This window comes from Stutzerimonas azotifigens (genome assembly GCF_013522725.1).
Lineage (GTDB): Bacteria > Pseudomonadota > Gammaproteobacteria > Pseudomonadales > Pseudomonadaceae > Stutzerimonas > Stutzerimonas azotifigens_A.
In genome coordinates this window covers 342119-399789 of record NZ_JAAMRF010000004.1, presented here as the reverse complement: position 1 = coordinate 399789, position 57671 = coordinate 342119, and the positions used below count along the sequence as shown (strand labels likewise).

Annotated in this window: 50 protein-coding genes (2 of these 50 running past the window's edge); 15 read left to right on the top strand and 35 right to left on the bottom strand. The window is 63.5% G+C overall.

Features of this window, described 5'->3' with window-relative positions; genetic code table 11:
- A protein-coding gene (locus tag G7026_RS10405) for a malic enzyme-like NAD(P)-binding protein (protein ID WP_181070698.1) crosses the window boundary here: on the top strand, positions 1–1112 show its 3' portion. 157 nt of this gene lie to the left of the window's left edge; 1112 of the gene's 1269 nt are visible here — the last part of the coding sequence; its start codon lies beyond the left edge, outside the window; the stop codon is at positions 1110–1112.
- Between the two features lie 65 nt (positions 1113–1177).
- Here G7026_RS10405 and G7026_RS10400 read toward each other — a convergent pair whose 3' ends face one another.
- On the bottom strand, positions 1178–3586 hold the full coding sequence (locus G7026_RS10400) for a penicillin-binding protein 1A (RefSeq protein WP_181070697.1): 2409 nt from the start codon (positions 3584–3586) through the stop codon (positions 1178–1180).
- A 185-nt stretch (positions 3587–3771) separates the two neighbouring features.
- On the opposite strand from G7026_RS10400, the gene G7026_RS10395 reads away from it, so the two are divergent.
- From G7026_RS10395 to hemE, 11 genes are all read left to right on the top strand, one after another.
- Entirely contained in the window at positions 3772–4833 is a 1062-nt protein-coding gene (locus G7026_RS10395) for a pilus assembly protein PilM (RefSeq protein ID WP_181070696.1), read from the top strand.
- Positions 4833–5405, top strand: coding sequence for a type 4a pilus biogenesis protein PilN (gene pilN / locus G7026_RS10390; protein ID WP_181070695.1), 573 nt, complete (start codon positions 4833–4835; stop codon positions 5403–5405). The genes G7026_RS10395 and pilN overlap by 1 nt, the downstream gene beginning before the upstream one ends.
- Positions 5402–6025: a type 4a pilus biogenesis protein PilO gene (gene pilO / locus G7026_RS10385; protein WP_181070694.1), complete on the top strand. Its 624-nt coding sequence runs from the start codon at positions 5402–5404 to the stop codon at positions 6023–6025. The genes pilN and pilO overlap by 4 nt, the downstream gene beginning before the upstream one ends.
- A complete protein-coding gene (gene pilP, locus G7026_RS10380; protein ID WP_181070693.1) occupies positions 6022–6549 on the top strand; it encodes a type 4a pilus biogenesis lipoprotein PilP in 528 nt (175 codons plus the stop codon). The genes pilO and pilP overlap by 4 nt, the downstream gene beginning before the upstream one ends.
- A 53-nt stretch (positions 6550–6602) precedes the next feature.
- Positions 6603–8720 carry a type IV pilus secretin PilQ gene (pilQ, locus tag G7026_RS10375; protein WP_181070692.1) on the top strand — a complete coding sequence of 706 codons (2118 nt, stop codon included), beginning with the start codon at positions 6603–6605 and terminating at the stop codon, positions 8718–8720.
- Positions 8721–8725: 5 nt separating this feature from the next.
- Positions 8726–9271 (top strand): shikimate kinase AroK, encoded by a 546-nt coding sequence (aroK, locus tag G7026_RS22610; RefSeq protein ID WP_181070691.1) that lies wholly within the window; start codon positions 8726–8728, stop codon positions 9269–9271.
- Positions 9272–9292: 21 nt separating this feature from the next.
- A complete protein-coding gene (aroB, locus tag G7026_RS10365) occupies positions 9293–10396 on the top strand; it encodes a 3-dehydroquinate synthase (protein WP_181070690.1) in 1104 nt (367 codons plus the stop codon).
- 9 nt (positions 10397–10405) lie between these two features.
- Positions 10406–11932 carry an AAA family ATPase gene (locus G7026_RS10360; RefSeq protein WP_181070689.1) on the top strand — a complete coding sequence of 509 codons (1527 nt, stop codon included), beginning with the start codon at positions 10406–10408 and terminating at the stop codon, positions 11930–11932.
- A gap of 178 nt (positions 11933–12110) precedes the next feature.
- Complete coding sequence (gene gltB / locus G7026_RS10355; protein WP_181070688.1) at positions 12111–16559, top strand: glutamate synthase large subunit; 4449 nt, start codon at positions 12111–12113, stop codon at positions 16557–16559.
- Positions 16560–16666: 107 nt separating this feature from the next.
- Complete coding sequence (locus tag G7026_RS10350; RefSeq protein WP_181070687.1) at positions 16667–18085, top strand: FAD-dependent oxidoreductase; 1419 nt, start codon at positions 16667–16669, stop codon at positions 18083–18085.
- Positions 18086–18222: 137 nt separating this feature from the next.
- A complete protein-coding gene (gene hemE, locus G7026_RS10345; protein ID WP_181070686.1) occupies positions 18223–19290 on the top strand; it encodes a uroporphyrinogen decarboxylase in 1068 nt (355 codons plus the stop codon).
- Between the two features lie 31 nt (positions 19291–19321).
- Here hemE and G7026_RS10340 read toward each other — a convergent pair whose 3' ends face one another.
- From G7026_RS10340 to trxC, 20 genes are all read right to left on the bottom strand, one after another.
- Entirely contained in the window at positions 19322–19618 is a 297-nt protein-coding gene (locus G7026_RS10340) for a hypothetical protein (protein ID WP_181070685.1), read from the bottom strand.
- Between the two features lie 101 nt (positions 19619–19719).
- A complete protein-coding gene (locus G7026_RS10335) occupies positions 19720–20526 on the bottom strand; it encodes a hypothetical protein (protein WP_181070684.1) in 807 nt (268 codons plus the stop codon).
- Positions 20527–20549: 23 nt separating this feature from the next.
- Positions 20550–21782, bottom strand: a complete 1233-nt coding sequence (locus tag G7026_RS10330; RefSeq protein ID WP_181070683.1) for a beta-ketoacyl-ACP synthase — start codon at positions 21780–21782, stop codon at positions 20550–20552.
- The gene (fabG, locus tag G7026_RS10325) at positions 21782–22510 is read right to left on the bottom strand and encodes a 3-oxoacyl-ACP reductase FabG (protein ID WP_181070682.1); all 729 of its coding nucleotides are present in this window, start codon (positions 22508–22510) and stop codon (positions 21782–21784) included. The genes G7026_RS10330 and fabG overlap by 1 nt, the downstream gene beginning before the upstream one ends.
- The gene (locus tag G7026_RS10320; RefSeq protein ID WP_181070681.1) at positions 22503–22958 is read right to left on the bottom strand and encodes an ApeP family dehydratase; all 456 of its coding nucleotides are present in this window, start codon (positions 22956–22958) and stop codon (positions 22503–22505) included. Before G7026_RS10320 ends, fabG begins: the two co-directional genes overlap by 8 nt.
- Entirely contained in the window at positions 22955–24154 is a 1200-nt protein-coding gene (locus G7026_RS10315) for a beta-ketoacyl-[acyl-carrier-protein] synthase family protein (protein WP_181070680.1), read from the bottom strand. Before G7026_RS10315 ends, G7026_RS10320 begins: the two co-directional genes overlap by 4 nt.
- On the bottom strand, positions 24151–24705 hold the full coding sequence (locus G7026_RS10310) for a DUF3261 domain-containing protein (protein ID WP_308811779.1): 555 nt from the start codon (positions 24703–24705) through the stop codon (positions 24151–24153). Before G7026_RS10310 ends, G7026_RS10315 begins: the two co-directional genes overlap by 4 nt.
- A 124-nt stretch (positions 24706–24829) precedes the next feature.
- Positions 24830–27169: an MMPL family transporter gene (locus tag G7026_RS10305; RefSeq protein WP_181070679.1), complete on the bottom strand. Its 2340-nt coding sequence runs from the start codon at positions 27167–27169 to the stop codon at positions 24830–24832.
- Positions 27153–27776: an outer membrane lipoprotein carrier protein LolA gene (locus tag G7026_RS10300; protein WP_258190230.1), complete on the bottom strand. Its 624-nt coding sequence runs from the start codon at positions 27774–27776 to the stop codon at positions 27153–27155. Before G7026_RS10300 ends, G7026_RS10305 begins: the two co-directional genes overlap by 17 nt.
- Positions 27770–28198 carry an acyl-CoA thioesterase gene (locus G7026_RS10295; RefSeq protein WP_181070678.1) on the bottom strand — a complete coding sequence of 143 codons (429 nt, stop codon included), beginning with the start codon at positions 28196–28198 and terminating at the stop codon, positions 27770–27772. Before G7026_RS10295 ends, G7026_RS10300 begins: the two co-directional genes overlap by 7 nt.
- The gene (locus G7026_RS10290) at positions 28191–29726 is read right to left on the bottom strand and encodes an HAL/PAL/TAL family ammonia-lyase (protein WP_181070677.1); all 1536 of its coding nucleotides are present in this window, start codon (positions 29724–29726) and stop codon (positions 28191–28193) included. Before G7026_RS10290 ends, G7026_RS10295 begins: the two co-directional genes overlap by 8 nt.
- Positions 29713–30648 (bottom strand): LpxL/LpxP family acyltransferase, encoded by a 936-nt coding sequence (locus G7026_RS10285; RefSeq protein ID WP_181070676.1) that lies wholly within the window; start codon positions 30646–30648, stop codon positions 29713–29715. Before G7026_RS10285 ends, G7026_RS10290 begins: the two co-directional genes overlap by 14 nt.
- Positions 30648–31448, bottom strand: a complete 801-nt coding sequence (locus tag G7026_RS10280) for a glycosyltransferase family 2 protein (RefSeq protein WP_375138199.1) — start codon at positions 31446–31448, stop codon at positions 30648–30650. The genes G7026_RS10285 and G7026_RS10280 overlap by 1 nt, the downstream gene beginning before the upstream one ends.
- A gap of 32 nt (positions 31449–31480) precedes the next feature.
- Positions 31481–33157, bottom strand: coding sequence for an AMP-binding protein (locus G7026_RS10275; RefSeq protein ID WP_181070675.1), 1677 nt, complete (start codon positions 33155–33157; stop codon positions 31481–31483).
- The gene (locus G7026_RS10270; RefSeq protein WP_181070783.1) at positions 33154–33699 is read right to left on the bottom strand and encodes a COG4648 family protein; all 546 of its coding nucleotides are present in this window, start codon (positions 33697–33699) and stop codon (positions 33154–33156) included. Before G7026_RS10270 ends, G7026_RS10275 begins: the two co-directional genes overlap by 4 nt.
- Positions 33700–33785: 86 nt before the next feature.
- Positions 33786–34043 (bottom strand): acyl carrier protein, encoded by a 258-nt coding sequence (locus G7026_RS10265; RefSeq protein WP_181070674.1) that lies wholly within the window; start codon positions 34041–34043, stop codon positions 33786–33788.
- 13 nt (positions 34044–34056) lie between these two features.
- Positions 34057–34320 (bottom strand): phosphopantetheine-binding protein, encoded by a 264-nt coding sequence (locus G7026_RS10260; protein WP_181070673.1) that lies wholly within the window; start codon positions 34318–34320, stop codon positions 34057–34059.
- Positions 34301–35110, bottom strand: a complete 810-nt coding sequence (locus G7026_RS10255; protein ID WP_181070672.1) for a lysophospholipid acyltransferase family protein — start codon at positions 35108–35110, stop codon at positions 34301–34303. The genes G7026_RS10260 and G7026_RS10255 overlap by 20 nt, the downstream gene beginning before the upstream one ends.
- Positions 35086–35805: a beta-ketoacyl synthase chain length factor gene (locus G7026_RS10250; RefSeq protein ID WP_308811778.1), complete on the bottom strand. Its 720-nt coding sequence runs from the start codon at positions 35803–35805 to the stop codon at positions 35086–35088. Before G7026_RS10250 ends, G7026_RS10255 begins: the two co-directional genes overlap by 25 nt.
- Positions 35806–36057: 252 nt before the next feature.
- Positions 36058–36492: a thioredoxin TrxC gene (gene trxC, locus G7026_RS10245; RefSeq protein WP_181070670.1), complete on the bottom strand. Its 435-nt coding sequence runs from the start codon at positions 36490–36492 to the stop codon at positions 36058–36060.
- A 183-nt stretch (positions 36493–36675) separates the two neighbouring features.
- Here trxC and G7026_RS10240 point away from each other — a divergent pair, with 183 nt between their 5' ends.
- Entirely contained in the window at positions 36676–36843 is a 168-nt protein-coding gene (locus tag G7026_RS10240; protein WP_181070669.1) for a hypothetical protein, read from the top strand.
- A complete protein-coding gene (ptrC, locus tag G7026_RS10235) occupies positions 36840–37037 on the top strand; it encodes a type III secretion system co-regulatory protein PtrC (RefSeq protein WP_181070668.1) in 198 nt (65 codons plus the stop codon). The genes G7026_RS10240 and ptrC overlap by 4 nt, the downstream gene beginning before the upstream one ends.
- 33 nt (positions 37038–37070) lie before the next feature.
- Here ptrC and G7026_RS10230 read toward each other — a convergent pair whose 3' ends face one another.
- From G7026_RS10230 to G7026_RS10200, 7 genes are all read right to left on the bottom strand, one after another.
- On the bottom strand, positions 37071–38861 hold the full coding sequence (locus tag G7026_RS10230) for an SLC13 family permease (protein WP_181070667.1): 1791 nt from the start codon (positions 38859–38861) through the stop codon (positions 37071–37073).
- A gap of 140 nt (positions 38862–39001) precedes the next feature.
- Entirely contained in the window at positions 39002–39655 is a 654-nt protein-coding gene (locus G7026_RS10225; RefSeq protein ID WP_181070666.1) for an HAD family hydrolase, read from the bottom strand.
- Positions 39655–40644 carry an ABC transporter ATP-binding protein gene (locus G7026_RS10220; RefSeq protein ID WP_181070665.1) on the bottom strand — a complete coding sequence of 330 codons (990 nt, stop codon included), beginning with the start codon at positions 40642–40644 and terminating at the stop codon, positions 39655–39657. The genes G7026_RS10225 and G7026_RS10220 overlap by 1 nt, the downstream gene beginning before the upstream one ends.
- Before the next feature lie 20 nt (positions 40645–40664).
- Positions 40665–41453 carry an ABC transporter permease gene (locus G7026_RS10215; protein WP_181070664.1) on the bottom strand — a complete coding sequence of 263 codons (789 nt, stop codon included), beginning with the start codon at positions 41451–41453 and terminating at the stop codon, positions 40665–40667.
- The gene (locus G7026_RS10210) at positions 41440–42348 is read right to left on the bottom strand and encodes an ABC transporter permease (RefSeq protein WP_181070663.1); all 909 of its coding nucleotides are present in this window, start codon (positions 42346–42348) and stop codon (positions 41440–41442) included. Before G7026_RS10210 ends, G7026_RS10215 begins: the two co-directional genes overlap by 14 nt.
- Entirely contained in the window at positions 42345–43148 is an 804-nt protein-coding gene (locus G7026_RS10205) for an alkaline phosphatase family protein (protein WP_181070662.1), read from the bottom strand. The genes G7026_RS10210 and G7026_RS10205 overlap by 4 nt, the downstream gene beginning before the upstream one ends.
- Before the next feature lie 61 nt (positions 43149–43209).
- On the bottom strand, positions 43210–44268 hold the full coding sequence (locus G7026_RS10200) for an ABC transporter substrate-binding protein (protein WP_181070661.1): 1059 nt from the start codon (positions 44266–44268) through the stop codon (positions 43210–43212).
- A 347-nt stretch (positions 44269–44615) separates the two neighbouring features.
- Between G7026_RS10200 and G7026_RS10195 the strand changes: the two genes are divergently transcribed.
- Entirely contained in the window at positions 44616–45329 is a 714-nt protein-coding gene (locus G7026_RS10195) for a UTRA domain-containing protein (protein WP_181070660.1), read from the top strand.
- A 205-nt stretch (positions 45330–45534) separates the two neighbouring features.
- On the opposite strand, the gene G7026_RS10190 is transcribed toward G7026_RS10195, so the two are convergent.
- The 7 genes from G7026_RS10190 to mscK form a co-directional block, all read right to left on the bottom strand.
- Entirely contained in the window at positions 45535–46698 is a 1164-nt protein-coding gene (locus G7026_RS10190) for a hypothetical protein (RefSeq protein WP_258190228.1), read from the bottom strand.
- The gene (locus G7026_RS10185) at positions 46682–50104 is read right to left on the bottom strand and encodes a toxin VasX (RefSeq protein ID WP_181070659.1); all 3423 of its coding nucleotides are present in this window, start codon (positions 50102–50104) and stop codon (positions 46682–46684) included. Before G7026_RS10185 ends, G7026_RS10190 begins: the two co-directional genes overlap by 17 nt.
- Positions 50105–50196: 92 nt before the next feature.
- Positions 50197–51072, bottom strand: a complete 876-nt coding sequence (locus G7026_RS10180) for a DUF4123 domain-containing protein (RefSeq protein WP_181070658.1) — start codon at positions 51070–51072, stop codon at positions 50197–50199.
- Positions 51065–53107, bottom strand: coding sequence for a type VI secretion system Vgr family protein (locus tag G7026_RS10175; RefSeq protein WP_181070657.1), 2043 nt, complete (start codon positions 53105–53107; stop codon positions 51065–51067). Before G7026_RS10175 ends, G7026_RS10180 begins: the two co-directional genes overlap by 8 nt.
- A gap of 258 nt (positions 53108–53365) precedes the next feature.
- Positions 53366–53884, bottom strand: coding sequence for an Hcp family type VI secretion system effector (locus G7026_RS10170; protein WP_181070656.1), 519 nt, complete (start codon positions 53882–53884; stop codon positions 53366–53368).
- A 276-nt stretch (positions 53885–54160) separates the two neighbouring features.
- Positions 54161–55615 carry a protein adenylyltransferase SelO gene (gene selO, locus G7026_RS10165; RefSeq protein WP_181070655.1) on the bottom strand — a complete coding sequence of 485 codons (1455 nt, stop codon included), beginning with the start codon at positions 55613–55615 and terminating at the stop codon, positions 54161–54163.
- Between the two features lie 93 nt (positions 55616–55708).
- Positions 55709–57671, bottom strand: the 3' portion of a protein-coding gene (gene mscK, locus G7026_RS10160) for a mechanosensitive channel MscK (RefSeq protein WP_181070654.1). Its footprint extends 1334 nt past the window's final position; the window shows 1963 of its 3297 coding nt (coding positions 1335–3297); its start codon lies off the right edge, out of view; its stop codon occupies positions 55709–55711.

Sequence of the window (57671 nt, the reverse complement as noted above, 5' to 3'; positions counted from 1 at the left end):
CGGAGCTGGCCTACAAGTACACTGGTAAAGGCAACCTGGTCGCAGTCATTTCCGATGGTACGGCGATTCTTGGCCTTGGCGATCTCGGCCCGCTGGCTTCCAAGCCGGTAATGGAAGGCAAGGGCGTCCTGTTCAAGCGCTTCGCTGGCGTCGACGTCTTCGACATCGAAGTCGATGCAGAAAGCCCGCAGGCCTTCATCGACACCGTCAAGCGCATCTCCATCACCTTCGGCGGCATCAACCTCGAAGACATCAAGGCGCCCGAGTGCTTCGAGATCGAGCGCGCCCTGATCGAACAGTGCGACATCCCTGTCTTTCACGACGACCAGCACGGCACCGCCATCGTGACCGCGGCTGGCATGCTCAATGCGCTGGAGATCGCTGGCAAGTCACTGGAGTCGGCCAAGATTGTCTGCCTGGGCGCCGGTGCCGCTGCCACGTCCTGCATGAAGTTGCTGGTGAGCATGGGCGCGAAGATCGAGAACATCTTCATGATCGACCGCAAGGGCGTGATCCATGCCGGGCGCGACGATCTGAACCAGTACAAGGCGGTGTTCGCCCACGAAACCGACAGGCGCACCCTGTCCGATGCGCTGGACGGTGCCGACGTGTTCGTCGGCCTTTCCGGGGCCAATCTCTTGAGCCCGGAAAACCTCAACCGCATGGCGCCCAACCCGGTCGTGTTCGCCTGCTCCAACCCGGATCCGGAGATCAGCCCTGAGCTGGCCCACGCGACCCGCTCCGACGTGATCATGGCGACCGGTCGTTCCGACTACCCGAACCAGGTCAACAACGTGCTGGGCTTCCCCTTCATCTTCCGTGGCGCACTGGACGTACGTGCCAAGCGCATCAACGAAGAGATGAAGATTGCCGCGGCGCTGGCCCTGCGTGATCTGGCCAAGCTGCCCGTACCGGCCGAAGTCGCCGCAGCCTATGGTGTCGAAAGCCTCGAATTTGGTCGCGAGTACATCATTCCGAAGCCGATGGATCCTCGTCTGATTACCCTGGTGTCCGATGCGGTCGCCAAGGCAGCGATCGAGACGGGTGTGGCCACGCTGCCCTATCCGAAGCACTATCCGCTTCAGTCGGTAAACGATGTGTTCAACGGCTGATCGTCGATAGACATGAAAAACCCCGCTGATGCGGGGTTTTTTTGTGCCTGCTATCTGGCTGGCGGCTAGAACAGGTCCAGCGGTGCGGCTTCGGATTCAGGCAGTGGAGTGCCGGGGATCTGGAAACCGCCATCGAACTCGCCCATGGAAGGCGGCGAATCCTCGTACTTGAACAGCTCGAAATACGCGTCCGGCGTGCCAGGCGACGCAGCGCGACCGCTGACCGGATCGATGCGCAAGGTCGTAATGCCTTCGGGTTCGGGTGGCAGGTGCTCAGGCCGCCCTTCGAGTACTGCCGACATGTAGTTCATCCAGATCGGCAGGGCGACCGTACCGCCGTACTCGTTGCGCCCCAGGCTTTGGGGTTGATCGAAGCCGGCCCATACGGTGGTGACGAAGTCGGCGTTGTAGCCGGAGAACCAGCTGTCGATCGAATCGTTGGTGGTTCCGGTCTTGCCGGCGATATCGCCACGGTTCATCGCCAGTGCACGGCGCCCTGTACCCTTCTTGATCACGTCCTGCAGCATGCTGGTCATGATGTAGGCGGTGCGTTCGTCGATCACCTGCTCGGAGGCGATCGGCGCCTGTGCGTCCGGGTCGTCTGCCGCGGCGTGCTGGGCGGTTTCGATGTTGGGGGAGGGTTGCTCCGTGACGCCGACCCGTGGCGGGTTGGCCTGGAAAATCACCTTGCCTTCGCGGTCTTCGATTCGCTCGATCAGGTAAGGCTGGATCTTGTGACCGCCGTTGGCGAAGGCCGTCCAGCCGGTGGCGATTTCCATCGGCGTCAGGGTGGCGGTGCCCAGCGCCAGCGAAAGATTGCGCGGCAAATCCTGGCGGTTGAAGCCGAAGCGGGTGATGTAGTCGATGGCGTAATCGATGCCGATGGTCTGCAGCATCCGGATCGAGACCAGGTTGCGCGACTTGTACAGGGCCTCGCGCATGCGAATAGGTCCGAGGAACGTGTTGTTGTCGTTCTTGGGGCGCCAGACGCGATCCATTCCTTGCTCGGTAAAGACAATGGGGGCGTCGTTGACCATGCTTGCGGCGGTGAAGCCGGCGTCCAATGCAGCGCTATAAATGAAGGGCTTGAAGCTCGAGCCGGGCTGTCGCTTGGCCTGGATGGCTCGGTTGTAGCTGCTCTGGTCGAACGAGAAGCCGCCGACCAGGGCCTCGATCGAGCCATCCTCCGGGTCCAGCGATACCAATGCCGCCTGGGCGGCCGGTATCTGGCTGAACAGCAGGTTATCGTCCTGCATGCGCACGCGAATCACGTCGCCTGGCTTGACCACATCGGCCGGGCGCTGTGGGCGGGGACCCAGGCTGTTGGTCGCCAGGTGCGGGCGGGCCCATTTCATGCTGTCCCAGGTTATCGGGTGTTCCGTGCCGTCGCGCAGCAATACCATGATGCCGCTGTTCTCGACCTGGCTGACCACGGCGGGCAGCATGCCGGAGACGGCGCGGCGCTTGCCCAGTTCGGCAAGCCACTCTTCGCGGGATCTGCCTTCCAGCTTGGCCTCTGGCCCGCGGTAACCGTGGCGCTGGTCATATTCGATCAGTCCGGAGTCGAGTGCGGTGTTGGCGGCCAGTTGGCGCTCGCTGGTAATGGTGGTGTAGACCCGATAGCCCTCGGTGTAGGCGTCGCTGCCGAAGCGGCCGACCATTTCGGCGCGGGCCATCTCGGCAATATAGGCAGCGTTGAGTTCCGGTGTGGCGAAGTGATACTTGGCATCGACCGGCTCGGCGAGTGCCGCTTCATAGCGCGCCTGATCGATGGTGCCCAGGCGATGCATACGCCCCAGAATCCAGTCGCGGCGCTCTTTGGAGCGCGTCGGGTTCACCAGGGGGTTGAATGCCGATGGCGCTTTTGGCAGACCGGCTATCATCGCCATCTGTGCGAGGCTCAAGTCTTTGATGGATTTGCCGTAATAGACATGAGCGGCCGCTTCGATCCCGTAGGCGCGGTTGCCCAGGTAAATCTTGTTTACGTACAGCTCGAGGATTTCATCTTTGCTCAGCGCGCGTTCGATCTGTAGCGCGAGCAGAATTTCGTTGATTTTCCGGGAGAAGCTCCGCTCGCTGGTGAGGAAGTAGTTCTTGGCGACCTGCATTGTGATGGTGCTTCCGCCCGTCTGGATCTGCCCACTCTTCAATATTTGCGTGGCAGCGCGCATCAGGCTGGTCAGCTCGACGCCATAATGGTTCGCAAAGTTGTCATCCTCTGCCGCCAGCAGCGCATGGATGAAGTCCTTCGGGATCTCATCGAAGCGAATCGGTGACCGGCGCATTTCCCCGAACTCTGCGATCAGCTTTTCATCATTGCTGTAGACCCTCAGCGGGATCTGGAGCTGAATGCTGCGCAGTGCGTCGACGGAAGGAAGGTTGGGGCTTAGATAAAGGAAGGCACCGCTCAAACTGAGCAGCAGTCCGCAGAAAACAGCTAAGCCAGACCAAAGGAAAAACTTCAGGAAACGCATCAAGGTTCTTGGGGTTCCAGGTGGATAAAGTGAGTGCTGCCGGAGGCGATGCTGAAAGGGAAAAACCGTTCACATTATAAGCGGTTTTTTTGCTGGGGAGCCATTTGCGCTTCTGTCAAGACTGTTATCTAATGTGGAAAAACATAATTAATCCGTAAGTACCGGATTCAGATAGGAAATCGGTCGTGCTAGGGCTCTTCACTAAGAAAGCGAATACGCTGCTTGGGATCGATATCAGTTCGACCTCAGTCAAGCTCCTCGAATTAAGCCGCTCCGGCAGCCGCTACAGGGTAGAGGCCTACGCCGTGGAGCCGCTTCCCCCAAATGCGGTCGTCGAAAAGAACATCGCCGAACTCGAAGGTGTCGGTGAGGCGCTTGCGCGCGTCCTGAGCAAGGCCAAGACTGGCGCCCGCTCGGTGGCCGTGGCGGTGGCCGGTTCAGCGGTGATCACCAAGACCATCGAGATGGAGGCGGGTCTGTCCGACGATGAGCTGGAAAACCAGCTGAAGATCGAGGCGGACCAGTACATTCCCTATCCGCTTGAAGAAGTGGCGATCGACTTCGAAGTCCAAGGCTTGGCGCGTACGCCTGAGCGGGTCGAAGTGCTGCTCGCTGCATGCCGCAAGGAGAACGTCGAGGTGCGCGAAGCTGCCCTGGCGCTTGCGGGGCTGACGGCAAAAGTAGTTGACGTCGAGGCCTACGCACTGGAGAGAGCGTACAGCCTGCTCGATGCCCAGCTCGGTGGCAGTCACGACGAACTCACCGTTGCGATCGTCGATATCGGCGCAACCATGACGACCCTGAGCGTGTTGCACAACGGGCGCACCATTTATACGCGCGAACAACTGTTCGGCGGCCGTCAATTGACCGAAGAGATTCAGCGCCGCTATGGCTTGTCTACTGAAGAAGCCGGTCTTGCGAAAAAGCAGGGAGGCCTTCCAGACGACTACGACAGCGAAGTGTTGCAACCGTTCAAAGAGGCGGTCGTTCAGCAGGTGTCCCGCTCGCTGCAGTTCTTCTTTGCGGCCGGCCAGTTCAACGATGTCGATTACATCCTGCTTGCCGGCGGTACGGCCTCGATTCCGGACCTCGATCGGCTCATTCAGCAGAAAATCGGGACCCAGACTCTAGTCGCCAATCCTTTTGCCGATATGGCTTTGAGCAGCAGGGTCAACGCCGGCGCGCTGGCCAGTGACGCGCCCGCTTTGATGATTGCCTGTGGCCTGGCGATGAGGAGTTTCGACTGATGGCGCAGATCAACTTACTTCCCTGGCGCGAACAGCTGCGTGAAGAGCGAAAGCAGCGCTTTCTGGTCACGCTGGTGGGCGTGTTCGTCGTATCGGCCGGGCTTGTCTTCCTGGGCGATCAGTACCTCGAAGGTGCCATCAGCCAGCAGCAGGCCCGCAACGACTTCGTGCGCAAGGAAATTGCCGTCCTTGATGCGCGAATCAAGGAGATCAGTGAACTCAAGCAGCGTCGTCAGCAGTTGCTCGAGCGGATGAAAATCATCCAGGACCTGCAGGGCAATCGCCCGATCATCGGGCGCGTATTCGACCAGTTGGTACGGACGCTTCCCGACGGCGTGTATTTCACCGGACTGAAGATGACTGGCAAGAACATTGCCATCGTAGGTGCGGCCGAATCGAACAACCGCGTCTCGAATCTGATGCGTAACCTCGATGGCTCCGAGTGGCTGCAGGCGCCGAACCTCAATGAGGTTAAGGCTGTGACTGCGGGCGCAGTAGAGCAAGCCAATGTCTTTCAACTCACCGTGCAGCAAACGCAGCCAGTGGTCGCTACGGAAGGAGCCAAACAATGAGCTTGGCTGAATCTCTGGAAAGTCTGCGCAAGGTCGACCTTGCCGACTTGGATCTGAATAATCTGGGCTCCTGGCCTGCGCCAGTAAAATTCATTACGTGCATTCTTCTGCTTATTGCAGTGCTGGCGCTGGGATACAACTTTCATCTGAAAGATATGCAGACTCGGCTCGAACAAGAGCAAGCCCAGGAAGAAACGCTGAAACAACAGTTTTCCACCAAGGCGTTTCAGGCTGCGAATCTCGAAGCGTATATCGAGCAGATGAAGGAGATGGAAACCTCCTTTGGCGCAATGCTGAGGCAATTGCCCAGCGATACCGAAGTGCCTGGATTGCTCGAAGATATAACCCGTACCGGTCTTGGTAGCGGCTTGGAGTTCGAAGAGATCAAGTTGCAGCCCGAGGTAGCTCAGCAGTTCTATATCGAGTTGCCCATCGAGATTAAAGCGGTTGGTAATTACCACGACCTGGCAACCTTCGTCAGTGGTGTTGCTAGCCTGCCGCGAATCGTCACGTTGCATGATTTCGAGCTGAAGCCGGAAAGCGCCGAAACCACCTCACGGCTGCGGATGAGCATCCTGGCCAAGACCTATCGTTACAACGACAAGGGGGCGCAGCAATGAACAGCGTCCGTTTGATTGCACTCAGTCTTTCTTTCGCCGTGCTCGCCGGCTGTGGTGGCAGCTCAAGCTTCTCTGATCTGCAGGCGTACATGGATGAGGTAAGGGCCAAGCCCAAAGGTTCGATCGAGCCGTTGCCGGCCTTTCAGCCCTACGAAGCCTTCACCTATAGCGCTTCCGCACTGCGCAGTCCGTTTCAGCCGCCGGTCAAGATCGACCTCGCCCGACAGCAGAAAGGCTCCAAGGATATCCATCCCGACGAGACGCGCATCAAGCAGTTCCTTGAAGGCTTCAATATCGAGAACTTCACCATGGTGGGCTCGCTATCCAACGAGGGTGGCATGTTCGCTCTGGTCCAGGGCGCTGGCGGCGTACATCGGGTGCGAGTCGGTGATTATCTTGGGCGTAACCATGGGCGTGTCGTTTCCATCAACGAAGCCACTGTAGATGTGCTTGAGATCGTGCCTGACGGGGACGGTGGATGGCTTGAGCGTCCCCGTAGTTTGACCCTGAAAGAGCGCTCCTGAGCGCGGGATAAATAATGGAAAACCTATACCGGTCTGCACAACGGAAGCCTCTTATGAACAGCACCCTATCTCGCCTCGGTTTGTCCATGCTGGCGGTCTTCATATCGCCCGCGCTGCTCGCAGCCAACCTGACAGCTCTCGACGTGGCGTCGCTACCCGGGGATCGTGTCGAGCTCAAGTTGGGCTTCGACGAGCCTGTCGCAAATCCTCGTGGCTACACCATCGACCAGCCGGCGCGTATTGCGCTCGACCTGCCTGGCGTTTCGAACAAGCTCGGCGCGAAGAATCGTGAACTTGGCGTAGGCAATGCCCGCAGTGTCACGGTTGTCGAAGCCAAGGATCGTACGCGCGTCATCGTCAACCTGACCTCGCTGGTCCCGTACTCGACCCGAGTCGATGGCAAGAACATGTACGTGGTGCTGGGTGAAAGTGCCGCTGCACCGGCTGCGGTTTCCGCTACGCCCGTCGCGGCTCCGGTTGCGGCGCCGACGCCTGTGGTGCGCGCTCCGGTAGGTAAGGCCATCAGCAATATCGATTTCCAGCGCGGGGAAGATGGCGCGGGTAACGTCGTTATTTCATTGTCCGATCCGTCGGTCAGTCCGAGCATCGAAGAGCAGGGTGGCAAGATCCGCGTTTCCTTCGCCAAGACTCAGCTGCCTGAAGCCTTGCGTGTGCGTTTGGACGTCCAGGATTTCGCGACGCCGGTGCGCTTCGTCAATGCTTCCAGTAAATCCGACGGTGCCGATATCGTCATCGAGCCGACTGGCTTCTACGATTACCTGGCCTACCAGACGGACGACAAGCTGACCATCAGCATCAAGCCGTTGACCCAGGATGACATGGAAAAGCGCAAGGCCGAGCGGTTCGCCTATTCCGGCGAGAAGCTGTCCTTGAACTTCCAGGACATCGATGTACGTTCGGTGCTGCAGCTGATTGCCGACTTCACGGATCTCAACCTGGTTGCCAGTGATACTGTCCAGGGCAACATCACCCTGCGTCTGCAGAACGTGCCTTGGGACCAGGCGCTGGACCTGGTTTTGAAGACCAAGGGCCTGGACAAGCGTCAGGTGGGTAACGTCCTTCTGGTTGCGCCAGCCGACGAAATCGCTGCGCGTGAGCGTCAGGAACTCGAATCCAAGCGTCAGATTGCCGAGCTGGCTCCGTTGCGCCGCGAAGTGGTTCAGGTGAACTACGCCAAGGCTTCCGATATCGCCAAGCTGTTCCAAACCGTGACCAGCAGTGCAGGACAGGCTGATGATCGTGGTTCGATCGCCGTAGATGATCGCACCAACAACATCATCGCCTACCAGACCCAGGAGCGCCTAGACGAGCTGCGCCGTATCGTGACTCAGCTGGATATCCCGGTTCGTCAAGTAATGATCGAGGCGCGGATCGTCGAGGCGAACGTCGATTACGACAAGGCCTTGGGCGTGCGTTGGGGTGGCAGCCTGACTGCGGGTAACGCCGCCATCTACGGTAAAGACGGTGCCACTACTTTCGACTCGGACAGCGGCCGTGCTTATTTGCCTGGTACGGACACGGTAGGCAATTTCACTGCTAGCGATGGCGTCGCTCCGGTTCCGTTTGTTGACATGGGCGTTGCCAACAGCACCGCGGGCCTTGGTATTGGATTCATCACCAACAATCTGATACTTGACCTGCAACTGTCTGCGATGGAGAGGACCGGTAACGGTGAAATCGTGTCGCAGCCGAAAGTCATGACGGCTGACAAGGAGACCGCCAAGATCCTGCGTGGCTCGGAAATTCCCTACCAGGAAGCCAGCTCCAGCGGCGCGACCTCGACGTCGTTTAAGGAAGCGGCCCTTTCGCTGGAAGTGACACCCCAGATCACCCCTGACAACCGTGTGATTCTTGAGGTCAAGGTGACCAAGGATGAGCCGGACTTCCAGCGCGCCGTGAACGGTGTGCCTCCGATCACCAAGAATGAGGTCAATGCCAAGGTGTTGGTGGCTGACGGCGAGACCGTGGTGATCGGGGGGGTGTTCTCCAACACCCAGACCCAGGGCGTCGACAAGGTTCCGTTCCTGGGTGACCTGCCTTACCTGGGTCGACTGTTCCGTCGCGACATCGTGTCCGATGCCAAAACGGAGCTGCTGATTTTCCTCACTCCGCGTATCCTGAATCACCAAGCTATCGCAGTGAGCCGCTGATTTAGGTGCAGAACACCATTCTCGTGGGCCCGATGGGTGCTGGAAAAAGCACCATCGGGCGTCTTCTTGCCAAAGAGCTTCGCCTCCCGTTCAAGGATTCCGACAAGGAAATCGAACAGCGTACCGGGGCGAGCATCCCTCTTATCTTCGATGTGGAAGGTGAGCAGGGATTCCGCGAGCGCGAGCATGCGGTCATTGCCGATCTCTGCCGTCTGGAAGGATTGGTGCTGGCGACCGGTGGCGGGGCTGTTCTGCGTGACGACAACCGTCGAGCATTGCGCGCCGGCGGTCGGGTCGTCTATCTCTGTACCTCGGTCGAGCAGCAGCTCGATCGAACTGCCCGGGATCGCAATCGCCCGCTTCTGCGTGCAGCCGATCCGGAGGCCACACTGCGTCAGCTGATGGCTGTGCGCGACCCCCTTTATCGATGCATCGCCGATATCATCGTCGAGACGGATGAGCGTCCGCCGCGTCTGGTGGTGATGGAGATCCTCGATCGCCTCGTGGGGCTCATGCCCCGTGAAAGCCGCGACCAATCTGCGCTATCCTAAGGCCCTTTCAGCGGGGGTGTCATGCAGACTCTTGAAGTCGATCTTGGCGAGCGTAGCTATCCCATTCATATCGGCGATCAGCTGCTTTCTCGTGGCGAGTTCTTTCGTGAGCATATTGGCGGCAAGCAGGTCGCGATCGTTACCAACGAGACGATTGCGCCCCTGTATCTGGATCGGCTGGTCGATGCGCTCGTGGGCGTGACAGTGACGCCGATCGTGCTTCCCGATGGCGAGGCGTACAAGAACTGGCAGACGCTCAATCTCATCTTCGACGCGCTGCTCACGGCCCGGCTGGACCGCAAGGTAACCATCATTGCGCTCGGCGGCGGTGTCGTTGGTGACATGGCCGGCTTTGCAGCAGCCTGCTATCAGCGCGGCGTCGAATTCATCCAGATGCCGACGACGCTGCTGTCGCAGGTCGACTCCTCGGTTGGCGGCAAAACCGGCATCAATCACCCGCTGGGCAAGAACATGATCGGTGCGTTCTACCAGCCGCAGGCGGTGATCATCGATACCTCGACCCTGTCCACGCTGCCTCCCCGCGAGCTGTCGGCAGGCCTCGCCGAAGTAATCAAGTACGGACTGATCTGCGACGAGCCCTTCCTCGGCTGGCTCGAAGAGCATGTCCAGGCGTTGCGCTCGCTCGATGCGGCTGTCTTGACCGAGGCCATTCGGCGCTCCTGCGCCGCCAAGGCCAAGGTGGTCGGCGCGGACGAGCGGGAGTCGGGCATTCGCGCCATTCTCAATCTGGGTCATACCTTCGGGCATGCCATCGAGACCCATCAGGGCTATGGTGTGTGGCTACATGGCGAGGCGGTCTCCGCCGGCATGGTGATGGCGCTGGAAATGTCTTGTCGACTCGGCTGGCTGCCGGCCTCGGATCGCGATCGTGCGGTGAGTCTGCTGGCGCGTGCTGGCCTGCCCGTTACCCCCCCGGCCGACATGACGTCAGAAGACTTCCTCCGCCATATGGCCGTCGACAAGAAAGTTATCAATGGGCAGCTGCGTCTGGTGCTGCTCAAGCGTTTGGGAGAGGCTGTCGTTACCGCCGATTTTCCTCGTGAAGTGCTGGAAGCCACCTTGCGCGTCGATTACGACGCACTGCTGGCTCAGCTAGGAGCCTAAGAGATTTCCATGACCAGTTTGTCCGCTGACGAGTCTTATCTGAGCCATTACGGATTCAGCCACGATCCATTCGCCGCTCGCGTGCCGGGATTCAAGTTTTTCCCGGCCCAGCGCAAACCGGTGTTGGGCCAGTTGCACCACCTTGCCCGCTACAGCCAGCTTTTGCTGGTGGTGACCGGGCCGGCTGGCAGTGGCAAGACGTTGTTGCGGCAGGCGCTGGTCGCCAGCACCAACAAGCAGACGGTGCAAAGCGTGGTGGTGGCCCTGCAGGACGCCACCGGTCCTGCCGAGGTGCTGCAGCAGGTCGCCCAGTCGCTAGGCGTCAAGCGCGCGGACTTCGACGGCATCATGGCGCAGATCATCCAGCTGGCCTTGACTGGCCAAGAGGTCTATCTGCTGTTCGATGACGCCGAGCTGCTCAGCGACGATGCTGTGGAGCTCCTGCTGCGGCTGGCGGCGGGCAATCCCGAAGGGCGGCCGCATGTGTTTCTTTTCGGCAAGGCGACCCTGGTGGCTCGGCTCGAAGTGTTGGCCGATGGCGAAGAGCGCTATCACGCCATTGAGCTGCAGCCGTACGACGAAGACGAGACGCGCGATTACCTCGCGGCTCGTCTGGAGGGCGCTGACAGCAGCCTTGAGGTGCTGAGCGAGCAGCAGGTCGAGGGTATTCATGCCGAATCCGGCGGTTGGCCGGGGAAGATCAATCAAGTGGCGCGTGAGGCGTTGATCGAGGCGATGCGGGTATCGCGCAAGGGGGGCGCCAAGGGTGCTGGGTTCGCCTTGCCGAAGAAGCATCTTCTCGCCGCGGCGGCTGTGTTGATGGTGGTCGCGCTTGCGCTGGTGTTCCGAGGAGGCAGCGACGAGAGCGAGCTGGCGGGAGACGAAGCTGGACAACCGCGTGGGACCGCCATCGAGTTCGCAGGAAACAATCAGCCCGTGCCGTTGCCGCTCGCCAGTGACCCTCAACCGGTGATGCGTGAGCCGCTGGCCGCCGCTTCGGGTGGTGAAGAAGAGGACTATGCAGGCAGCATCGACGAGCCTCAGTCTCAGCCCGAGCCGCCTGTGCCTGCCCCTTCGCGGCCAGTCGAGGCTCCACGCCAAGCCGTCAATGAGGCGCCTCCGGCACCTGCGCCAGCACCGCAGACCCCGGCGCAAGCGCAGGCACCGCAGCGGCCAGTGGCTGCGACGTCATCCGCGCCTGCTGCAGCCCCGGCGCCAGCACAGGCCTCGACCCCTGCGGCGGCTGGCGGATCGGCCGACTGGTATGCCGGTCAGCCGGGCTCGAACTACTTGCTTCAGGTGTTGGGGACCCGTTCGGAAAAGAGTGCTCAGGCCGTCGTGCAGGAACACGGCAGTGGTTATCGCTACTTCACCAAGCAGCATGAAGGGCGGCCGCTTTATGTCGTGACCTACGGCAGCTTCGCCAATCGTGCTGCTGCCCAGAGCGCCATTGCCTCTCTTCCCTCGGCGTTGCAGGCAGGCAAGCCCTGGCCGCGCGCCTTCAGCAGCGTGCAGCAGGAAATCCAGGCACGCTGATCCTTTCAGGCTGCGCTGGCCGTCTTGCAAGCGGCTGGGCCGCCTGCCCCGAAAAGATTTGTTTTATCTCCAGTGCGCTATGTAAACTGCTCACCCTTTTGCCCGCGTAAAAGGCAGGGCTTTGCCTCGCCTCGCCGGTAAGGGGTTGATTGCAAAAGAATTAGCTGGTGGAGTGCCTATGAGAGCAGGTCTGTTTCGTCCTGATGAATTCAGGGATAACTGCGGCTTCGGTCTGATTGCCCACATGCAGGGTGATGCCAGCCATCACCTGTTGCAGACCGCTATTCAATCGCTAACCTGCATGACCCACCGAGGCGGGATCAACGCAGACGGCAAGACCGGAGACGGTTGCGGTCTGCTGATGCAGAAGCCCGACGCCTTCCTGCGCGCCGTGGCGCGGGAGCAGTTCGGCGCCGAACTGTCCGACAACTATGCCGTCGGCATGATCTTCCTGAGCCAGGACGCCGCCAAGGCGCAGGCGGCGCGTGAGCGTCTCAATCAGGAAATCGCCGGGCAAGGCCTGAACCTGGTGGGATGGCGTGAAGTCCCGGTCGACACCAGTGTGCTTGGCCAGCTGGCGCTCGATCGTCTGCCGCGCATCGAACAAGTCTATGTCAGCGGTGACGGGCTGTCGGAGAAAGACTTCGCAATCAAGCTGTTCTTTGTTCGCCGCCGTGCCGAAGTGGCGCTCAAGGCCGATGAGGAATTCTATGTCTGCAGCCTTTCGGACAAGGACATCGTCTACAAGGGCCTGATGATGCCCGCGGACCTCGCGCAGTTTTACCCCGACCTCGGCGACGAGCGCCTGGCGACTGCCATCTGCGTTTTCCATCAGCGTTTCTCCACCAACACCCTGCCGAAGTGGCCGCTTGCGCAGCCATTCCGCTTCCTCGCCCACAACGGTGAGATCAACACCATTACCGGTAACCGCAACTGGGCCCAGGCGCGCCGTACAAAGTTCGCCAACGAGCTGCTGCCGGAACTGGAAGCCCTGGATCCGTTGGTTAACCGTACCGGTTCGGACTCCTCCAGCATGGATAACATGCTCGAGCTGTTGGTCACCGGTGGAATGGATCTGTTCCGCGGCCTGCGCATGATAATTCCACCGGCCTGGCAGAACGTCGAGACGATGGATCCGGATCTGCGCGCCTTCTATGAATACAACTCCATGCACATGGAGCCCTGGGACGGCCCGGCTGGCGTGGTACTGACCGACGGCCGCCATGCGGTTTGCCTGCTCGACCGCAATGGCCTGCGTCCAGCGCGTTGGGTTACCACGACCAATGGTTACATCACCCTGGCTTCGGAAGTCGGTGTCTGGGATTACCAGCCCGAGGAAGTCATCGCCAAGGGGCGGGTCGGCCCGGGCCAGATTCTGGCGGTCGACACCCATACGGGTCAGGTCCTGCATACCAGCGACATCGATAATCGCCTCAAGAGCCAGCATCCCTACAAGAAGTGGCTGCGGCAGAACGCCCTGCGCATCCAGGCCACGCTGGAGGACAAGGATCACGGCTCGCCGTTCTACGAGGCCGATCAGCTCAAGCAGTACATGAAGATGTTCCAGGTGACGTTCGAAGAGCGTGACCAGGTGCTGCGCCCGCTGGCCGAGCAGGGGCAGGAAGCGGTCGGCTCGATGGGCGACGACACCCCGATGGCGGTGCTCTCGCGTCGCATCCGCTCGCCGTACGATTATTTCCGCCAGCAGTTCGCCCAGGTGACCAATCCGCCGATCGACCCGCTGCGCGAGTCGATCGTGATGTCGCTGGAAACCTGCCTCGGCGCCGAGCGCAACGTCTTCGAAGAGACCGCTGATCACGCCAACCGGGCGATCCTCACCAGCCCGGTGATCTCGCCGGCCAAGTGGCGCACCATCATGACCCTGGAGCGTCCCGGGTTCGATCGCCAGCTCATCGACCTGAACTACGACGAGACGATGGGCCTCGAAGCGGCGGTGCGCAACATCGCCGATCAGGCCGAGGAAGCCGTGCGCGCCGGCAAGGTGCTGCTGGTGCTGAGCGACCGGGCGATCACCCCTGGGCGCCTGCCGGTTCACGCCTCGCTGGCCGTCGGTGCGGTACACCACCGTCTGACCGAGAAGGGCCTGCGGTGCGACTGCAACATCCTGGTCGAGACCGCCACCGCGCGCGATCCGCATCACTTCGCGGTGCTGATCGGCTTCGGCGCGACGGCCGTCTACCCGTTCCTCGCCTATGAGGTGCTGGGCGATCTGATCCGCACCGGCGAAGTCCTGGGCGACCTTTACGAAGTGTTCAAGCACTACCGCAAGGGGATTTCCAAGGGCCTGCTGAAGATTCTCTCGAAGATGGGCATCTCCACCGTGGCGTCCTATCGCGGCGCCCAGCTGTTCGAAGCCGTGGGACTGTCCGACGAAATCGTCGAGATGTCGTTCCGCGGTGTCGCCAGCCGGATCAAGGGAGCTCGCTTCGTCGATCTCGAAGCCGAGCAGAAGCTGCTGGCTGCCGAGGCCTGGAACAACCGTCGGCCAATCCAGCAGGGCGGCCTGCTCAAGTTCGTCTATGGCAGCGAATACCACGCCTACAACCCGGACGTGGTCAGCGCGCTGCAGGTGGCCGTTCAGCAGGGTGACTACAGCCGCTTCAAGGAATACACCGCGCTGGTCGATCAGCGTCCGGTGTCGATGATCCGCGACCTGCTCAAGGTCAAGGTCGCCGACCAGCCGCTGGCGCTCGAAGAGATCGAGCCGCTGGAGTCGATTCTCAAGCGCTTCGACTCGGCCGGCATCTCCCTGGGCGCGTTGTCGCCTGAAGCCCACGAGGCCATCGCCGCGGCGATGAACCGTATCGGCGCGCGCTCCAACTCCGGTGAGGGCGGCGAGGATCCGGCACGTTACGGCACCGAGCGCAGCTCCAAGATCAAACAGGTGGCGACCGGCCGTTTCGGCGTCACGCCCGAATACCTGGTCAACGCCGAAGTACTGCAGATCAAGGTGGCCCAGGGCGCGAAGCCCGGTGAGGGCGGTCAGCTGCCGGGCGGCAAGGTCAACGGCCTGATCGCACGGCTGCGCTACGCGGTACCGGGCGTAACCCTGATTTCACCGCCGCCGCACCACGACATCTATTCGATCGAAGATCTGGCGCAGCTGATCTTCGACCTCAAGCAGGTCAACCCGCAGGCGCTGGTCTCGGTCAAGTTGGTGGCAGAACCGGGCGTCGGTACCATCGCCGCCGGCGTGGCCAAGGCCTATGCCGACCTGATCACCATCTCCGGCTACGACGGGGGCACCGGCGCCTCGCCGCTCACCTCGATCCGCTATGCCGGCTCGCCCTGGGAGCTCGGCCTGGCCGAGACGCACCAGACGCTGCGCGGCAACGACCTGCGCGGCAAGGTTCGGGTGCAAACCGACGGCGGCCTGAAAACCGGCCTGGACGTGATCAAGGCGGCGATCCTGGGGGCGGAAAGCTTCGGTTTCGGTACGGCTCCGATGATCGCGCTGGGTTGCAAATACCTGCGCATCTGCCACCTGAACAACTGCGCCACGGGTGTCGCGACGCAGAACGACAAGCTGCGCAAGGACCACTTCATCGGCACGGTCGACATGGTGGTGAATTTCTTCACCTTCGTCGCCGAGGAAACCCGTGAATGGCTGGCGCGCCTGGGCGTGCGCAGCCTCGCCGAGCTGATCGGGCGTACCGATCTGCTGGAAGTGCTGCCGGGTGAAACCGACAAGCAGGCGCATCTGGACCTGACGCCCCTGCTGGGCAGCGACCATATTCCGGCCGACAAGCCGCAGTTCTGCGAGGTGGAGAAGAATCCGCCGTTCGACCAGGGGCTGCTTGCCGAGGAAATGGTCAAGCTGGCCAAGCCGGCGATCGACGGCAAGACCGGTGGCGAGTTCGAGCTGGACGTGTGCAACTGCGACCGCTCGATCGGTGCGCGGGTGTCCGGCGAGATCGCCCGGGTGCATGGCAACCAGGGCATGGCCGACGCGCCGGTGACCTTCCGCTTCAAGGGCACGGCGGGACAGAGCTTCGGCGTGTGGAACGCCGGTGGCCTGAACCTCTATCTCGAAGGCGACGCCAACGACTACGTCGGCAAGGGCATGACCGGTGGCAAGCTGGTGGTCACTCCACCGAAAGGTTCGGCCTACGCTTCGCAGGACTCGGCGATCATCGGTAATACCTGCCTCTATGGCGCCACGGGCGGCAAGCTGTTCGCCGCCGGCACCGCGGGCGAGCGCTTCGGCGTGCGTAACTCCGGCGCCCATGCGGTTGTCGAAGGCACTGGCGATCACTGCTGCGAATACATGACGGGCGGCTTCGTCTGCGTGCTGGGCAAGACCGGGCACAACTTCGGCTCCGGCATGACAGGCGGCTTCGCCTATGTGTTGGACATGGACAACAGTTTCGTCGACCGACTGAACACCGAGCTCGTAGCCATCCAGCGAATCACCGGTGAGGCGATGGAGGCTTATCGCAGCCATCTGCAGGACGTCTTGCGCGAGTACGTTGCCGAGACCGCCAGCGAGTGGGGTGCCGAACTGCTGGAAAACCTCGACGACTACCTGCGGCGCTTCTGGCTGGTCAAGCCGAAGGCGGCCAGTCTGGCGAGCCTGCTGTCGACGACCCGGGCCAACCCGCAATAACAAGCAGCTTCAAGCGGCTTGCCCGAGCCTGTCTCGGGCGACCGCTTACCGTGATTGTCTTGCAGCGTGCAGGCCTGGTGCCGCCGCTGCTGTGAAGAGGTTTTGAAATGACTGAACGTCTGAATAACGACTTCCAGTTCATCGAGGTCGGACGCAAGGATCCGAAGAAGAAGCTGCTGCGCCAGCGCAAGAAGGAGTTCGTCGAGATCTACGAACCCTTCAAACCGGCTCAGGCTTCCGACCAGGCGCACCGCTGCCTGGGCTGCGGAAACCCCTATTGCGAGTGGAAGTGCCCGGTGCACAACTACATTCCAAACTGGCTCAAGCTGGTGTCGGAAGGCAACATCCTGGCGGCGGCCGAACTGGCCCACCAGACCAACACGCTGCCGGAAGTTTGCGGCCGCGTCTGCCCGCAGGACCGCCTCTGCGAAGGTGCTTGCACCCTCAACGACGGTTTCGGCGCGGTCACCATCGGCTCGGTGGAGAAGTACATCGCCGACACCGCCTTCGCCATGGGCTGGCGGCCGGACATGTCCAAGGTCAAGCCGACCGGCAAGAAGGTCGCGATCATCGGCGCCGGGCCGGCGGGCCTTGGCTGCGCCGACATTCTGGTGCGCAACGGCGTGACCCCGGTGGTGTTCGATCGCAACCCGGAGATCGGCGGCCTGCTTACCTTCGGCATCCCCGAGTTCAAGCTGGAAAAGACTGTCATGAGCCGCCGCCGCGAGGTCTTCACCGGCATGGGCATCGAGTTCCGGCTCAACACCGAGGTCGGCAAGGACGTCAGTGTCGACCAGCTGCTGGCCGAATACGATGCGGTGTTCATGGGCATGGGCACCTACACCTACATGAAGGGTGGCTTCCCGGGCGAAGACCTGCCAGGCGTCTACGATGCGCTGGACTTCCTGATTGCCAACGTCAATCGCAACCTGGGCTTCGAGAGGACGCCGGAAGACTTCATCGACATGAAGGGCAAGAAGGTGGTGGTGCTCGGTGGTGGCGACACGGCGATGGACTGCAACCGAACCTCCATCCGCCAGGGCGCCAAGAGCGTCACCTGCGCCTACCGGCGTGACGCGGCCAACATGCCGGGCTCGCGCAAGGAGGTGAAGAATGCCAAGGAGGAAGGGGTCAAGTTCCTCTTCAACCGTCAGCCGATCGCCATCGTCGGCGAGGACAAGGTCGAAGGCGTGAAGGTGGTCGAGACGCGCCTGGGCGAACCCGATGCCCGTGGCCGTCGCAGCCCTGAGCCTATCCCCGGCTCCGAGGAAATTCTGCCGGCCGATGCGGTGGTCATCGCCTTCGGCTTCCGTCCGAGTCCGGCCCCCTGGTTCGAGCAGCTGGGTATCCAGACGGACAATCAGGGACGCGTCGTGGCGCCGGAAATGGGCGAGTTCAAGCACCAGACCAGCAACCCGAAGATCTTTGCCGGCGGCGACATGGTGCGCGGCTCGGATCTGGTGGTCACCGCGATCTTCGAAGGCCGCCAGGCCGCCGAAGGGATTCTGGACTACCTGGGCGTCTGAGTACTGCGTAAGCCCGGGCGGCCAAAGGCCGCCGGGCTGACCTGAATCAAGGCGATAGATAAAAGGCACGGCGCTCGCCGTGCCTTTTGTTTTGTGCTTTGCGACAATGCGCGGCACTTTTTCTGCTGGAACCCGCCATGACCTCCGCCCTGAAGAACGACCGCTTTCTGCGCGCCCTGCTCAAGCAGCCCGTCGACGTCACCCCTGTGTGGATGATGCGCCAGGCTGGCCGCTACCTGCCTGAATACCGGGCCAGTCGCGCGCGTGCCGGGGACTTCATGGGGCTGTGCATGAATCCGGAAATGGCCTGCGAGGTCACCCTGCAGCCTCTGGAGCGCTATCCGCTGGACGCTGCGATCCTGTTCTCCGACATCCTGACCGTGCCTGACGCCATGGGCCTGGGCCTGTACTTCGAAACCGGCGAAGGGCCGCGTTTCAGGAAGACCGTCGAGTCGGCCGCCGACATCGAGGCGCTGCCCGTGCCCGATCCGGACAAGGATCTGGGCTACGTGATGGACGCGGTACGCACCATTCGCCGCGAGCTCAACGGCCGGGTCCCGCTGATCGGTTTCTCCGGCAGCCCCTGGACGCTCGCTACCTACATGGTCGAGGGCGGCTCGTCGAAGGACTTCCACAAGTCCAAGGCCATGCTCTACGACAACCCACAGGCCATGCACGCGCTGCTCGACAAGCTGGCCCAGTCGGTGACGGCCTACCTGAACGGCCAGATCAAGGCCGGCGCGCAGGCCGTGCAGATCTTCGATACCTGGGGCGGGAACCTGTCCTCGGCGGCCTATCTGGAGTTCTCCCTGGCCTACATGCGCAAGATCGTCGCGGGGCTGATTCGCGAGCATGACGGACGCAAGGTGCCGGTGATTCTGTTCACCAAGAACGGTGGCCTGTGGCTCGAGGACATCGCCGATGCCGGTGCCGACGCGCTCGGTCTGGACTGGACCTGCGACATTGGCCAGGCCCGTCGGCGGGTGGGTGAGCGCGTTGCGCTGCAGGGCAACATGGACCCGACCGTGCTCTACGCCAAGCCTTCGGCCATCCGCGCCGAAGTGGCGCGAATCCTCGCCTCGTACGGCCAGGGGAGCGGGCATGTGTTCAACCTCGGACACGGCATCACCCCGGAGGTCGATCCGGCCCATGCGGGTGCCTTCATCGAGGCGGTGCACGAGCTGTCTGGGCAATACCACCGGTGACACAGAAGGCCGCTTATGCGGCCTTCTTCATTCAGGGCTGTTGATAATGGCCCGGGCTGGTGCCTTTCTCGTGTTCGCGGACCAGCTTGGTGACGCGGATGTCGCTGATGCCCAAGACCTCGGCCTGTTTCGTCAGCTCAGCCTCGCCCGCGTCGGGCTCGGGCATCGCCAGGTTGTTTTCCGCGTCGGCGTTGTGCAGTTCGATCAAGTGACGGATCGCATCGGCTTGGGAAAAGCTGTCCTGTTCCGACTCGAAGATTTGAACGCGCGGGTCGTTGCGGAAGATGTAGTTCACCTCGAACTTGTGCGACTTCGATAAACCGAACATGGGCGCTCCTTAGCGGATGGATGATGTTCGGTTGACTCGCCCCGCAGCGTGTTCGTTCCGGCGCGCCGATCTCTGGCCTCGGCGCGCCGTTGCCTGTGTCGTTACTCGATCGTGGCCAGCTGGCCACGCAGCGCGACGCCGGCGATCGCCATGCCGGCGTGACATTCGTAGCGGGCGGGGTCCTGGTAGGCGTTGCGCTTGTAGTAGCTGACGATGTTCACCACGGCATTGGCACCGGCTTGCTTGGCCGTATTCTGCAGGCTCGCCAGTACCGACTGCAGGACCCAGCTGCAGGCCTCCTCGTCGCTCTTGTTCGAGGCGTTGGTCTTGCGGTTGCTGGTCACGCTGCGCAGGGTGCGCACCTCACCGTCGATCGGCTGCCCCGCCAGGAAGAACCTGACGCTGCCATCGAGCAGGCCGCTGTCCAGGCCGCGCTGCAGGCCCTGCTGGAAATCCATCAGCACCGCGTCGCCGTTGCCGCTGGTCTGTTCGATGATGCCCAGGTTGTCCACCGATTCGGTGATCGGGTCGATGTCGAGCTCCCTGAGGATGTTGTCGCGCAGGCGGTTCACCCAGCGGTTGTAATTGCGGTGGATCTTGCCGCTCTTCTCGTTCAGACCCCAGCTGCTGCGCAGCTGGATCTGGAAGGCGGTGGCCGAATAAGGAATGTCGACCTCGGCATGATGACGACCGCGAACGGTGATGGCCGCCTTGATCAGGGCCGGCTCCACGGACTGGACCTTCCATTGCCGGTCGGTGAGCGCGGTGACGATGGCCCGCTGCATCTGCTGCTGGGTCAGGTTGAGGTTCTCGGGAAAACGCTCTTCGGCGTTGTAGACGCGATGGCTGGTGCAGCCGGCCAGGGCGGCGACCAGCAGCGGCAACAGCAGGGTGCGATAAAGGGACATTCCTTTGCTCCGGTTGTGGGTATTCAGGGCCAGCGGCGGAAGATCAGCGACGTGTTGATGCCGCCGAAGGCGAAGTTGTTGTTCATCACATACTCGTGCTGCATCACCCGGGGCGCGTTCATCAGGTAGTCGAGTTCGGCGCAGCGCGGGTCGATCCGTTCGAGGTTCAGGGTGTGGATGTAGTGGTCGCGGTTCATCATCTCGATGCTGAACCAGGATTCCAGGGCACCGCAGGCGCCAAGCGTATGGCCGAGAAAACTCTTCTGCGAGCTGATCGGCATCCGTGCGCCGAACAGCGAATGGGTCGCGTGGCTCTCGGCGATATCGCCCTGTTCGGTGGCCGTGCCGTGGCCGTTGACGTAGCCGATGGCCGCCGCCGGTAGCCCGGCGTCTTCCAGGGCCAGCTCCATGGCGCGGCGCATGGTGGCCTGCTCGGGCTTGGTCGCATGCTGGCCGTCGGCGTTGCTGCCGAAGCCGACCAGCTCGGCGTGGATCTTCGCGCCACGGGCCAGTGCGTGCTCGAGCTCTTCCAGGACCAGCATGCCGGCGCCTTCGCCAATCACCAAGCCGTCGCGATCGCTGTCGTAGGGCCTGGGGCTGGTATGCGGTGCATCGTTCTTCAGGCTGGTGGCGTAGAGCGCATCGAACACCATTGCTTCGGTGGCGCAGAGCTCTTCCGCACCGCCGGCGAGCATCATCGGCAGGCGGCCGAACCTGATCGCCTCGTAGGCGTAGCCGATGCCCTGGCTGCCGCTGGTGCAGGCGCTTGAGGTGGGAATCACCCGGCCGGTGAGGCCGAAGAAGATGCTGACATTGGCGGCCGTGGTGTGCGGCATCATGCGGATGTAGGAGTTCGCGTTGAGACCGTCGGCGACCGAGTTGAGCAGCATGTTGCCGAACGCCTTGATTTCGTCGGTGCTGCCCGTGGACGAGCCGCAGGCCACGCCCATGCGTCCGTCGCGAATGCCGGCATCGTCGAGCAGGCCGGCGTCGGCCAATGCCTGCTCGGCCGCGCGGACCGACAGGCGCGACACCCGCCCCATGCTGCGCAGCTGCTTGCGGGTCCAGTGACCCGGCACGATGAAGTCATCGACCGGACCGGCGAGCCGGGTGGTGAGTTCGCTGAAGCGATCCCACTCGTCCATGCGGCGGATGCCGCTGCGATTGGCGCCGAAACGGGCTTCGATCGTGGGCCAGTCCTGGCCCAGCGAGGTGATGCCGGCCATGCCGGTAACGACGACGCGTTTGCAGGCCATCAGCACAGCCCGCCATTGACCGCCAACACCTGGCGGGTGATGTACGACGCTTCCTCGGACATCAGGAAATTGACCGCACCCGCGACTTCCTCGGGAGTTCCCATGCGCTGGGCGGGGATCATCTTCAGCAGTTCCTCCAAGGGCAGGGTGTCGTCGAGCATATCGGTATCGATCAGGCCGGGCGCGACGCAGTTGACGGTGATGCGACGCTTGCCCAGCTCGATCGCCAGGGCTTTTGCCGCGCCGATCACACCAGCCTTGGAGGCGCTGTAGTTAACCTGGCCGCGGTTACCGATCAGCCCGGACACCGAGGTGATGCAGACGATGCGGCCCGACTTGCGGCGGCGGATCATCGGCATGGTCACCGGTTGCAGGACGTTGTAGAAGCCGTCGAGGTTGGTGCGCAGTACCTCGTCCCAGTCGTTGTCGGTCAGCGCCGGAAAGGCACCGTCGCGGGTCAGGCCGGCATTGCAGACCACCCCGTAGTAGGCGCCGTGGGCTTCCATGTCCGCTTCCAGCCGTTCGCGACAGGCTGCCCGGTCGGCGACGTCGAATTGCAGCACGCGGGCGCGGCGGCCCAGCGCCTGGATCTCTTGCTGGACGGCCAGTGCCTCGTCCAGGCGCGAACGGCAGTGCAGCACGAGGTCATGGCCGGCGCGCGCCAGACGCAGCGCGATGGCGCGGCCGATACCCCGGCTGGAACCGGTGACCAGAATGGATTCAGTCATCTGAAGACTCTTGAAGGTACGCCTCCACAGCGGGAGGCCGGAACACGTTGAGGCGGGCTTCGGCGAGGATGCCAGGGCCGTCGAGGCGGCATTCGAACACGCCCATGCCGTTGTCGTCCCGCAGCGATTGGCGCGCCTCGATCCGCAGCTCGACGCCTGCCGGGAAGGTCGCGACGTTGCACTGATAGCTGCGGGTGCCGAGCAGAAAGCCCAGCTCGATCGGCAGGCCGGCCTGACGCGCCTGGCAGCCGGCGAAGGCCGCCACGCTCTGGGCCATGATCTCGACGCCCACCCAGGCGGGCAGGCTGCCATCGGCATCGTTGAACAGCCCGCCGTGCCGGACCTGCAGCTGGGCGCGGACGCTGTCCTGGTCGAAGGATTCGACCGCATCGAGCAGGATCATGTCGCCGGCATGGGGCAGCAGTTCGGCAATGGGCCAGGCGATCACGGGGCTTCTCCGATAATCAGGCTGATGTTGTTACCGCCAAAGGCGAAGGAATTGCTCATCATGAAGGGCCGCTCGGTTGCCGCTGTCATGGTCGCGCCAGGGGCGACCAGTTTCAGTGGCGGCAACGCGCTATCGGCCTGACCGTCCCAAAGATGAGGCGGCAGGCATCGATCGGAATTGAATTCGGAGAGTGCCAGCCAGCAGAACGCCGCTTCGAGGGCACCGGCCGCGCCGAGGGTGTGGCCGGTCATCGGCTTGGTCGAGGAGCAGGCGACACTCTGTGGAAAGAGCTGTGCGACGGCCAGGCTTTCCATCGCGTCGTTATGGGCCGTCGCGGTGCCATGCAGATTCAGGTAGCTGATCCGCTGTACGTCGCAGCCGGCATCGATCAGCGCCTTGCGCATCGCCTGCACCGCACCCTGGCCGGACGGCTCGGGCGCCGAGATGTGGTGAGCGTCGGAACTCGCGCCGGCGCCTAGCAGGGCTATGCCGTGGCCGTCGGCGCGCTCGCGGGTCATCAGAAACAGCGCCGCGGCTTCGCCGATGGCGATCCCGTCGCGGTTCGCCGAAAACGGATTGCAGCCTGTACCGGAGGTGGCCTCCAGGGCACTGAAGCCCTGCAGCGTCAGATCGCACAACGAGTCGACACCGCCGCACAGCACCGCGTCGCAGATGCCCATGGCCAGCAGGCGCCGGGCGCTTTGCAGGGCCCGCGCGCCGGAGGTGCAGGCCGTGGAGATGCAGTAGCTGGGACCGGCGAGGCCCAGCCAGTCTTCGAGAAAGCTCGCCGGCGCCGCGAGTTCCTGCTGGGCATAGCGGTAATGGTCGGGCAGCTGTCCGTCGCGGTAGTAGAAGGCGATGCCTTCGCTCGCTTCCTGGATGCCCGAGGTGCTGGTTCCTAGGACGATACCGATGCGCGCCGCGCCGTAACGCTCGAGGGCCAGGCGGATCGGCCCCTCGATTTCCAGCGCCGCGGCCAGCAGCAGCCGGTTGTTGCGCGTGTCGCAGGGGGCCAGGTGCTCGGGCAGTGTCGGCAGCGGCGCGGTGACCGCGCCGACCGGCAACTGGCGACCGGCGACCTCCCGCGGATAGGGCGCGATGCCGCTGCCGTCGCCGGCGAACAGGCGTGTCGCGATCTCCCGCTTGCCTGAGCCAAGGGCGCAGATCAGCCCCAGCGCGTTCAGGTATGCGGTCATGGCGTGCTCTCTGGCGGCCCCAAGGGCTCAATGCGGTAACGTCGCCGTTCGGGCGCGATCTCGATTTCCATGGCGCCCTGCTCCGAATAGCGCACCTGCCAGCGCACGACGCCACGTTGCAGCAACTCGCGCTGCGGTTCGTCGATGCGCCAGTCCGCCTCACCGTAACGCTCGCCAAGCTGGTCGTCGGGCGTCAGGGCGAACAGCAGGGCGGCGAACAGCTCCCGACCCTGTGGGTTGGGCGGCAGCAGGCCGTCGGCCTCCCAGCCATGAGCGCCTAGACGCTGGCGCGCCAGCGGCACGCCGAGCGGGTCGAGCAGGACTGCCCGCAGCGCGTCGCCATCGGTGTGCAGCACGAGAATCGCGTCCAGCGGGCGCTGCGCGTCATCTCCCCGCACATGCCACTGAGAGGGCAGTGCCAGTTCCGGCACGCCCTGAGGGGCCGGTGGCGTGCTCGCGCAAGCCGTCAGCAGCAGGCCGATCAGCAGGAACGCCCAGCCGGGCAGGCGCACAACGCCAAGGGCGGCGTGGATGTTCGCGAATGGTTTCACGTGAGGGTCTCGGGTATCGGAAGCAGGCCGGGCCGGCCCATGGCATAGCAGATGCGCGGCCGGGGTGCGACGTTCTGGGCGTGCATCCTAGCAATCCTTGCTGGCGCCTCGGAAGCGGCGAGCGTCATGGCTGCTCCTCGGTCCGCGGACTTGCCGCCCAGGGCGCGAACAGGAAGCTGAACAGCAGGCCCAGGCTGACCGCCAGCCCGAAGCTGCTGACCGCCGGCGTGCTCGACAGCATCAGCAGGCCAAACGACAGCCAGGTGGTCAGAGCCGCCAGCAGGGTACCGATCAGGCTCACCGCAGGACCGCCGACGGCCTTGCGCATCAGGATCGCGTAATCCACGCCGATGGCGCTGACCAGCAGGAGACCGAACAGGCTGAACAGGGTCAGCGGCTGTCCCAACCAGCCCAGGCTGGCGAGGCTCGCCAGGGAGGCCAGGACGGGGACGGCCAGGCAGCGCAGCGCGCCGGCGACGCCGAACGGCAAGCAGAGCAGTGCGAGAATCAGCACGCAGGCCAGGAGCTTGAGCTCGGCCGCCTCGATCTGGGTGGCGGCGAACCGGTCGTTGAGTTCACCCACACGGTCGATCGGCGTCACGCCTGGCAGGCCGGCAGCAATACCGGCGAGCACCTGGCTGTCAGCAAGACCGTTCAAGCTGACGAGGCCGACAACCTGGCCGTCATGCTCACCAAGCCAGAGCGGACGCCACGCTTCACCCAGCGGGCCGGCAAGCGCCTGTTCGAGGCTCACCGGATCCGCCTCGCGCAGGCGTTCTGCCTCATCGTCCAGGGCCTGCGGAGAAAAGCCCAGGGCCAGCAGCGGCGCACCATGCCGAACCAGGGCCTCTAGCGCATCCTGGAGACGAGCCTGTTCATCCATCGGCGCCAGGAGCTGGTTCAGGGCGCGATAGCCCGTCAGTCTGCCTTCAGCGATCAGCGACTCGAGCCGCTGGGTCACGGTTGTCTGGCGCTCCAGCAACTGGTCGACGTCATCGCCGCGCACCAGGAAATACTGGCTGGTGGGCTGGAAGCCGGTGAGCTCGGCAATGCGCGCGGCCTGTTCGGTCAGTTGCGGTGCGCGGCTGACCCACTGGCGCAGGTCGTCCTTGAACGAGAGCTGCATCAGCCCTGCGCCGCAGCACATCAGCAGCGCGACGAGCAGCCAGGGTGTGGCGATACGCACGAGCAGCCGCTCGCGCCAGGCCAGCAGGCGTTGCGCCAGCGCCAGGGGCGTCGCGGCGGGGCGCAGCGAACCGCCGATCAGCGCTGGCAACAGGCAGACCGTGCAGAGATAGGCGGCGAGCAGGCCGCTGGCCGAGAACACCGCGATCTGGGTCAGTGCGGGAAAGGGCGTGAAGGCCAGCGCCAGGTAGCCGATGAGGTTGGTGAGCAGCGCCAGGCTGAGCCCGCCGAGTGTCAGGCGCAGGCCGCGCCACGGCCGCCAGGGTTGCAGCGCCCAGCTCTTGGACAGGTAGTGCAGGGGGAAGTCCAGGCTGACGCCCACCAGGCTGGCGCCCAGCACCAGGGTCAGCAGATGGAGACTGCCGAAGACTGCGATGCAGACGGTAGCGCCCGCCAGTGCGCCGACGAGTACCGGAAGCACCACCAGCAACACGCGCAGGTTGCGAAACAGCAGCAACAGCAGGCCGATGCCCGCCGCCAGAGAGACGCCGCCGATCAGCGTGGTTTCCCGGCGTGCCTGGGTTTCGCCATGGGCGGCATGCAGCAGGCCACTGGCGGCGAGCAACTCGCCACCGGCGGCCGACACCTGCCGGCGAGCGCTGTCGACCTGTGCGGCGACCTGTGCCGGCAGGCCGCGGTCGAAGGCGCCGCCCTGCGTACGGGCGTGCAGCACGGCCCAGCGCACGCCGTCCCGTTCGACGAACAGCTGGCCGTCGAGGTCGGTCTGGACCTTGCCCGCCAGGCTCGCCTGATACTGCTGCGCCATCGCGGCGCTCCCCCAGACGTCCAGCTCCAGCGGGATCAGCCCGGCGCTGCCGGTCGGGTCGTACAGGCGTTGTAAGCGCTGCTCGACCCAGGCCTGTGGCGAGTCGATCAGCAGGCGACGCTCGGCCGGCCCGAGCAGGGCCAGACGCTGTTCGAGCAGTTGCTGGCGCACCGCGGGCAGATCGGCCTGCAGCGACTCCTGCACCTGTTCGAACAGGCCGGATGCCCGCAGCTGCTCGCCGAGCTGCCGGACAAGTGCCGTCGCTCGTGCGGCATCGGCGTGGCGGACCAGGATCAGCAGGTCGCGGTTGAGTGGCTCCTGCATGCGCTGCTCGGCCAGGGTTTCGAATTCCCCCGTGGCGGTGTCCGGCAGCAGTTGCAAGAGACTCGTGCTGATCGGCGCCGCACCGCGCCATTGGCCGAACGCGACGACGCCGAGCGCCAGCAATGCCAAGAGAAAACCGCCGACCAGCCAGCGCCGATGCGCCGGGGCCGTATCAGTCGTGTAGCTCATGTTGCTCAGCAGCGCTCAGGGCGCTGTCGGTCTGCTGGTCGAGCAGCCGCACCAGGGTTCGGTCGCCCTGCGTTTCGACCAGCTCGATACGCTCCACCCGTGCTCCCCCGGCCAGCGCGATGTGGGAGAACACCTGCTGCAGCAGGCGTGAGCGAGGTGTCAGGCGCAATTGCCAGGCCTCGGCGCTGCCCTCGAGCTGCGGTTCGAACTGTTCCTGCAATCCGCGGGTATCGCCGCGCAGCACCTGCAGGAACAGCTGGCTGTGCGGGCCGGCCTGGCCTTGCGCGGCCGGCCTCCACTGGCCTTCGCTGCGCCGCTCGATGGCTCCTGGGGTGATGCGGTAATCCTGTGTCAGCGGCTGCTCTAGGGACCAGAGCAGGCCATGGGTGGGTGAAAGCACGAAGCGGCCCTGACTGCTCAGCGGCTGGGCGAGGGCGCGCAGGTGCTTTTCCTGGATGAAGCGCCCACGCACGACTTCCGTGGCCTGCAGCTGCTGCGCGAGCTCCTCCAGTTCGAACGCCCACGCGCGAGGTGCCACGAACCCTGCCAGCAGGGCGGCAGCGATGGCGAGGCGGCGAGTGAGCGAGCGCGCGGTCCGGTTCAGCATGCCAGGGCCCTCTCGACCGCATCGATCAATACCCGGGGCGACGCCATCTGCATTTCCCGCGTGGCGATCTCGACCGCCACCTGGACGCTGCTGCCACGGGTCAGGCGTTCGCCGTTGTCCGCGTCGACGATCAGGTAGTTGATCTTCAGGCGGTGCTCCCATTCGACGAGGTCCGCGCGCACGACGACCCTCTGGTTGAAGCGGGCCGGGCGCAGGTAGCGCAGCTGCAGGTCGACGACCGGCCAGGCGTAACCCGACTCGCGCATCTGCACGTAGCCGTGGCCGACACGCTCCAGGAGCACGCAGCGCGACTGCTCCAGGTACTTCACGTAATGCCCGTGCCAGACCACGTCCATCGAGTCGACATCGAAGAAGGGGATCAGCAGTTCGAGCTCGGCCTGCAGCACGCCCGTCTTACGCATACAGCCCCCAGTGCCGTGTGCGGATGCGCTCCAGGCACAGGCGCAGTTCGGCTTCCAGGGCGCGGTCTTCGATCACCGGCGCGAAGTCTTCCCGCAGCGCGTGATGCATGTCTGCAAGGCGGGGCGGCAGCGGCGCTGCGCGTTCGCGACAGCGCAGCCAGACGCCTTGATTGGCGGCCAGTAGCGTGGCGGCAGCGACCTGTTCGGCTAGTTCGAGGCTGCGCAGCGCATCCCGCGCGGCGATGGTGCCCATGCTGACCTTGTCCTGGTTGTGGCATTCGGTGGAGCGGGAGAACACGCTGGCCGGCAGGGTGTTCTTCAATGCCTCGGCGGTCCAGGCGCTGGCGCCGATCTGCACCGCCTTGAAACCGTGGTTGATCATTGCCGTGGCGGCCGGGGCGCCGGACAGGTTGCTCGGCAGCCCGTGGTTGTAGCGAACGTCGACCAGCAGCGCCAGTTGCCGGTCGAGCAGGTCGGCGACGTTGCCGATGAGGTTCTTCAGGCTGTCCATCGCGAAGGCGATGTGCCCGCCATAGAAATGCCCGCCGTGCAGCACGCGTTCGTTTTCGGCATCGATGATCGGGTTGTCGTTGGCGCTGTTGAGCTCGGTCTCGATGAACTGGCGCAGCAACCCCAGGCTGTCGGCCAGCACGCCGAGCACATGAGGGGCGCAGCGGATCGAATAGCGATCCTGCAGGCGATGCAGCGGGGCGGCCGGCGCCTCGATGGCCAGGTCGCTGCGCAGCCAGGCGGCGACCTGCGCCTGCCCTGGATGGGGTTTGGCGGCGAACAGACGCTCGTCGAAATGCTCCGGATTGCCTTCCAGGGCGACCACGTTGAGCGCGGTGATGCGCGTCGCCAGCTGCAACAGGTACTCGGCGCGGGCGAACGCCAGGCAGGCAAGGCCGGTCATCACCGCCGTGCCGTTCATCAGCGCCAGCGCCTCCTTCGGGCGCAGCACCATGGGCGTCCAGCCCAATTCGAGATGCACCTCGGCGGCGTGGCGTCGCACGCCCCGATGGAGCACCTCGCGCTCGCCGCTGAGGGCCGCAGCGACGTAGGACAGCGGCGTGAGATCGCCGCTGGCGCCCACCGAGCCCTCTTCGGGAATCAGTGGCAGCACATCGTGCTCGATGAAGGCGTGCAGCCGCTCCAGCAGCTCGATGCGCACCCCGGACATGCCATGGGTCAGGGAGCGGAGCCGGGCGCCGAGTACGGCGCGGGTCGAGGGTGCATCGAGCAGCTTGCCCAGGCCGCAGCCATGGAAGGTATACAGATGGCGAGGCAGGGCCTCGACCTGATGCAGCGGCACCGGGACCACGCAGGAATCGCCGTAGCCAGTGGTCACGCCATAGATGACGCCTTCGCGGTCGAGCAGGGTGTCGAGGAACGCGGCGCCCCTGGCGATGCCCCCGCGAAAGGCGGGATCGGCCTGCAGGCGAGTCGGCGAGCGGCGCTCGGCCACCGCCAGAAGATCCTCGATACGCAGGTGATGCGTGCCGAATACGACGGGATCAGCTTCGGTCATGGTGTTTCCAGAACGGGAAGAAATTGAACCATTGCAGCGGTACCTCCAGGCAGCGCGCCGCCAGGCGATCGGCATAGCGCTGCGCCCATTGGCCGACCACGGCGTCGCGTTCGGCGCGGCGCCAGGCGATGCGCTCGGCGAAGGGCTCGAGGTGAACGTGATAGCGGTCGCCCTGTTTCAGGCAGAACAGCAGATTGACCGGGCATTCCAGCAGCCCGGCCAGCAGCCACGGCCCTTGGGCGAAGGTCGCCGGTTCGCCGAGAAAGCGGACCTCGCTGACGCGAGCGCCGTGCAGCGGAACCCGGTCACCGGCAATCGCCAGCCATTCGCCACGCTCCAGACGCTGGGAAAGCTGCAGCATGACGGCCGGGTCCAGCTCGCTCACCTGGATCAGACGCAGGTGGCTCGCGCCCGATTCGCCGAGCAGACGGTTGAAGTGTTCGGCGTGACGGGTGTGGACCAGCACGTTCATCGTTACCGACGAGCCCCGCTCGGCCAGGGCGCGGCAGACTTCGAGATTGCCCAGGTGCGAGCCGACCAGCAGCTGGCCACGGCCCTGACGGAACCGCCCATGGATGTCCGCCGGATCGTCGATGACGACCTGCTCGGGGCGCAGCGTGCCGTTCCAGACGTCGAGCTTGTCGAGCATGGCGTCGGCGAAGGCCATGAACTGCCGAAACACCGAGCTGGCCGTCGGCGCGAGCGCGGCTTGACCGCTCCAGGCCGCGAGGCGTCGCTGGTACTCGTGCGCACTACGCCGCGCGCTGGGCACGCAGAGGTAGTAATAAAGGACGATCAAGTACAGCAGCGGCGCCATCGCCCGGCGACCGAGCAGGCGCACCGCCGTCGCGGTGAATTTCATCAGCCGGTAGCTGCCCTGCTCGCGTCGCTCGGCCCAGTGCGCCTGGCCCGGCTCACGCATCAGCGCCACCGGCGAAGCAGCAGCCCCGGTGCCCGGACCAGCATGCCGAAGAACAGCCGGGCATGCATGGCCGAAATCCGTGCGTTGTCCTGCCACAGACGGAAGTGCGAGACGCCGTCGGCCGGATAGGTGACTTGCGCCGGCAGCCAGACCATCGGCTGATCGCGCCAGTGCAGGCGCACCAGCACTTCGCTGTCGAACTCCATGCGCTTGCCCAGTTGCACCGAATCGGCCAGGGCCAGGGTCGGAGCCAGCGGGTAGACGCGCAGCCCGCACATCGAATCGCGGATCGAGGTGGACAGGGTGTTGATCCAGACCCAGACGTGGGTCAGGTAGCGCCCGTACAGGCGTCCCTTCGGCACGCTGCCATCGAACTGCGGATAGCCGCAGACCACGGCGTCAGGCGCCTGGCTGGCGATGTCGAGGAAGTGGCCGACGACGCCCAGGTCATGCTGCCCGTCGGCGTCGACTTGCAGGGCGTGGGAGTAACCGAGTCGGGCCGCTTCGCGGATGCCTCGGATCACCGCGGCGCCCTTGCCTTGGTTGCGCGCGTGACGCACCAGGCTGACGCCCGGCAGCCGGGCCAGTTCGTCGATGACGGCGGCGGATTCGGGCGACGAGCCGTCGTCGACCAAGATGCAGTGAAGGTCTTCGGCCTGCAGCTGCTGCACGACCTCGGCCAGCTGCCGCTCATGGTTGTAGACCGGCACCACGGCGCAGGGCTTGAACCAGTCTTCGGCAAGGGCCGGGATCGGGTTACGCACGGCAGTGGCGGTGGCCGTCGTGCTCATATCGAGCATGACGGGCGCAGGCGCCAGTTCGTTCAGGTCGGTCATTGGTATTCCCCCAGTAGAATGCGTCCGGACGAGCAGGGTGCGTCGCCGTTGCGGTAAGCAAAATGCAGCTTGTTGCGCTCGCGATCGAAGCGCAGGGTGAGGTGCAGCCGATCCCCAGGCCGTGCGAGTTGCTGAAACTTCAGCACCTCCATTCCACGGAACAGCGGCGGCAGGTCCATCAGTTGGCGTGCCAGGCTCAGGGCCCAGTCTATTTGTACGACCCCCGGCAGCACCGGGGTCTCGGGAAAGTGCCCAGTGAAGTGGGCCAGATCCACCGGCACCCCGAGTTCGAGGAGCCAGTGATCATCGGTCTGGTGTTGCGATAGAGCATGGGGCAAGTGTACGCGCGGCGCGGCGAGGCAGCGTTCGATCTCCGCTTGCGGCAGCTTGCCCTGGGCATTGCAGGGCAGCTCCAGCGTCAGGCGCCAGCGCCGTGGCAGCGCGAGGGGCTCGCAGTGGCCGGCCAGGTGCGTGCGCAATGCCTGGGTGAGGGCGCGCCGTCCCTTGTTGCGCAGCGCATGCAGGCCGGCGCCGCTGAGCGCGACGAGCGCGCCAAGGGAATCGCGGTTCTCGCGGACCACCCCCAGTCGGGCCTCCTTGACCCAGGGATGTTCGGCCAGTGCCGCCTCGAGCATGGGCAGCGACACCCGTTTCTCTTCCAGCTTGACGATACGGTCGACCCGGCCGAGCAGTTCGAAGCGGCCGTCGTCCCTCATCAGGGCGGCGTCGCTGGTCTGTTCGCATTGTCCCTGTGGCAGGTACGGCGAGCGGACCTGAAGGGCACCGTCGTCGCGCTGGCTCAGCTGCACGTCGGCAAAGGGCGTCCATGCGGTTTCTCCGGCGCGCCAGGCGATGCCGCCGGTTTCGGAGCTGCCGTAGATTTCGGTGGGCCACTGGCCGAGGCGGGCCTGCAGCTGCCCGGCGGCCTGCTCCGGCAGCGCGCCGCCGGAGGAAAAGACCTTGCGTACCTGGCGCAGGGCGCTCCAGTCGAGGTTGTCGCCCATGCGCTTGAGCAACGCCGGGCTGGCCACCCAGCAGAACGGCGTGTGCGTGCGGCTGGCCAGCTGTAGGTCTTCCGCGAAGGGCAGGGCGCGACGTAGGAACGGACGGCCCGCGCAGAGCGGCCAGAGCACCCGGAACAGCAAACCGTAGATGTGCTGCGCCGCGACGCTGCCCACCACGCAGGCGCTGCCGAGTTCGGCGCCCCACAGCCGTTCCAGCGCCTCGACCTCGTTGGCCAGTTGGCGCAGCTGCTTTTCGATCAGTTTCGGCTCGCCGCTCGACCCTGAGGTGCACAGCACCAGGCGGCAGGTGTCCAGGTCGAGTGGTGCGGGTTCCAGGGCTTCGCCGTAGAGCTGGTCGTAGCGGTTGTCCTCGGGCTGATCGCTCAGCCACAGCTCGACCTTGCCTGCCAGGCGCGCGCGGCTGGCCGGTTGAAGGTCGGCTGGCAGCCATACGCATACGCCGGCGCGCCAGGCAGCGAGCAGCACGACAGCCATCTGGCCGGCATCCTCCAGGTGCACACCGAGGTGACGGATGCCGCGTTCGCGCAGACCGCCGGCCAGGCGCAATGCCTGGTCCTGAAGCTCGGTCAGCGAAAGGGCGGTTGCCAGGGCGACTTGCCGGGCCGGGCCTACGTGGCGCAGCAGGTCGGCCAGTGGAATCCAGCTCATGCGAGCCTCCTGACGCGTTGCCTGACCAGCCACTCGACCGCGAACAGCGTGCCCATCAGCAGGTAGGCGATCAGTCCGGTGTAGAGCGTCCACCAGGCCAGCGGCGCCCAGAGCGTCAAGCCGGTGGCGATGGTGCCGTTGACGACGAAGAAGCCGACCCATACCCAGGTCACCGTCCGCGTGTAGCGGACGGCACGCGGTGGCAGATCGGGCTCGCGCAGCCGCGCCAGGCGCTCCACCACGGGCTGGCCGCTGGCCAGGCTGCTGGCGAAGACCAGGAGCAGGGCGAGGTTGATCAGCACCGGGTACCAGCGCAGCAGCGTCTGGTCATCGGCGAGGCCGATCAGCGCGCAGAACCCCAGCGCGACGACGGCCGAGCCGCGCAGCATCGCGCTCCGGGGCCCGCTGAGCAGGCGCAGCAGCCAGAGCGCGCCGAGCGACAGCGCGATCAGGCGCGGCGACAGGTGCTCCATGCCGAAGTACACGGCGAACGGGTAGCACAGGCCGGCCAGGAGCAGAGCGAGGCTGACCAGCCGGGGCATACCGGCGCTGCGGTGAGAGGTTGATGCGTCCATCGGACTGCAAGCCTGCTGCGTGGTGTCGGTGGGTGGGCGTCGGTCGATGCGGCTCAGGCCGCCTCGGGGTTCAGCATGCGGTGGACGGCCTCGATCACGTCGCCGACCGTGCGCACGCTCTTGAACTCCTCGGCGGCGATCTTCTTGCCGGTCTTGCGCTTGATGTGGTCGATCAGGTCGACCGCATCGATGCTGTCGATCTCCAGATCCGTATACAGGTTGGCTTCGAGGCTGATGCGTTCCGGCTCCAGCTCGAAGAGCTCTACCAGGGCTTCTTGCAGGGTCAGGAAGATGTCGTTGCGGCTATTCACGGTGGGCCTCTCCTTAGGCAGTGGCGCGGTTGGCTTCGATGAAGGAGGCCAGGCTGTTCACGCTGGCGAAGTGCGAGCGGGTGTCCTTGGCGTCGGCGTCGATCTTGATGCCGAAGCGTTTCTGGATCGCCAGACCCAGCTCCAGGGCGTCCACCGAGTCGAGCCCCAGCCCGTCGCCGAACAACGGCTGGTCGCTGGCGATGTCGTGCGGGGCGATGTCTTCCAGGCCCAGGGCGTCGATGATCAGGTGCTTGATGTCAAGCGTGAGTTGGCTCATCGAATGCGAGCTCCTTTATGTAGTGTCGATGCAGATGATCGTTGAGTTGCCGGGAGGCAATCGGCGCCGCTCCCCGTGCGGCGAACGCCTGCGGATCGATGTCGTTGCCGACTCGCAGGTGAAAATGGAAGCGTCGTGACGGTATGCGGTACCAGGGCTCGGCCTTGGTCAGCGTCGTCGGGCTCACGCGGATCACCACCGGCGTCACGCAGCGGGCGCCGCGCAGCGCGATGGCTGCCGCGCCGCGATGGAAGGTCGGCGTCTGGCCCGGAACGGTACGCGTCCCTTCGGGGAAAATGATCAGGGTCTGGCCCTGGCGCAGGGCGGTAGCCGCTTCGTCGAGCATCTCGGCGCTGCCGTCGTTGCTGATGTATTGCGCGGCGCGGATCGGGCCTCGGGTGCAGGGGTTGTTCCACAGGCTTTGCTTGACCACGCAATTGGCGTCGCGAATCAGCGCGATGAGCACCACGACGTCGATCAGCGAGGGATGGTTGGCGATGATCAGCTGGCCGGGGCGACCCAGCCGCTCGGCGCCTTCGACCTCATAGGTGAACACGCCGCTGCGGTACATGAAGCGCACGAACAGCCAGAACAGCCGGCTGACCGTGGCGCGGGCGCGGCGGCGATGGTCCTCGGCGGTGCCCGGCAGCAGTGAGAGCAGCGGGAAGACCAGCAGGCGCAGGCACAGGCCGCCGAGGCCGAACAGCGCGAACGACAGAGCGGTGGCGATCAGCCTCCACCACCAATTGGCGGAGGATCGGGCGTTCAGTGAGTCCGTTGCCAGTTCCATACGCGCTTCTTCCAGTGATGCAGGCCATGGGTTCGCTCGCCCGACAGCAGGCGGATCAGTTGCAGGGCATGGGGCAGGGGCGGCAGCGAGCGGTTCTCGGCCGCCTGGCCCAGGCTCAGCTGCCAGTCGGTCCCAGGCGTCAGCAGCAGGGCCAGGGCATAGGGAAAGCGGACGTCCTCGGTCCAGGGGGCGTAGAGCGCCGGGGGCAGGTCTTCGGCGACCACCACCAATACCGCGTCGGCGCCTTCGGCCAGGAGCATGGCGGCTTCCATGACGGCATGTTCGAGGCCGTCGCCCTCGGCGGCCAGAGCGGTCATTTCGCTACGGTCGCCGCGCAGGATCGACCACAGGCCGATGATCGCGTTGTGTACCGAAAGGCTGAACTGGGTCGGCGACAGGGGTTCGCCCTGCGCCAGATCGGTGAGCAGGGCGAAGGTGCGCGGCGTCTCGCCATGTCGCGAGGCGTAGACCAGTGGCATCGCCGCGCGACCTTCGGCCAGCGGCATCGCGACACTGAAGACCATTCGTGCCAGACGGCTCATGCGCCGCCGCTGCATGGGCGGCAGAAAAGAGACGTCAGGCTGTGCCTCGCTGGCATCCGGCTGCCAGGGCGCAGCGGCCCAGCGCATCCAGTCAGCCGGACTTTCCAGTCCGGGCGCCCAGGCTTGCCATTGCTCGAGGTTGAATGAAATCACGCGACATCTCACAGGCTCGGTGGGAGCCATCTGAAATCACGGCGCGCTGACGTCCCTGTAACATCAAATTATCGCCGCCGGGAAAGGTCGGCATTATCCAGTCGGCATCCAGGCCAGGCAAACGATGGCGTCGATAACCGGATAAGAGGTCACTGTCAATGATGTCATTTGGCCTGTTTTTTGGTCGTCAAGACCCTGTTTCGTTAAGTGGTGCTCAAATCAAGAAAATGCTCAGGGATGGTCTTTGACTATTCAGATGCCCTGTTGGCGGAGCCAGGCGAGCAGCTGGGGCAGCGGTAGCGCTCCGCTTTGGCGAGCCGTTTCGCGGCCATTGCTGAACAGGATCAGGCTCGGAATCGAGCGAATGCCGAGCTGGCCGGCCAGCGCCGGATTGGCTTCGCTGTCGAGCTTGGCCAGTCGGCAGCGCCCAACCAGCTGAGCGGCGGCCTGTTCGAAAGTTGGTGCGAAGCTCCGGCAGGGGCCGCACCAACTGGCCCAGACGTCCACCAGCAACGGCAGGTCGCCCTTGATCTGGCTGGCAAAATTAGCCTGGTCGAGGGTGAAGGGCGTGCTACTCAGGACCGGCTGTTTGCAACGCCCGCAACGTGGCGCCTGGTCCAGGCGTGCGGCCGGAATGCGGTTGAGCCCCGCGCACTGGGCACAGGGGACGACAAGCTGATCGTTCATGGCGGGCTCCGGTGGTGGCTGAGGATGAATGTGGAGATGACAGGCGCCGATCTCAAGCCGTGCAGTGGTTCTATCAGTGATCTCGATAGTCACCATAACCAGGCTTTACTTCTGCCCTGACGGGAGCGCGAGGATTATCGAGTCATCGGGTCGCTTCGCCCGCTTCGACAGAGGACATCAGCCATGAATCATTTCGCCGCCATCGCCAGCTTCGTCACCGCTTCCGCGTTCGCCAGCGTAGTCAGTGCCGAGAGCCATCAGAAAGCCGCCGACGGCCTCGCGCAAGCTCCCGGCGCGGTCGCCGCGCAGCTGGACAGCCGTCCCACCGACGATTCGCGCCAAGCCAAATGAACGTCGCCCGTCGGTTGGCCGACCTCAATGCCTATGGCATCACCCACGCGCGGATTGACGAACGCGGCATCCACTTCGAGTCTGAGCTCGCCGTGCAGTTGGCGGACGGCACGGTAACTACGCTGCGCATGCCGACAGGGCTGAGTGAGCGCCTGGAAATTCAGCGTGCACTGTGCGGCAACGATCGATGTTAACGGCGCGCCCTGGCAGGCGCGCCGTGTCGACGCTCAGAGCGGTGTCAGGGGCCAGAACAACGGGATGACGGCCGTGCCCACCAGCCACAGCAGCAGGTTGAGGGGAATCCCCACCTTGAGGAAGTCGGTGAAACGGTAGCCGCCGGCGTTGTAGACGAAGGTGTTGGTCTGATAGCCGATCGGCGTGGCGAAGCTCGCGCTGGCGGCGAACATCACCGCGACCACGAAGGCGCGCGGGTCGACGCCTAGGTGTTGTGCCAGGCCGATGGCGATCGGCGTGACCAGTACCGCTACCGCGTTGTTCGACAGGAGCTCGGTCAGTATCGAGGTCAGCAGGTAGATGAACGACAGCATCAGCAGCGGCCCCGCCCAGGGCAGTACGCCCATGACGTTCTGCACGATCAACGCTACCAGCCCGACCTTGTCCATCGCGATGCTGATCGCCAGCATGCCGAAGATCAGCGCCAGGATTTTCCAGTCCACCGCCTTGTAGGCATCGTCGACTTCCAGGCAGCGGGTCGCCAGCACGGCAACCGCGCCGATGATCGCCAGGCCTTCGATCGGCATCACCTTGAACGCCGCTAGCAGCATCACGGCCAGGGTGATGACGATGGCGATCGGCGCCTTTTCACGGCGGTAGGCGCGTTCCTGCACAGTGTTGAGGCTGATCAGGTCGCCGTTGTCGGCGAAGCGCTTGATCTGCTGTGGGGTGCCTTCGACCAGCATCACGTCGCCGAACTGCAGTTCGAAGTCATCCAGGTTGCCTTGGATGTTCTCGTCCTGGCGATGCACGGCGAGCACCGCCATGCCGTAGCGCGCCGTCAGGTCGAGGTCGCGCATAGGCCGGTGGCTGTAGCGCGAGTTGCGGCCGACGATGGCTTCTGCAAGCACCACGTCGTGGCTGCTGATGGTCTGGAAGGCATCGTTGCGGTTGAAGCTCAACTGGCCGCTGCCGCGCAGCTCAACCACATCCTTGACCTGCCCATGGATGACCAACTGATCGCCGGCCATCAGAAGGGTGTCGTGGGGCGGTTCGCTGATCTGCTGGTCACCGCGAAACAGCTTGAGCACCTGCAGCCCGCTGCCGCCGTTGAGGTTGGCCTCGGCCAGGGTCTTGCCGACCATGGGTGAATCGTTCGGCACCAGCAGCTCGGTCATGAAGGTCCGGTCGAGGTTCGGCCGCAGCTGCTTGGACAGGCTGTCGCGCTCGGGCAGCAAGCGTCTGCCGATCGTCAGCATGTAGGCCATCCCCGCCGCGGCGAACAGCAGGCCGGCTCCGGTGAGTTCGAACATGCCGAAGGGTTCAAGGCCGGCCTTTCGCGCCACGCCGTCGACCAGGATGTTGGTCGAGGTGCCGATGATGGTCAGGGTGCCGCCGAGGATGGTGGCGTAGGACAGCGGGATTAGCAGTTTCGAGGGTTGTGTGCCGGCGCGCTTGGCGAGCGAGATGGCGACCGGCGTGAGGATGGCCACGACCGGCGTATTGTTCAGGAAGGCCGAGACGGCCAGGGCTGTGATGGTCAGCCCGGCGAGCACGCGGGTGGGACTGGTGCCCACCAGGTCGCCCAGCCAGTTACCGAGCGCGTCGATGCAGCCGGTTCGCTCGAGGGCCGCGGAAATCACGAACATGCAGGCGATGGTGACGGGTGCCGAGTTCGACAGGACTCCAAGCACCTCGGCCGGCGTCAGCAGCTGGCTGACCAGCAGCGCCGCCACGGCAATCCCGGCGACCACGTCGGGGCTACGGGTTTCCCTGACGAAGGCCACCAGCACACAGATCAGCAGGGCGCAGACGAACAGCAGCTGCAGCGAAACACCGAACATGGACATCCTTAAATGCGTTGGAATCTCGTGTGAGGTATCAGCGCAGGGCGAAACCACTCTTGGTGCGCACGATAGAGGGCTACGCTTAGACAGTCTAAGAATGTTTGGGCAGGTTTATATGCCCTTTAGCTATGTATCGATCAGGACCAGTTCACGATGGGCCAACCTTCCCGTCGTGCCTGTTCGGCCAGCATCGGGTCGGGGTTGACCACATGGGCGAAATCGACTCGCTGCAACAGAGGCAGGTCGTTGATGGAGTCGGAATAGAAGTGCGCACCAGCCAGCGACTCGCCCTGGTCGGCGACCCATTCTTCCAGGCGCCTGACCTTGCCCTCGCGATAGGTCAACACGCCGCGGGTCGCACCGCTGTAGAAGCCGTGCTGCTCCTCGAGATCGATCGCCAGTACCTCGTCGATGCCCAGCCGCTCGGCGATGGCACTGACCAGAAAGTGCGCCGAGGCGGAGATCACCAGTATCCGGTCGCCGGCCATGCGGTGCTCGGCAATGCAGCGCATGGCGTCGCTGTAGATCAGCGGCTCGATCACGTCCTCGACGAAGGGTGCGACGACATGGGCCACTTCTTCGGCGGTACGCCCCACCAGCGGCGCCAGGCTGAAGGCCATATAGTCCTCCATCGCCAGGCGGCCGAAGGCGTATTCGGCCATCAGTTCGGCGTCCTTGCGCAGGAAGGATTCGCCATCGACCCAGCCGATCTTGGCCATCTCGTGGGACCAGAGGCTCGCGCAATCGCCGTCGATCAGGGTTTCGTCCAGGTCGAAAATTGCCAGTGCCATCACGCTACCTCGTGGATTGCCGAAGCGTCGATGGTAAGGCCTACCGGGCGGCCGTGGGGATAGAGGTCGGCGGCGGAGCGGTTGAGCACGTCCACTGTCAGCTCCACGCCGCGTGCCTCGACCCGATAGCGGATCACGTTGCCCAGCAGGCTGTGGCTCTTGATCACCGCCTCGATCGTACCTTCGCTGGCGAGGCCGATGGACTCCGGGCGAATCGCGACGCGTGCGCTCACCGGTTCAGCCAGCAGTCGACTCGCCGCCTCTGGCTCGAGCAGGTTGTAGTTGCCGATGAAGCCGGCGGCGAAGGCATTGGCCGGTGCGGTATAGAGCGTCTCCGCATCGCCGCTCTGGACGATCTGCCCAGTGTTCATCAGGAGGATGCGATCGGACATCACCAACGCCTCCTCCTGATCGTGGGTCACGAAGATCGTGGTCAGGCCAAGCTCCTGCTGGATGGCGCGGATCTGCTCGCGCAGGTGCTTGCGAATACGCGCATCGAGCGCCGAGAGCGGTTCGTCGAGCAGGAGCAGGCGCGGGCGGGTAACCAGCGAGCGGGCCAGCGCCACCCGCTGGCATTGTCCGCCGGACAGCTGCGCGGGATAGCGCGCGGCGAACTCACCGAGTTCCACCAGTTCCAGCACCTCGGCGACGCGGGCCGCGCTTTCGTCGCGGGCGACCTTCTGCATGCGCAACCCGAAGGCAACGTTCTGCGCCACGGTCATGTTGGGGAACAGCGCGTAACTCTGGAAGACCATGCCGATTCCGCGTTTCTGAGGCGTCAGCGGCACCAGGTCCTGGCCGTCGAGCAGGATTCGCCCGCCGTTGACCTCGGTCAGCCCGGCGATGCAGCGCAGCAGGGTGGATTTGCCACAGCCCGAGGGGCCGAGCAGGGTGATGAATTCACCCTTGGCGATCTCGCAGTCGATGTCACTGAAAATGGGAGTCGCGCCGTAGTGCTTGTGCAGACCCTGAATCGACAGATAGCTCATGGATGATCCTTGTGGCCGGTTCACGCCGGGCGGTCCCTGTTCAGTCGGTTGGCGGCCCAGGTGAACATGAGCACGAAGAAGAAATAGGAAATCACCAGCGCGCTGTTGAAGTGCCCGCTGCTGTTGCGCATGTTGTTCAGGTAGACCTGCAGCGTCTCGTAGCGGGTGCCGACCAGCAGGTTGGCGAAGACGAACTCGCCGAACAGGAACGAGAACGACAGGAACAGCGACACCATCAGCCCCTTGCGCAGGTTCGGCAGCACCACCAGGAAGGCCGCCTTCCAAGTGCTGGCGCCGAGCAGCTGGGCGGCGTCCATCAGGTCGCGCAGGTTGATCGCCTGCAGGTTGTTGGTGATGGCCCGGTACATGAACGGCAGGGCGATGGTGAAGTAGGCGCCGATCAGGATCCACGGCGTACCGACCATGGCCAGCGGGCCGGAGCCGTAGAGCTGCAGCAGACCCACGGAGGACACCACCGGCGGTACGGCGAAGGGCAGCAGGATGAGAATGTTCATCAGCCCGTCGAGCTTGGGGAAGTGGTAGTGCACCACGAACAGCAGCGGCAGGATCAGCACCAGCGACAGGGTCAGCGCGCCGAAGCACACCAGAAGCGACTGTCCGAACGCCGCCAGGAACCGTGCGTCGCTCCACAGCGCGGCGTACCACTTGAGCGTCAGCCCGTCGGGCAGCACCGAGGCCGACCAGCTGCTGGCGAGTGAGTACAACAGCGTCGCGGCCAGCGGCAGCAAGAGGATCAGGAACAGCAGGTACACCACGCTGCGGTGGTAGATCGACTCAGCGCGCCGCATGGTAGCTCCTGCGCAGCAGCAGTTGGTGGGCCAGGGTAATGATTGCCATCAGTCCCACCAGCACCATCGACAACGCACTGGCCAGGTTCGGATCCAGCGAGATGTCGCCCGCCACCAGGCCGGCGATGCGGATCGGCATTACGTTGAAATTCCCGGTGGTGAGGTAATACACCGTCGCATAGGCGCCAAGCGCGTTGGCCAGCAGGATGACGAAGGTTCCCAGCAGCGCCGGGGTCAGCACCGGCAAGCCGATATGGCGCCAGAACTGCCAGGCGCCGGCGCCGAGCAGTGCCGCCGACTCCCGCCAGTCCTGGCGCAGCGCGTCGAAGGCGGGGTAGAGCAGCAGTACGCCCAGCGGGATCTGAAAATAGGTGTAGAGCACGATCAGGCCGGTCTTCGAGTAAAGGTTGAAGTCCTCGATGATCCCGGCCTGCTTGAGCAGGATCGTCAGCGCGCCGTTGAAGCCCAGCAGGATGATGAAAGCGAAGGCCAGCGGCACGCCGGCGAAGTTGCTGGTCATGTTGGAAAAGGCCATGACGAAGTCGCGCAGCCTGGAATCGACCTGGCGTAGCGAATAGCTGCCGAAGATCGCGATCAGCATGCCGAACAGGCTCGACCAGAAGGCGATCTGCAGGCTGTGCTTGATCGATTGCAGGTAGAACCTGGAGCTGAAAATCTTCTGGAAATGCGCAAGCCCCCAGCCTTCTGGCGTATTGAGGCTGTTGATGGCGATCCAGACCAGCGGGGCGATCTGGAAGACCACGAAGAACGTCGCGAAGGGCAGCAGCCAGAGCAGCGCCAGCCACTTGCTCGAACCGGCGCTGCTGCGTGCGCGCACCGGTTCGGCAGGCGCCACGGCGGCGGTCTTGGGTGTTTCGTCGAGGCGTGCGCTCATCGCAGGAGTTCCCGGCACAGCGGCTTGTCGTGGGGGACGCCCAGCAGCTCGCAGACGGTACCGCACAGCTCGGTCTGCAATGGCTTGGCGCTGTCCGAGAAGCTGAACGCTGAGCCGAGCACGAACAGCGGTACGTCTCGCTCTTCAGCCAGCAGGCCATTGTGGGAGCGGTCGCGGTTCATTCCATGGTCGGCGGTGACCAGCACCTGGTAGCCGTCATCGAGCCAGCGTTGCAGGTATTCGGCCAGGAGGATGTCGGCGCGGCGCGCGGCGTTGCGGTACTCGGCCGAATCCAGGCCATGGCGATGGCCGGCGTCGTCGATGTTCATCGGGTGAACCAGCAGAAAATCCGGCTCGTGGCGCAGCCGCAGGCTCTCCGCATCGGTGAACAGATGCGAGTCGGGGTAATGGTCGGCGTAGTAGAAATGGCCGTGCTGGATGGGCAGCTCCGGTGTGTCGCTGTGACGATCGCGTGCAGGCTGAAAGGGCGCGCGGTTATACAGCTCGCTGATCCAGTGGTAGGCCGCCGCGGCGGTTCGGCGCCCGGCGTCGCGGGCGTAGTGGAAGATGCTGCGCTCGCGTGACAGGCGCACCACATCGTTGTGCACGATGCCGCTGTCGATCGGCCTGACCCCCGTGAGGATGCATTCGTACAGCGGCCGCGACAGCGCGGGCAATTCGCATTGCAGGCGGTACAGGGCGGCGCGCTCGGCTGCGCAATAAGCCTGCAGGTGCCCCATTGCATGTTCGGCGACCTGATAGCTGAGGCCGTCGAGCACCACGAGTATGACTTTGTGCATCGCGCTTTCCTGGCTGTAATCCGGACCTGGCGAGCGGCTCGGGCCGCTCGCCATCGGAGATTTATTCCATCTCGATGATCACGTACTCCTGCCACTGCTGCGGCAGCGCCTTGGAAGTGGCCTCCCAGGCCGCGCTGTCTTCGATCGGCTTGACCTTGGCGTACTGCTCGTTGGGCAGCAGCTTGGCCTGGACCTCGGCCGGCAGGGTCAGGTGCTCGGCGCGGATCGGCCGCGCGTTGCCCTTGGCGAGGTTGATCTGCCCGGCGTCGGAGAGGATGTATTCACGTGCGAGCTTCGCCGCGTTCGGGTGCTTGGCCCATTTGTTGATGATCGTCGTGTAGCCGGAGATCACCGAACCGTCGGAGGGAATCAGGACCTCGAAGCGGTTCGGATCGATCTGGTCGCGGTACGACAGGCCGTTGAAGTCCCACACCACACCGACCTCGACTTCGCCGCGCTCAAGGGTCTGGATGGTGGGGTTGGACAGCGACAGGCGACCCTGCTTCGCAATCTCGGCAAAGAAATCCAGGCCCGGCTGGATATTCTTTTCGTCACCGCCGTTGGCGATGGCTGCGGCCAGCACGCCGTTGACGGCCTGCGCTGCGGCGCTTACGTCGCCGATGGCGACCTTGGATTTGCCCTGCTTGAGTTCGGCCCAGGAGGTGGGCACGTCCTTGACCAGCTGCTTGTTGACGATGAAGGCGATCGAGCCGGTGTAGGCGAGCATCCAGTGCCCGTCCTGATCCTTGGCCCACGTCGGGATCTGGTCCCAGGTGGTGGGCTTGTACGGCTGGGTGACCCCCTGCTGCACGGCGATCGGGCCGAAGGCGGCGCCGACATCGCCAATGTCGGCGGTGGCGTTTTCCTTCTCGGCGGCGAACTTGGCGATTTCCTGGGCCGAACTCATGTCGGTGTCCTGGTGCTTGAGGCCGTACTGCTTCGCCAGGTCTTCCCAGGTGTCCTTCCAGTTCGCCCAGCTGTCCGGCATGCCGACGCTGTTGATGGCGCCTTCTGCGCGCGCGGCCTCTTCGAGGCTCTTCAAATCCGTATCCGCCGCGTTCGCCGAAGTCGCCAGGGCGATCGCCGATCCCAGCAGTGAAGCCAGTAGCAGCCGTTTCATTCGAAGCTCCTTTCGCAGATGTCAGGGTTGGTCTAGGTCAGCAAGACCCAAGCCAATCTAGGGCGTGCAAATGACAATTTCATGTCCTTGGGCCGGGGTGCGCGTACGGCGTCATCGCGCGGACAGGGCGCCCACGAGAAGCCTAGCTCAGGCGCCAAAGCTTGCAGGACAAGGCTCGCAGGCATCGAACCATTGGCACGGGTCCTGCTCACTCGGCGGGGCGCGCAGGTGTTGTCACCGCGCATTCATCTGCGCCGCCTAGTCTTACTCGTCATGACGGGTTGTTTCCGGGGCCAGGCAATGAAGCGCTTTTTTGGTGCTGGACTAGTCCAGCGAGAGGAGCAGTGATGCGTGATGAGGCACCCCGGGCCGTAACGGCCATATGCCGCGCCCTGCAGGAGCAGATCGGTCGCGGCTTGTTGCCTGCGGGCGGCAAGCTGCCGGCCGAGCGCCAGCTCAGCGAACTGTTCGATACCACCCGCATCACTTTGCGCGAAGCGCTGGGCCAGCTCGAATCGCAGGGGTTGATCTACCGCGAAGACCGCCGCGGCTGGTTCGTCTCGCCGCCCCGCGTCGCCTACAACCCGCTGGTGCGCAGCCACTTCCACGCCATGGTCGGCGAGCAGGGCCGGGCACCGGCTACCCAGGTCTTGTCGGCGCGCCTTCTACCCGCCTCGGCCGAAATGTGCGCCCTGCTGGAGCTGCCGGCACTGTCGAGCGTCATCCAGATCCGCCGCGCCCGGCGCATCGACGGACGCCTGGTGCTCTACGTCGAGCATTACCTCAACCCGGCGTATTTCCCCGGCATTCTCGAGCATGACCTGACCCGCTCGCTGACCGAGCTGTATGCCCGCCAGTACGGCATCCATTATGGCCGTGTGCGCTTCGACATGGTCCCGACGGCCCTGCAGGGCGACGCCGCCACCACCCTGCGCGTCGCCCCCGGCAGCCCCGCCCTGCGCATCACCCGCCTAAACCGCGACCAGCATGACCGGCTGATCGATTGCGACGTGGAGTACTGGCGGCACGATGCGATTCATGTGCGGGTGGAGGTGCCGTAATAGGGGCCCTTCCGCGCAGCTGTGTAGTCCAAGAGCCGTCGAGACTTGTCTGAGGTCTTTCAACCAACAGCTACTGGATATGTGCTGCGGTGTAGCTGCAGCCATGGCGTGTTTGCCGCTCAGGCGTACCGAGGCGAGATCAGGCTATGGATGCGCTTGGCGGCTGCCGAGAGCGAGCGGCCTATCCACTTCGGCAAAGCAGGTACTAGATCTTCGCCGTACCGGCCTTGCTCCGGCCCGCTAGGTTTGTGCGCCCGACTTCGGCCATCAAATCGAATATCGAGCCTTGTGGATGACGTTGGCGCAGGTTTGCCAGCAGCTCACGCTGCCTGAGCAGCTCGGCGCTGGGTTTGGCCCATTGCTCGGGAGGCAGGGGCTCTGACCAGGCGCGCATGGCTTCGGGAACACTGCGCTGATGCATGCGCTTGACCCGATTTATGTCCCACTCGGTGAGGTGGAAGGGCAGTGTCCACAGGGTGCATAGATGGTAGAGATACCAGCCAAGCACATACCACTTGCCAACTCCGCCTTCGCGGTAGTGGCGACGCATGCGTTCGCGGGCGTTATAGAAGGTGTGTAGACCTTCATGAGGTGGATCATGTGGGCCTTGCAGATCGAAGGGGTCTTGAATGTCCTTGAGGCCATGAATCTCGTGATCCATATAGGCACGAATGGCCTCCCAGTTGCCTATGGCCATGCCCAAGCCGCCGGTGGCGAACTCCAGAGTGTAGTCATGGCCACTTGGAGCATGGTGAAAACCGACCCCCATGGCGAACTGACTTTGTACACCATACTGGGTGACCCCCCGCGCCTCGATTACCCAGGCGAAAACCTGTTCCCAAGGGACGAAGATGGGCTCGGTATGACCCTCAGGCACAAAGCAGACTTCTCGGCGTTGGCGGTTGAAGCGCGATGCAATTACGGTTTTGTGTTGAAGGTGATTGTGCCACCAGATGGAAAGAGCCAGGGCCAGGATTGCTAGCGTTCCCATTAAGCCTATTTTTAGTCCTGTTTCGAACACCCCGGCGGTCATTTGCCAAGTGTCAAGAAGCGTCCCACCTACTAATGGAGTCAGCAAGGCAGCAAGAAGAGGGGACAAAATTGCTGGCATGATAATGCCAACGAAAAAGGGGCCTCCCAACCTTAGCTGCCAGCCAAATACAGGTGGCAAGCCCGTACCAAAACTGAGGTAGATGTCATTCACCTCACCAATGGCATGGGCATAGTCATGGGGAGGTTCACCCGTTGGCAGTGGCAATGGGGCCAGGTAATTGACCCGCCCGCCCGGAAAGTTCTGGTTATCCCCGGCCTTGTGTGGTTTATCCAGGCCGGGTGGGGTGGCGGTTTGGGTGTCAGCGGTTTGCGGCATCTTGGGCATCCAGTAATAGCAAAGGGTCGATCTGCAGCTTTGCTGCGGCCTGACCTTCAATGGTTGCCTGGCTGGCGGGATACTCGCCCGGCTTATCGGGCGCAAGGCGAATGGTATGGCGTTCTTCGCGATACTGGCCGCGCTCGTTGCGGCGTTCGACCCTTAGCTCCAGCAGCAGTTCTTCCTGGGTGTACCCGCCAATGGCTGCGGCCATGGGCTGTGGGCGTTCGACCCGGAGTGCCAAAGGTGAACTGGCGGCCAGTTCCAACCCCAACTCATGGAGCGGGTACCACCTGACCATGGACTCCCCTTTGTCATAACGCACGGTGCGAATGCGATAGGCACTGAGGCTCAGGCGTGCAGCAGGTTGCCCGGCTAGAGGCTGTTCGAACTCTGCCTGGCTCAGGCCCGGGAACGCCAGGGCAATATCGATGCGCTTGGGCGGCAACAGCAGGTCGCGCCACCAGCTATCGTGGCTGTCGTGGATAACCGCTGCCGAGGGCCGTTGAATGACCCCAAGCAGCGTCTGCTGGTAGGTTTCCAGCGTATAGTCCTTGCGCTTTTCCGCATCCTGGCTCCAGGGCGTGCTGAGCAGCCAGTCGTCATGGGCGTTGGTATTGTTGCGGTTGTACCACCAGGTGCCGCTCAGCTCCAAGGCGGTAAACAGGGCTCCGGCGATATTGAAGCGGAAGAAAACGGTTGCCAGGCGCGGGCCGGCAAGTGCCCATGCAGCACGCCGCGCTGCAGCATTGGATAGATGTTTGGCAACCTCACCACCAGCACGAAAAGTGTGGGCAAGCCCGTAACCACTAGCACCGAGCATGCCGCTCGAGCCAGCCAAAGCAATAGCAGCGCCTTGCTGTGCTTGAGCGTTACCGTTTTGAACTGCACCTAACCATTCGTTGTAATGTGCCCTGCTACTGATAGCTGCAGCAAAAAAACCTGCTCCATACGCAACTAAACCAAGACCAAAATGTAATTTGCCCAGCTGCACGTGGGTTGCAGCCAATGCATGGTTCTGTAGCCCTTTCACCAGTTGTGCGGCTCTGGCCTCAAGTGCCGTATTGGCAATGGATTGGGCTGCAGCGAAACCTGCAGCACCAGCGGTCATAACGGCGCCAATGAACGGCATGAGGTCTTTTTTATCAGTTGGCTGGCTGAGAGTCGCCCTAGTTACCTGCACCAAATTCACCAACTGCGCCACAAATACTGCCAGTCCCACAGCGTCACCCAGCTTGCCGAGGGTGCCGGCAGTACCGTAACCATTGCGAATATTGCGCAGCCCTGTCGCGACTTCCTGTAGCTCGGCTGGGGGAAGGATCAGGGTGATGCCGGCGCGCCCAGGGGCTGCGCCCGCCACGCGCATGCTGTTCTGTGGTACTTCGGCGATAGGGCTTATGGCCGCCGCCAGACGGGGCTCCAGCACATCGAGTTGGGCGCGAACCCTGTCGATCTCGAGTTGCAACGCTTGTGCGCGCGGTGCTTTGTGGCCATTGTCGGCATTGCTGATGATCACTCCCCGCTGCTTCTTGAGGCGCTTGAGCTCCGCGCGATTGGCCAGCACTTCTTTCAGGTCTTCTATCAACGCGGCCTTTTCCGCCTCGCTGGCGACGACGAAGGTCAGGCCTTCACGTTTCGCCGCGTCGAGCAGACGCCTCGGTAGGGTTTTTGGCAAGCGGCGAAACAGCTCGTCGAGATCCGGTACCTTCTGTTGCCCCACTTCCTCGAAGAATGTCTGTATGGCTTTGCTGATGCCAAAGCTCAGTGCGGGATCAAGCGTGGATTGAGCGCTATGCCCCAGGGCTCGGGTCGTTTCAGGCAGCTCGTCCAGTGCCGGGATCTTGCCTTGTTCGATTTCGCTCAGCTTGGCCAGCCAATGATCGATGGCGACAGCGGCGCCATAGGTGGACAAACCCAGCAGTACGTACTGCGCCGCCAGTTCGCTTTGGGTATTCAGTGGCAGGGTGTGGAACAGTGGACGGTCGTACTGAGGGTTTTCTTCCAACCAGGCGTAGAGCTTTTCATTGGCTGCATCGCAACGACCGATATCCTTCAGGCAGGCGTATTGGGTGGCGAACGCCAGGCCGACCTGCTCGGCCTGCTGGGCATCGTAATACCAGGCTGCGCGATGAAAGCGCAGTTCGGTGGTCATGTTCGTACGGTCGGTACTGATCCGTTCCAGCAGTGCATCCCAGCGTTGCAGCTTGGCCCGGTTGGTCGCCAGAAAGGCATCCATGGCGGGGCGGCCGATCAGATCGTTGATCCCACGCTGTCCCAGCTTCGCACCATTTAGCACATCGCTGACTTGCTCGCTCAGGTCCTTCTTGACCCGAATGATCGTTTCCAAGTGGCGCCCTACGAACGCTTGATCCGCTGGCCTCAGTTGGTTGCGGGTGAACTGGCGCTCCTGTGCCCTATGTAAGGGTTCCGGGGTGGTGAGAACCATTGGGCGGGGTAGAGGGGCACCATTCAAATAATCGATCAGGGCCTGGCGGGTTTGCTGCTGTTCGGGCTCAGGCAACTTGGCGATATCAGCGACCATCGTCTGGGCGTCGCCGTCTTCCAGCTTGGACAATTCGTCGGCACTGATTTGCGTCCGTGATTCGATATAGCAGGCGATCATGTAGTCGCGCTCGTTCGCGCCAGGCTGTGAGCCGCCCTCACTCCATTCGCTGATCCAGCCGACCACCTTGTCTTGAAACTGTGCCAGGTCACGCATCACGCCGATGTCGTCGCGCAGCACCAGAAAGAGCGCGTCATGCTCGTGCGCCGGCAGGATCTTGCCAGTCAGTTCACCTATATGCGTGTCACGAAAGAGTGGTGGGTCTTCCCAGGCATAGTTCTGCAATTCCTCCGGGTGCGGCTCCACCAAGGCTGGACGGCTCTGGTGATCAGGGAAGGTTTGTTGGCCCTGCTCATCACGATGAACCTTGTTCTGGACGACTTCTGCCAGCCATTTTTCCGCCTGCTCGCGAGTCAGGAGGTGGGAGCCGCCTTGCTGCGGATCGGCCTGTTTCAGGTCGACCATTTGCATGAAGTATTCGCGATCCTCCTGGCTGGCCAGCACCTGGGTGCATTTGCGTGCTGTCCATTGCAGCTCGGAGTACGCCACATGCAGCTCGCTCGATCTGCGGAAGATCAGGTGCGGTTCGCCAATGGCGTTGGTGCGGGTGTCGGCGCGAACCTCTGCAGCCTTCCACAGCAGCTTGGTGATAGCACCTTGTTCGATCTGGTATTCGTGGAGGTACCCTGTGCCGTTGTCGATGATGTAGAGAAAGCCATCGCGCACGAGGCGGATACCCAAGGGGCGGCTCTGTAGAGTGAAAGGCATCGATAGCTGGCTAGAGGGGTCGATCCATTCGGTCAGGCTGTAGCGCAGCGGAATCAGTTGCACTTCGGTATTCATCAATGGGCATGTGCTTGTCGCAGATCGACTGTCGTCACATGAAGCCGCTTTGGCTGCCAGGTTGGCATTGTTGCGAGGTGGTGTCTGCGCTGTCATGAGGCCATTCCTTGTATCTCTGTGGCGCGCTGTTCTGCCAGATATGCCGCCTGCTCGACTCGCTCAACCGGAAGTCGTGGTGAAGATGCTTCGAGCAACTGAGTAATGTCCGAATGCTGTTTCAGAGCTGTTTTCCCAAGAAAGCCGAAGATGTTGGCGAACAGAAGAATTTCTCTTTGAGAGCAGAGGTTCAGTCGGTAGGCCGTATTAGCCAGCTCTTTTAGGTGCTGATAGCGCTCCAGACCATGTAGAGCTGCTTGGTAGTTAGGAAAAAATGTTCGTAGGTGCTCGTCCAGGGTCAGGATCGTCTGGCGGAAGCTAACGTCTTCGAGAGCGCTCATTTCTGAGTCGCTCAAGCGATAAGGGCGGCCTTGATCTCTATCGGGCTTTCTATTGGGGTTGTAGTGCACGTGCCAGTTCGCTTCGACGTTATCGGGCATGCAGGCATACTCGATAGGGCCAAAAAGCATGGGGTTGCCAATGGCGAAAAGCGCGTGAGCTACGGCCGGATCCGCCAAGCGCAGAATGAACGTTTGCTGCGCTTCTGTTTCGACTTTTAGAAGCCAGCGCAAATGCTGAGCGACTTCATCGAGCGTTGTGCTGGCGAAGATCAGGTAACCCCACTCTTGGTCGGCCTTGGCAAGGAACGCCTGCATGAAGGGATCGCTCGGGCCTTCAATGGTAACCAGGCAGGGAGAGATATCGGTGAGCCCGCTCAGTTCCGTTCCTAAGTACAAAGGCTCGAAGTTTGGGTGCTCCGACCATTGATACAGTTTCTGTGGAAGCCTCTCTACGCTTACTCCATCGAGTAGCAAATAGCAGTTGCTATGCCAGGGCAGCTCATGAGGCAACGAATGCTGGAGTTCAGGCATTTCCAGGTCTCGCTTTAGCTGCTGCCTCGCAGATGGCGCACAACGGTTTCTTCTGCAGCAGCGCCTGCCGCTGAGCAGGCACCAGCAGCTTGCCCGCCCGGTCCGCATCCGCCGCCTTCACCTCTCCCGGCAATACCGGCGCCGCGCCTGACCCTTTCCCCGGGCTTCCTCCCGAGTTCATCTTGATCACCGGGCCGACCAAGGTGATGCCGCTGGCGTCGAGTTTGATGAAGCTGGCGGCGGCTTTGAAGGTGAGTTCGCTGCCCGCTTCGAGGACGACTTTCAGGCCGCTGGAGAGGTGAATCTCATTGCCCGCCTCGACGAACTGCCCTGTACCGATCTTCACGTGCTGGCTGTCGCCGACGGTGAGGTGGTCGTTGGCTTTCACTTCGGTTTTGCGGTCGGCGTGGGTGGTGCGGTGTTCTTCGGCTTTGAATTCGCTGTAGCTGTTGGCCTCGACGGTGTCGTGGCGTTCGTGGCCGACGCGGATCTTCTGGTCGTGCTCGATGTTCTCGTCCCAGTCGCGCTGGGCGTGGACGTAGATCTGTTCGGCGCCTTTGCGGTCTTCGATGCGCAGTTCGTTGTACCCGCCCCCGCCCGGTGAACTCAGGGTCTTGAAGACGCTGCGGGTCTTGTTGGCCGGCAGGTCATACGGGACGACATGTTCCTTGTGGTACAGGCAGCCGGTGACCAGGGGCTGATCGGGGTCGCCTTCGAGGAAGGTGACCAGGACTTCCATGCCGACACGGGGGATGGCGATGCCGCCGTAGCGATCACCCGCCCAGCTCGAGGAGACGCGCAGCCAGCAGCTGGTCTTGTCGTCGGCCTGTCCTTCGCGGTCCCAGTGGAACTGGACCTTCACCCGGCCATATGCGTCGCAGTGGATCTCTTCACCGGCCGGGCCGGTGACCACGGCGGTCTGGCTGCCGAACACCTTGGGCTTGGGATGGTTCAGGGCCGGGCGGTAGGGGATGTCCCAGGGCGTGGCGGTGAAGTGGTTGCGATAGCCCTGGGTGAAGCCATCACGGAACTGCTCATCGCTCGTCACCGACTCCTCCAGCACCTGCGGCTGTTTGCCTTCGTGGAGGATTTCGTTCAGCAGCCACAGCTGGTTCCAGTCGCCGCGCGGGTGTTCGGTCAGCGTGAGGAAGTGGCCGGTGACCAGCTGGGGATGGTCGCTTTCGCCTTCGGCCAGCTCGAAGTCGCTGCGGTGGCGCTCCAGGGCGCGCTGGGACAGGTGCTTGCCGCGGGTGCGGTCGGTGAAGCGGCCGGGGTAGTCATAGTCTTCCAGGTCCGGCTGGAACTCGCTCTGGAAGGCGCCTTCCATGGTCAGGCGCGGTTTCTCGAAGTCATAGTCGCGGCGGGTGACGCGGCTGGTGCGGGTCTCGATCCGCAGGCCGAAGCGCTTGACCACCGGCTGGTCCGCCACTAAACCCGAATCCTGCTGATACGCCACCGGCGCAAGCTTGGGAAAGCCCGTCTGGTCATCACCGAACACCAGCACATGGCCCGAGGCGCTGTGCTGGAAGTGGTAGTGAATACCTTCTTCCTCGCACAGGCGCTGGATGAAGTGCAGGTCGGTCTCGTCGTACTGCACGCAGTAGTCGCGCTCGGGATAGACCGAACCGAGCCCGAAGCGGAAGGCGTTGGCCTGGATGCCATGCTCCTCGAGCACCTGGGCGATGATCTTCTCCACCGTCAGGTGCTGGAAGATACGCTGGTTGGTGCGGTGGGCGAGGTAGGCCAGCTGCGGGCGCAGGGTGATGTGGTAGCGGGTCAGGCGCTTGCCGGAGTCGCCCTGGGCGACGCGGTAGATCAGGCCATGGATGCCGTTGCCGGCCGGCGAGAGGGCGAGGAAGGCCGGCTGGTGGAGCAGGCTTTCCAGATCGAGGTCAGGGCGTTCACTGACCAGTTCGAGCTCGAAGGCGAAGGGTTGCGAGAGGGCTTCTCGCCCCTTGAACTCAAGCACCTGCAGGTCGTGCGCGATGCCTTCGATGGCGAGACTGAAATGGGTGTCGTTGGCCGGGTTGAACATTCCCTGTCCCTCTGTAACCAGTCCATGGCAACGGGTCGGTGGTGGCCCGCAAGGCGGCATCGCATGGTTGCCATGCCTGTCGTAGAGCGGATCGGCATCAAGCCAAGCCGCCAAAAAATCTGGTGTCCATTTTCGCCTGTTTGGCGATATGGTCATGTGAAACACTGCGGTGTTTGCCGAACGCGTCGGCCAAAAACACATCGGCCAGGTAACCCTGGCCGATGTTTGCTACCTGTGGCCGCAAGGCCCGATCGCGGCTTAGGCCGAGATCGGGGTGCGCCAGTCGTCGGAGCCGGAAGTGCCGGAGACTTCGTGGGTCCAGACGATCTTGCGGTAGGTGAAGTAGACGTCTTCAAGATGGGTGAAGTGGGACATGTTCGGGTCCTGGCAGTTCGGCATGCGCGACTGCACGTCGACGATCACGGCGTCTTCCAGTTCGATGGTGTAGTAGTGCTCCTGGGTACCGGTGGAGGAGGTGCGGTACCACTCCAGACGGCACTTGGACAGACGCTCGCCGGAGGTCAGGGCGTTGAAGATCAGCGGCGACGACTTGTCGAAAACCTTGGTGATCATCAGCGGCTTGTGGACGCGCTGGCCGGTGGGCTGGCCGGACTGCGGGTCGCGCGGGATGATGACCTGGTGGTTGAATGCCTGAACCAGGATCTGGTCTTCGTGTCCTTCCTGGAAAATGTTGCCTACCGAGTCCTCGGTGAAAGTACCGGCGGTGATCAGACCTTGCTTGGTGCCTTCGAGGGACATATACGCGGGTGTTGGCATGAGCGCTCTCCTTGCCTTGTTGAATGCCGGATGGCGAACAGGTCATTACAAGGGGCGTGCCACTCTAGTGAAACTCAATAAAATCAATAGGTTACGTTTTTGTGTGAGCAGCGCCGACGGGTGCTTGCGGAGTACGTCACATAAAGTTGCGCCATTTCTTGCGCACCTCTGTGCAACAACTGGCGCAATCGCGACGAAGGCACGCGGCACTAGGGCTTCAAGCTGTAATGCAAGATACCGGCGGTGCCCGGTGCGCAGGTTCTTGCGCAGCACGGCTCACGACGAGCAGCTGATTTCCAGGTGCTTGCCCCATTCCGGCGGCCGCTCGGCGTAGCGCTCCATGCCCGGTTGGTCATCGAAAGGGCGACTCAGGACCTGATGCAATTCGCGTACGGGTGTGAAGTCGCCCTGTTCGGCGGCCTCGATAGCCTGTTGGGCCAGGTAGTTGCGCAGGATGTAGCGCGGGTTGACCGCATGCATGCGCTCCTGACGCTCGTCCTGTGGGCCGTTGCCGGCCCGCTCCCGGTAAGCGGCGGCCCAGGCGTCGAAGCCGGCGAGGTCGAGAAAGTCTTCGCGCAACCTGCGCACGGACTGTTCGGCAGGGCTGTCGCCGAGCTCTCTGAAGAAGCGGGTGTAGTCCACCGAGCTGTCTTGCATCAGCTGCAACAGCCGCTGGATCAGCTCCTTGTCGTCGTCTCGCGCATCGATCAGTCCCAAGCGCTTGCGCATCAGATCTAGCCAGGCGGCTTCATAGAGGGGGAGGAACAGGTCCATGCTGGCGCGCAGGGCCTGGACTTCGACGAAAGGTGTCAGCGCCTGGGCCAGTGCGGCGAGGTTCCAGTGGGCGATGGGCACCTGGTTCTCGTAGGAGTAGCGACCGCCGTCGTCGGAGTGGTTGCAGATGAAATGGGCGTCGAAGTCGTCGAGGAAGGCATAGGGGCCGAAGTCGAACGTGATGCCGAGGATCGACATGTTGTCGGTGTTCATCACGCCGTGGCAGAAGCCGTAGGCTTGCCAGCGCGCAATCATCCCGGCGGTTCGTTCGAGCACTTCCCTGAAGAACGAGTGGTAGGGCTCCGGATGTTCCAGGCAGTCGGGGAAATGGCATTCGATCACATGGTCGAGCAGCTGCTTCAGGGCATCGTGCTGTTTGGTGTAGTAGAAGAATTCGAAGTTGCCGAAGCGCACGTGGCTCGGTGCCAGGCGCAGCAGCATGGCGCCGCGCTCCCGAGTCTCGCGGTAGACCGGTGTGCTCGAACTGGTCACGCAGAGCGCCCGCGAGCTGGGGATGCCCAGCGCATGCAGGTGTTCGCTGGCGAGAAATTCGCGGATCGAGGAGCGCAGCACCGCCCGGCCATCCCCCATGCGCGAGTAGGGGGTCTTGCCGGCGCCCTTGAGGTGCAGATCCCAGTGCTGACCGGCCTCGTTGCGCACTTCGCCCAGCAGCAGGCCACGGCCATCGCCCAGACGGGGGTTGTAACTGCCGAACTGATGGCCGGAATAGACCATCGCCCGCGGTTCGGCCTCCGACCAGAGTTTGTGGCCGGAGAACAGTTCGGCGAACAGAGGATCGTCGGCCTGGGATGAGTCCAGATCGAGCAGCGCCATCGCTGCCGTACTGGCGACGACCAACTGCGGGTCGGCCAGTGGCTGCGGCAGTACTTCGGTGGAGAACGTATCGCCGAGACGGGCGAAACGGTTATCGAAGGTCAGTTCGGCAAGGGTCTTCAACGGCGCGCTCCACGAAAAACCACGGCATTCTGGCATGCCCGGCGTCGAGCCGGGCGCTTTCGAAGTTGGAGGCCGTGTGGTTGGCAGCGTTCCTCAAGCCTGATCGCCGGCACGCGGTGCCGCCCGGTCGGGGTTTTCATCCGTGCCGATCGGCTGGCCAAGCTGCAGCTGCTTGCCGTCGACATTCTTGAGGAAGACATCCACTTGGCGGAAGGCGATGCTGATGCCGAGCCGGTTGAATTCCCGATCGATATAGCGGTTGATCTCGTCGGTGGCCGGGTTGCGGTCGCCCAGATCACGCACGTGGATGCGCAGCTCGTGATCCAGGGTGCTTTCGCCAAAGTTGAGGAAGAATACCAGCGGCTCCGGATCCTTGAGCACCCTTGGATTGTCCTGGGCTGCCTGGTGCAAGACTTTCTTCACCAGGTCCAGGTCCGAGCCGTAGGCGACGCCGACCTTGATGGTGACCCGGGTGACCGTGTCGCTCAGTGACCAGTTGATCAGCTGGCCGGTGATGAAGGTTTTGTTCGGGACGATGATGTCCTTGCGGTCGAAATCAGTGATGGTGGTCGCGCGGATACGGATTCGGCTGACCGTGCCGGACAGGTTGCCGATGGTCACCACGTCCCCGATGCGCACGGGCCGCTCGAACAGGATGATCAGACCGGAAATGAAGTTGGCGAAGATTTCCTGCAGACCGAAACCCAGGCCCACCGACAGCGCGGCAACCAGCCATTGCAGCTTGTCCCAGCTCACGCCGAGAGTCGACAGGGTGGAGACCAGGCCGATGCCGGCCAGGGCATAGGACAGCAGCGTCGTGGTCGCATAGGCGCTGCCCTGGGCCAGGCGCATGCGCGACAGCACCAGGACCTCCAGCAGGCCCGGCAGGTTGCCCGCCAGCACCACGGTGATACCGAGGATCACCAGTGCCCCGAGCAGATCGCTCAGGCTGATCTGCGACGAGGTGGCGGTGTCGCCGGTGCCACTGGTGAATTCGTAGAGGGTGACGTTATCCAGGTAGGAGATCACCGAGATCAGGTCCGACCAGACCCAGTAGAGGGCGATCAGGAACAGGCCGAACATTGCCAGCCGGGTCAGGCGCAGCGACTGCTGGTTGACCTGTTCGATGTCCATGCCGGTTTCCCTCGGGACATCGCCGAGTTCGCTCTTGTCCTCGCCCTGCGCCTGGCGGCTGGCCATTGCGCGCTGGTAGGCCAGGCGCCTGGCCGCGACCGTCAGAGCACGTATCAGGGTGGCCTCGAGGACGATCCAGATCATCAGCAGGTAGAGCGTGTCGATCAGGCGGTCGGTCAGTTTCAGCGCCGTGTAGTAATAACCGAACCCGACCGCGACCATCAGCACCAAGGGCAGGACGCTGAACAGCAGGCCGATGAGCATCCGCACCGGTGGCGCGTTCTCGCTCGATGGGCCCTTGAGCAGCAACTGCATCAGGCGCCAGCTCATCAGGCCGAAGCAGGTCATCACCACCACGATGCCGATAACGTCATCGGCGAGGGCCGCGGGCTGATGCTCGGCGATCGCCACCACTGCGACCAGTGCCATGACGATCAGGCCCAGACGGCGTACCTGGTTGCGCAGAAACGCGACCTGGGGCTTGGACCAGCGGAAGTGCGTCTCGGCGATGCGGCCGGGCGACAGCATGCGATACGCGGCATAGAACACCAGCCAGGCTTGCGCGACCTCGTATAGCGATGCGCCCAGGCTGTAGTTCTGGCCCCGGGCGTCCGTCTGCAGCACGTAGCCACAGAGCGCGAGGAACAGCGCGCCGGGCAGCGCCAGCAGCAGATTGAGCAGCAGCGCCAGCGGCGTGTGCAGCTGGCTGTCCTTGCGGAAGTGGCCAATGTCGCGCCCCATCGCGTCCAGCCTGTCTTCAATGGCCTGGCGGCGCCAGAGCAGCACAGCGATGAGCAGCAGCAAGGGCAGGAAGAACAGCGGCCGCTCGAGCAGGCCGGCGGCCAGTTCCGCCAGCACCGAGGTCCAGGGCATCGCGTTGATCTGGGCCTCGAGCAGGCGAGGCACGCTGTTGAACCAGGAC

Bases quoted from the DNA above. Each gene is read 5' to 3' on its own strand.
- gltB (WP_181070688.1), top strand. From the start codon at position 12,111: ATGAGAGCAGGTCTGTTTCGTCCTGATGAATTCAGGGATAACTGCGGC.
- G7026_RS10305 (WP_181070679.1), bottom strand. From the start codon at position 27,169: ATGAGCTACACGACTGATACGGCCCCGGCGCATCGGCGCTGGCTGGTC.
- G7026_RS10170 (WP_181070656.1), bottom strand. From the start codon at position 53,884: ATGCCAACACCCGCGTATATGTCCCTCGAAGGCACCAAGCAAGGTCTG.
- G7026_RS10255 (WP_181070672.1), bottom strand. From the start codon at position 35,110: ATGGAACTGGCAACGGACTCACTGAACGCCCGATCCTCCGCCAATTGG.
- G7026_RS10275 (WP_181070675.1), bottom strand. From the start codon at position 33,157: ATGAGCTGGATTCCACTGGCCGACCTGCTGCGCCACGTAGGCCCGGCC.
- pilQ (WP_181070692.1), top strand. From the start codon at position 6,603: ATGAACAGCACCCTATCTCGCCTCGGTTTGTCCATGCTGGCGGTCTTC.
- G7026_RS10215 (WP_181070664.1), bottom strand. From the start codon at position 41,453: ATGCGGCGCGCTGAGTCGATCTACCACCGCAGCGTGGTGTACCTGCTG.
- G7026_RS10335 (WP_181070684.1), bottom strand. From the start codon at position 20,526: ATGTCCCTTTATCGCACCCTGCTGTTGCCGCTGCTGGTCGCCGCCCTG.
- G7026_RS10350 (WP_181070687.1), top strand. From the start codon at position 16,667: ATGACTGAACGTCTGAATAACGACTTCCAGTTCATCGAGGTCGGACGC.
- G7026_RS10240 (WP_181070669.1), top strand. From the start codon at position 36,676: ATGAATCATTTCGCCGCCATCGCCAGCTTCGTCACCGCTTCCGCGTTC.
- G7026_RS10340 (WP_181070685.1), bottom strand. From the start codon at position 19,618: ATGTTCGGTTTATCGAAGTCGCACAAGTTCGAGGTGAACTACATCTTC.
- G7026_RS10185 (WP_181070659.1), bottom strand. From the start codon at position 50,104: ATGAATACCGAAGTGCAACTGATTCCGCTGCGCTACAGCCTGACCGAA.
- aroB (WP_181070690.1), top strand. From the start codon at position 9,293: ATGCAGACTCTTGAAGTCGATCTTGGCGAGCGTAGCTATCCCATTCAT.
- G7026_RS10280 (WP_375138199.1), bottom strand. From the start codon at position 31,448: ATGCTCGATATGAGCACGACGGCCACCGCCACTGCCGTGCGTAACCCG.
- G7026_RS10210 (WP_181070663.1), bottom strand. From the start codon at position 42,348: ATGAGCGCACGCCTCGACGAAACACCCAAGACCGCCGCCGTGGCGCCT.
- G7026_RS10295 (WP_181070678.1), bottom strand. From the start codon at position 28,198: ATGCGTAAGACGGGCGTGCTGCAGGCCGAGCTCGAACTGCTGATCCCC.
- G7026_RS10195 (WP_181070660.1), top strand. From the start codon at position 44,616: ATGCGTGATGAGGCACCCCGGGCCGTAACGGCCATATGCCGCGCCCTG.
- G7026_RS10180 (WP_181070658.1), bottom strand. From the start codon at position 51,072: ATGCCTGAACTCCAGCATTCGTTGCCTCATGAGCTGCCCTGGCATAGC.
- pilO (WP_181070694.1), top strand. From the start codon at position 5,402: ATGAGCTTGGCTGAATCTCTGGAAAGTCTGCGCAAGGTCGACCTTGCC.
- G7026_RS10200 (WP_181070661.1), bottom strand. From the start codon at position 44,268: ATGAAACGGCTGCTACTGGCTTCACTGCTGGGATCGGCGATCGCCCTG.
- hemE (WP_181070686.1), top strand. From the start codon at position 18,223: ATGACCTCCGCCCTGAAGAACGACCGCTTTCTGCGCGCCCTGCTCAAG.
- ptrC (WP_181070668.1), top strand. From the start codon at position 36,840: ATGAACGTCGCCCGTCGGTTGGCCGACCTCAATGCCTATGGCATCACC.
- G7026_RS10260 (WP_181070673.1), bottom strand. From the start codon at position 34,320: ATGAGCCAACTCACGCTTGACATCAAGCACCTGATCATCGACGCCCTG.
- G7026_RS10360 (WP_181070689.1), top strand. From the start codon at position 10,406: ATGACCAGTTTGTCCGCTGACGAGTCTTATCTGAGCCATTACGGATTC.
- G7026_RS10300 (WP_258190230.1), bottom strand. From the start codon at position 27,776: ATGCTGAACCGGACCGCGCGCTCGCTCACTCGCCGCCTCGCCATCGCT.
- G7026_RS10290 (WP_181070677.1), bottom strand. From the start codon at position 29,726: ATGACCGAAGCTGATCCCGTCGTATTCGGCACGCATCACCTGCGTATC.
- pilN (WP_181070695.1), top strand. From the start codon at position 4,833: ATGGCGCAGATCAACTTACTTCCCTGGCGCGAACAGCTGCGTGAAGAG.
- G7026_RS10205 (WP_181070662.1), bottom strand. From the start codon at position 43,148: ATGCACAAAGTCATACTCGTGGTGCTCGACGGCCTCAGCTATCAGGTC.
- fabG (WP_181070682.1), bottom strand. From the start codon at position 22,510: ATGACTGAATCCATTCTGGTCACCGGTTCCAGCCGGGGTATCGGCCGC.
- G7026_RS10225 (WP_181070666.1), bottom strand. From the start codon at position 39,655: ATGGCACTGGCAATTTTCGACCTGGACGAAACCCTGATCGACGGCGAT.
- G7026_RS10230 (WP_181070667.1), bottom strand. From the start codon at position 38,861: ATGTTCGGTGTTTCGCTGCAGCTGCTGTTCGTCTGCGCCCTGCTGATC.
- G7026_RS10220 (WP_181070665.1), bottom strand. From the start codon at position 40,644: ATGAGCTATCTGTCGATTCAGGGTCTGCACAAGCACTACGGCGCGACT.
- G7026_RS10270 (WP_181070783.1), bottom strand. From the start codon at position 33,699: ATGCCCCGGCTGGTCAGCCTCGCTCTGCTCCTGGCCGGCCTGTGCTAC.
- G7026_RS10190 (WP_258190228.1), bottom strand. From the start codon at position 46,698: ATGCCGCAAACCGCTGACACCCAAACCGCCACCCCACCCGGCCTGGAT.
- pilP (WP_181070693.1), top strand. From the start codon at position 6,022: ATGAACAGCGTCCGTTTGATTGCACTCAGTCTTTCTTTCGCCGTGCTC.
- G7026_RS10400 (WP_181070697.1), bottom strand. From the start codon at position 3,586: ATGCGTTTCCTGAAGTTTTTCCTTTGGTCTGGCTTAGCTGTTTTCTGC.
- G7026_RS10285 (WP_181070676.1), bottom strand. From the start codon at position 30,648: ATGCGTGAGCCGGGCCAGGCGCACTGGGCCGAGCGACGCGAGCAGGGC.
- G7026_RS10315 (WP_181070680.1), bottom strand. From the start codon at position 24,154: ATGACCGCATACCTGAACGCGCTGGGGCTGATCTGCGCCCTTGGCTCA.
- G7026_RS10330 (WP_181070683.1), bottom strand. From the start codon at position 21,782: ATGGCCTGCAAACGCGTCGTCGTTACCGGCATGGCCGGCATCACCTCG.
- G7026_RS10175 (WP_181070657.1), bottom strand. From the start codon at position 53,107: ATGTTCAACCCGGCCAACGACACCCATTTCAGTCTCGCCATCGAAGGC.
- trxC (WP_181070670.1), bottom strand. From the start codon at position 36,492: ATGAACGATCAGCTTGTCGTCCCCTGTGCCCAGTGCGCGGGGCTCAAC.